The 57,671-nt window shown below is 47.3% G+C and carries 42 protein-coding genes (1 of these 42 cut by a window edge); 26 read left to right on the plus strand and 16 right to left on the minus strand.

Features of this window, described 5'->3' with window-relative positions:
- Positions 1-347: 347 nt before the first annotated feature.
- The 3 genes from ACYVE4_RS18855 to ACYVE4_RS18865 form a co-directional block, all read right to left on the minus strand.
- Entirely contained in the window at positions 348-1,511 is a 1,164-nt protein-coding gene (locus ACYVE4_RS18855; protein ID WP_461041749.1) for a cytochrome-c peroxidase, read from the minus strand.
- A 71-nt stretch (positions 1,512-1,582) separates the two neighbouring features.
- Entirely contained in the window at positions 1,583-1,765 is a 183-nt protein-coding gene (locus ACYVE4_RS18860; protein WP_461041750.1) for a DUF2158 domain-containing protein, read from the minus strand.
- A gap of 437 nt (positions 1,766-2,202) precedes the next feature.
- Positions 2,203-2,826 (minus strand): hypothetical protein, encoded by a 624-nt coding sequence (locus ACYVE4_RS18865; protein WP_461041751.1) that lies wholly within the window; start codon positions 2,824-2,826, stop codon positions 2,203-2,205.
- Between the two features lie 449 nt (positions 2,827-3,275).
- On the opposite strand from ACYVE4_RS18865, the gene ACYVE4_RS18870 reads away from it, so the two are divergent.
- Together ACYVE4_RS18870 and ACYVE4_RS18875 are read left to right on the plus strand one after the other, a co-directional pair.
- Complete coding sequence (locus tag ACYVE4_RS18870) at positions 3,276-3,680, plus strand: antitoxin Xre/MbcA/ParS toxin-binding domain-containing protein (RefSeq protein WP_461041752.1); 405 nt, start codon at positions 3,276-3,278, stop codon at positions 3,678-3,680.
- A complete protein-coding gene (locus tag ACYVE4_RS18875) occupies positions 3,611-3,805 on the plus strand; it encodes an RES family NAD+ phosphorylase (protein ID WP_461041930.1) in 195 nt (64 codons plus the stop codon). Before ACYVE4_RS18870 ends, ACYVE4_RS18875 begins: the two co-directional genes overlap by 70 nt.
- Positions 3,806-3,908: 103 nt before the next feature.
- Here ACYVE4_RS18875 and ACYVE4_RS18880 read toward each other — a convergent pair whose 3' ends face one another.
- From ACYVE4_RS18880 to ACYVE4_RS18895, 4 genes are all read right to left on the minus strand, one after another.
- A complete protein-coding gene (locus tag ACYVE4_RS18880) occupies positions 3,909-6,071 on the minus strand; it encodes a sensor histidine kinase (protein ID WP_461041753.1) in 2,163 nt (720 codons plus the stop codon).
- 538 nt (positions 6,072-6,609) lie between these two features.
- Positions 6,610-9,393: a PAS domain S-box protein gene (locus ACYVE4_RS18885; RefSeq protein ID WP_461041754.1), complete on the minus strand. Its 2,784-nt coding sequence runs from the start codon at positions 9,391-9,393 to the stop codon at positions 6,610-6,612.
- A 663-nt stretch (positions 9,394-10,056) separates the two neighbouring features.
- A complete protein-coding gene (locus tag ACYVE4_RS18890; RefSeq protein WP_461041755.1) occupies positions 10,057-10,971 on the minus strand; it encodes a metallophosphoesterase in 915 nt (304 codons plus the stop codon).
- A gap of 333 nt (positions 10,972-11,304) precedes the next feature.
- Positions 11,305-11,736: an energy transducer TonB gene (locus tag ACYVE4_RS18895; protein ID WP_461041756.1), complete on the minus strand. Its 432-nt coding sequence runs from the start codon at positions 11,734-11,736 to the stop codon at positions 11,305-11,307.
- A 520-nt stretch (positions 11,737-12,256) separates the two neighbouring features.
- Here ACYVE4_RS18895 and ACYVE4_RS18900 point away from each other — a divergent pair.
- The 6 genes from ACYVE4_RS18900 (at position 12,257) to ACYVE4_RS18925 (ending at position 23,722) form a co-directional block, all read left to right on the plus strand.
- Positions 12,257-13,564, plus strand: coding sequence for a DUF4249 domain-containing protein (locus ACYVE4_RS18900; RefSeq protein WP_461041757.1), 1,308 nt, complete (start codon positions 12,257-12,259; stop codon positions 13,562-13,564).
- A 519-nt stretch (positions 13,565-14,083) separates the two neighbouring features.
- On the plus strand, positions 14,084-15,358 hold the full coding sequence (locus ACYVE4_RS18905; protein ID WP_461041758.1) for a sensor histidine kinase: 1,275 nt from the start codon (positions 14,084-14,086) through the stop codon (positions 15,356-15,358).
- A gap of 474 nt (positions 15,359-15,832) precedes the next feature.
- Positions 15,833-18,085, plus strand: coding sequence for a PAS domain-containing sensor histidine kinase (locus ACYVE4_RS18910; protein ID WP_461041759.1), 2,253 nt, complete (start codon positions 15,833-15,835; stop codon positions 18,083-18,085).
- Between the two features lie 42 nt (positions 18,086-18,127).
- Positions 18,128-18,838 carry an MBL fold metallo-hydrolase gene (locus ACYVE4_RS18915; protein ID WP_461041760.1) on the plus strand — a complete coding sequence of 237 codons (711 nt, stop codon included), beginning with the start codon at positions 18,128-18,130 and terminating at the stop codon, positions 18,836-18,838.
- Positions 18,839-19,163: 325 nt separating this feature from the next.
- Positions 19,164-23,288: an ATP-binding protein gene (locus ACYVE4_RS18920; RefSeq protein WP_461041761.1), complete on the plus strand. Its 4,125-nt coding sequence runs from the start codon at positions 19,164-19,166 to the stop codon at positions 23,286-23,288.
- A gap of 5 nt (positions 23,289-23,293) precedes the next feature.
- Positions 23,294-23,722, plus strand: coding sequence for a response regulator (locus ACYVE4_RS18925; RefSeq protein ID WP_461041762.1), 429 nt, complete (start codon positions 23,294-23,296; stop codon positions 23,720-23,722).
- Positions 23,723-23,778: 56 nt separating this feature from the next.
- On the opposite strand, the gene ACYVE4_RS18930 is transcribed toward ACYVE4_RS18925, so the two are convergent.
- Positions 23,779-23,901: a hypothetical protein gene (locus ACYVE4_RS18930; protein WP_461041763.1), complete on the minus strand. Its 123-nt coding sequence runs from the start codon at positions 23,899-23,901 to the stop codon at positions 23,779-23,781.
- Between the two features lie 552 nt (positions 23,902-24,453).
- On the opposite strand from ACYVE4_RS18930, the gene ACYVE4_RS18935 reads away from it, so the two are divergent.
- The 7 genes from ACYVE4_RS18935 (at position 24,454) to ACYVE4_RS18965 (ending at position 33,107) form a co-directional block, all read left to right on the plus strand.
- Positions 24,454-26,499, plus strand: coding sequence for a hypothetical protein (locus ACYVE4_RS18935; protein ID WP_461041764.1), 2,046 nt, complete (start codon positions 24,454-24,456; stop codon positions 26,497-26,499).
- Positions 26,500-26,948: 449 nt separating this feature from the next.
- Positions 26,949-27,308 carry a DUF4345 family protein gene (locus tag ACYVE4_RS18940; RefSeq protein WP_461041765.1) on the plus strand — a complete coding sequence of 120 codons (360 nt, stop codon included), beginning with the start codon at positions 26,949-26,951 and terminating at the stop codon, positions 27,306-27,308.
- 37 nt (positions 27,309-27,345) lie between these two features.
- Positions 27,346-28,257, plus strand: coding sequence for a helix-turn-helix domain-containing protein (locus ACYVE4_RS18945; RefSeq protein ID WP_461041766.1), 912 nt, complete (start codon positions 27,346-27,348; stop codon positions 28,255-28,257).
- 183 nt (positions 28,258-28,440) lie between these two features.
- The gene (locus tag ACYVE4_RS18950) at positions 28,441-29,244 is read left to right on the plus strand and encodes an SDR family oxidoreductase (RefSeq protein WP_461041767.1); all 804 of its coding nucleotides are present in this window, start codon (positions 28,441-28,443) and stop codon (positions 29,242-29,244) included.
- Between the two features lie 258 nt (positions 29,245-29,502).
- On the plus strand, positions 29,503-29,982 hold the full coding sequence (locus ACYVE4_RS18955) for a (2Fe-2S)-binding protein (RefSeq protein ID WP_461041768.1): 480 nt from the start codon (positions 29,503-29,505) through the stop codon (positions 29,980-29,982).
- A complete protein-coding gene (locus ACYVE4_RS18960; protein ID WP_461041769.1) occupies positions 29,963-32,149 on the plus strand; it encodes a xanthine dehydrogenase family protein molybdopterin-binding subunit in 2,187 nt (728 codons plus the stop codon). Before ACYVE4_RS18955 ends, ACYVE4_RS18960 begins: the two co-directional genes overlap by 20 nt.
- A 31-nt stretch (positions 32,150-32,180) precedes the next feature.
- Positions 32,181-33,107: a helix-turn-helix domain-containing protein gene (locus ACYVE4_RS18965; protein ID WP_461041770.1), complete on the plus strand. Its 927-nt coding sequence runs from the start codon at positions 32,181-32,183 to the stop codon at positions 33,105-33,107.
- Positions 33,108-33,232: 125 nt separating this feature from the next.
- On the opposite strand, the gene ACYVE4_RS18970 is transcribed toward ACYVE4_RS18965, so the two are convergent.
- Positions 33,233-33,454 carry a hypothetical protein gene (locus ACYVE4_RS18970; protein WP_461041771.1) on the minus strand — a complete coding sequence of 74 codons (222 nt, stop codon included), beginning with the start codon at positions 33,452-33,454 and terminating at the stop codon, positions 33,233-33,235.
- A 102-nt stretch (positions 33,455-33,556) separates the two neighbouring features.
- The gene (locus tag ACYVE4_RS18975) at positions 33,557-33,835 is read right to left on the minus strand and encodes a hypothetical protein (protein ID WP_461041772.1); all 279 of its coding nucleotides are present in this window, start codon (positions 33,833-33,835) and stop codon (positions 33,557-33,559) included.
- A gap of 516 nt (positions 33,836-34,351) precedes the next feature.
- Between ACYVE4_RS18975 and ACYVE4_RS18980 the strand changes: the two genes are divergently transcribed.
- Positions 34,352-35,416, plus strand: coding sequence for a sensor histidine kinase (locus ACYVE4_RS18980; RefSeq protein WP_461041773.1), 1,065 nt, complete (start codon positions 34,352-34,354; stop codon positions 35,414-35,416).
- Positions 35,413-36,471, plus strand: a complete 1,059-nt coding sequence (locus ACYVE4_RS18985; RefSeq protein ID WP_461041774.1) for a sensor histidine kinase — start codon at positions 35,413-35,415, stop codon at positions 36,469-36,471. The genes ACYVE4_RS18980 and ACYVE4_RS18985 overlap by 4 nt, the downstream gene beginning before the upstream one ends.
- Before the next feature lie 214 nt (positions 36,472-36,685).
- Here the strand turns inward: ACYVE4_RS18985 and ACYVE4_RS18990 are convergent, their stop codons facing one another.
- From ACYVE4_RS18990 to ACYVE4_RS19015, 6 genes are all read right to left on the minus strand, one after another.
- Positions 36,686-37,087, minus strand: coding sequence for a hypothetical protein (locus ACYVE4_RS18990; RefSeq protein ID WP_461041775.1), 402 nt, complete (start codon positions 37,085-37,087; stop codon positions 36,686-36,688).
- A gap of 272 nt (positions 37,088-37,359) precedes the next feature.
- Positions 37,360-38,808 carry a flavin monoamine oxidase family protein gene (locus ACYVE4_RS18995; protein ID WP_461041776.1) on the minus strand — a complete coding sequence of 483 codons (1,449 nt, stop codon included), beginning with the start codon at positions 38,806-38,808 and terminating at the stop codon, positions 37,360-37,362.
- A 74-nt stretch (positions 38,809-38,882) separates the two neighbouring features.
- A complete protein-coding gene (locus ACYVE4_RS19000) occupies positions 38,883-41,042 on the minus strand; it encodes a sensor histidine kinase (RefSeq protein ID WP_461041777.1) in 2,160 nt (719 codons plus the stop codon).
- Between the two features lie 75 nt (positions 41,043-41,117).
- Positions 41,118-42,491, minus strand: coding sequence for a DUF418 domain-containing protein (locus tag ACYVE4_RS19005; RefSeq protein ID WP_461041778.1), 1,374 nt, complete (start codon positions 42,489-42,491; stop codon positions 41,118-41,120).
- A gap of 145 nt (positions 42,492-42,636) precedes the next feature.
- Positions 42,637-45,255 carry an ATP-binding protein gene (locus ACYVE4_RS19010; RefSeq protein WP_461041779.1) on the minus strand — a complete coding sequence of 873 codons (2,619 nt, stop codon included), beginning with the start codon at positions 45,253-45,255 and terminating at the stop codon, positions 42,637-42,639.
- 394 nt (positions 45,256-45,649) lie between these two features.
- Complete coding sequence (locus ACYVE4_RS19015) at positions 45,650-46,528, minus strand: MBL fold metallo-hydrolase (protein WP_461041780.1); 879 nt, start codon at positions 46,526-46,528, stop codon at positions 45,650-45,652.
- A gap of 364 nt (positions 46,529-46,892) precedes the next feature.
- Here ACYVE4_RS19015 and ACYVE4_RS19020 point away from each other — a divergent pair, with 364 nt between their 5' ends.
- The 9 genes from ACYVE4_RS19020 to ACYVE4_RS19060 form a co-directional block, all read left to right on the plus strand.
- Positions 46,893-47,573, plus strand: a complete 681-nt coding sequence (locus ACYVE4_RS19020) for a hypothetical protein (RefSeq protein WP_461041781.1) — start codon at positions 46,893-46,895, stop codon at positions 47,571-47,573.
- Positions 47,574-47,821: 248 nt separating this feature from the next.
- Complete coding sequence (locus ACYVE4_RS19025; RefSeq protein WP_461041782.1) at positions 47,822-48,178, plus strand: hypothetical protein; 357 nt, start codon at positions 47,822-47,824, stop codon at positions 48,176-48,178.
- A 23-nt stretch (positions 48,179-48,201) separates the two neighbouring features.
- Entirely contained in the window at positions 48,202-48,699 is a 498-nt protein-coding gene (locus ACYVE4_RS19030; RefSeq protein ID WP_461041783.1) for a helix-turn-helix domain-containing protein, read from the plus strand.
- Positions 48,700-48,790: 91 nt separating this feature from the next.
- Positions 48,791-49,420: a cupin domain-containing protein gene (locus tag ACYVE4_RS19035; protein WP_461041784.1), complete on the plus strand. Its 630-nt coding sequence runs from the start codon at positions 48,791-48,793 to the stop codon at positions 49,418-49,420.
- A gap of 60 nt (positions 49,421-49,480) precedes the next feature.
- Positions 49,481-50,596 carry an alpha/beta hydrolase gene (locus ACYVE4_RS19040; protein ID WP_461041785.1) on the plus strand — a complete coding sequence of 372 codons (1,116 nt, stop codon included), beginning with the start codon at positions 49,481-49,483 and terminating at the stop codon, positions 50,594-50,596.
- A 362-nt stretch (positions 50,597-50,958) separates the two neighbouring features.
- Positions 50,959-51,561, plus strand: coding sequence for an RNA polymerase sigma factor (locus ACYVE4_RS19045; protein ID WP_461041786.1), 603 nt, complete (start codon positions 50,959-50,961; stop codon positions 51,559-51,561).
- A gap of 140 nt (positions 51,562-51,701) precedes the next feature.
- Positions 51,702-52,712: a FecR family protein gene (locus ACYVE4_RS19050; RefSeq protein WP_461041787.1), complete on the plus strand. Its 1,011-nt coding sequence runs from the start codon at positions 51,702-51,704 to the stop codon at positions 52,710-52,712.
- A gap of 25 nt (positions 52,713-52,737) precedes the next feature.
- Positions 52,738-56,256 carry a SusC/RagA family TonB-linked outer membrane protein gene (locus ACYVE4_RS19055; RefSeq protein WP_461041788.1) on the plus strand — a complete coding sequence of 1,173 codons (3,519 nt, stop codon included), beginning with the start codon at positions 52,738-52,740 and terminating at the stop codon, positions 56,254-56,256.
- A gap of 41 nt (positions 56,257-56,297) precedes the next feature.
- On the plus strand, positions 56,298-57,671 hold the 5' portion of the coding sequence (locus tag ACYVE4_RS19060) for a RagB/SusD family nutrient uptake outer membrane protein (RefSeq protein ID WP_461041789.1). It continues 132 nt past the right edge of the window; 1,374 of the gene's 1,506 nt are visible here — the first part of the coding sequence; the start codon lies at positions 56,298-56,300; its stop codon lies beyond the right edge, outside the window.

The following is a 57,671-nucleotide window of genomic DNA, read 5'->3' on the forward strand; positions in this document are numbered from 1 at the left end:
GCGAGACGAAGGAAGGGTAGCCGCCAATGCACAACCCTTCCTTCGTCTCGCTTTAGGGAGCCTTTTTGTAAGAAAGTGGAATAAGCAACAATTTTGTTCAATATGGTTAACTGCTTAGTGGCCAAAACCTAAAGCAGTCTGTAAAAGTGAGTAGTGTTTTAGTTTGATTTTCTATCTGCTAGCCATCTATACAGAAAGACTAACATCACGCCAAGTTGAAGGGATGCCCAAAACCAATTCCTATCCAGACTGTAGCCCATATATGGGTGCGTTGGGCGTTTCGTACCGCGACGGTAAACGCACCCAATAAGGCGGCTTAACTCCATTCCCTGGAAAATTTAACCAGTCTACCGGATGTTGCCACCCGGGGTAAGACCACTAGGAACATGATCGGGGATATACCGATTAAAACCATAATCGGTCAGGGCGTTTAAGAAGGCAATGAGATTCTCCTGATCAGCGGGGAGCAGGGCAATCCGCTGTATGTTTGCGTCCAGTTGCTGCACTGGCACGTGCGAATTTTGTGAAATAGGCTCGCCAATATCGTCATAAAACGTCAACACCTGTTTTAGCGTCTGAAAAACTCCACTGTGCATGTACGGAGCCGTCAGCCCAACGTTTCGCAAGGAGGGTGTCCGAAACGCATAGGTTCTACTTGCGCCCGCATCCGAACTAGCTAGTTGGAGATTATCAGGCACCGACATCACATGCAATTTATAGTCGGAAAACATGGGCCCCGAATGACAAATAGAACAGCCTTCGTCCTTAAAGATTAGCATTCCCTGAATTTGCTGGTTCGTTAACGCCGTTTTATCCCCTTTCTGATACCGATCGTAGGGTGAATTCATAGCAGTCAAGGTACGCTCGAAGGTCGCAATCGCTATACCAATAGTAGCCGCTGTAATGGGCTGACTACTGCCAAAGACGGTCTGAAACCGTTGTTGATACTCAGGGATTTTTGTCAACCGGGCCGCAAGACTGTCTAGCGTAACAGCCTCGCTATAAGCATGACCACGCATTTCTTCAAATGTTGTTAGCGGGCCGATCAGCTGATTTTCGAGACTTTTGGTACGGGAATCCCAGAACATTGGCGCGGTCAACGGATCATATTTTCCGCTACCATCCATGCCATTGAAGGCCGCGTTGAGTAATGTCTGCGTATTTCGCTTCGTTACAGGCACGTCGTTGGGCTTTAGAAACCGGCGGTTTAGTCCGTAACCAACGGCATTGGTACCTAGTGGTAGGTCTAATCCATCCGTGTAGGCATTATTGGGGTGGTGGCAGGTCGCACAGGCTACGTCTTTATCGCCTGACAGGATAGGGTCCCAAAACAGCAGCTGGCCAAGCAGAGCCGTATCATTGGTAATGGGGTTACTGACTGGGGGGATGGTAGCAGGATCAATGGGAGTATGTACTAATACGAACGAGCTGTAATCCTCTTTTTTACAAGCTTGAATAACAGCAGCGAAAAAAATAAGTATCGAGAGTAGAGCTAGTAGAGGTTTGCGCATCGCTAGGACGAATAAGTATAAATAACTAGTTTTTGCGCACTTTAATTCCACCTTAACTTGGTCCTATTTTGTCAAGATCGTCCTCTAGTAAAATTATCTGTCTGGATTATACCTTCATACAACTCACAGTAGATGGAGCTTGAGGCATCCGCATGAGAAGATGCTTTATCAAGCGTTGAATAACCAAACCCTGTAATCACCATTTCTGGTCCACCCGATTTCGATTTCACGAGATCGCCTACCCTAAACTTCATCAACGTTCACCACTTTTCCAGTATAATTAGCAGCAAGATTGATAGTAGTAAGTACTGAATAGACCTAATTTCCAACGAAATCGGCTCTTAGTCAGATAGACTGCCAAAAATTGAGTGGGAAAATAGTCTCTTTAACTTGAACGTTAATCGGAGATCAGGGCGAAGGAGAGAAATTTGCTGATGCTTTTTCGTACGCTGGAAAGTAAAGTACGAAAAGGCAAATCTCAACATAGGCTCCCGATTGAGACGACGAAGTCTTCATGGGGGCTCCCTAAATAGGGTATTTGTATGGGATTCGACTTTTCAAGTCATGACGGTTTATGTCCACATCCAATGATGATTTTTATCGGTTCAGTCAACCTCGTTAGCCCATTACCCTACTGGTGATGTAGAAAATTACCAATTGGCTGAGTGACAGACCCTACACAAGGTCATCATCAAAACTGATAGCCCATGGTCAGCCCAAAGCGGGGAGTAAAACCTTTCCGGCTCATGAGTTCCGGCAGGACTGCCTTCAGAGGGGGACTGCTGGTCGGTAGTTGATAGTGAAGGCCTACAAACAAATCGAATACGACTCGCGCTATGCTTGTCTGCACGCCAGCCAAAGCGCCGGGCATCCAGACGGATAGCTGCCGGGTAGTTCTGACTAATGTACCACTCGGGTCTCTAACAATAGTACCCTGATTGTCGAACAGATAGTCCTCAAGCGTGAGTTCGGAAAAGCGACCGTATGCCCCTGCGTAAAAGCCCGTAGGGGACAGAGGACGCCGACGGAAATAGTGCCGATATTCCAACGTAGCCCGCTTATAGTGAAATAAACTCGGCACGGGGTTCTTGGAGTCGTGATATTCATACGTTTCCGAACCGAAGCCAACACCACCCACCAGCGATGCCCGTTTGGTCAGCATCCGTTCATAAAACACCGATAGATCGCCTACAATAAGACTTAGGGGATTGATTTTCAGACTATTTTTCCGGGTAGCTGCGGAGTCTGTTGTTGACTGAGCATAAGCCTTACACAAGCTGATAACAATAAGGCTAAAAGTCAGGGAAATTTTCATTACGAAACTCGGGTATGGGTCATGGCCTGTCACCTACAAACTGGCATTTTGCTGCCATTGTCAGTCTAACGGCCTGGTACCGGTTGACAATATTACCGTTATTTGAGAGTGCTGCAAAATTAACCTTCTAACGGGGAAGCCAGCTTCATGAGCTGCGTGTGGTAATGTAGCACCGACTGGGTAAGGAAGCCCTTTAAATCAGCAGGCGTAAGTTTGTGAAATACGCATCGCTAGCCAGTCGACAGTAAATGGGCGGTTTGGTAGGCAAGAAAGTGTACTATAGCCGGAGAGGACCAACTAGGTTTGGGACAGTGCTTATGTTTACATCGACTCATCCCTGCGAATAAGCCAGGGATTAAGTTGGACAGCTATTGAAGTAGCATGTCAATGCCATTAAGACTTTAACTGAGTTTAACGATACCATTATTTCAGACTGGCTCAATGTGAGTATGAAAACATTCCGGGAATACAAAAAGCAGCCAACGACGTTCAAGGATAAAGTCAAGGAACAGGTACTCTTGTTATTATCGCTTATCAAGCACGGCATTCAGGTATTTGGCTCCGTAAAAGAATTCGACCAGTGGCTAAACCGGTCCAACTTTTATTTTGACAACAAGAGTCCTAATGATTATTTAAATACGATCACTGGGATAAAATTTGTCGATGATCGGTTAACGGCTACGGAATACGGAGATAATGTGCAGGGGATGGAAGTATTTCGAATCAGTAAAGATGATTACCTAATGCGGAGCGTTCAACTCAAAGCCCCCCTAACTGGCGAACTCTGGCCGGTTATGCTACCTTACAATCGACTGGGTCCAGCTGGTATACCAACCAGGAAAGTCTACTTCTGAAAGTTCCTTCGGCTATCATTATCTATGAGTACAATTACCTCATTAACACTGAGCACCCTGACTTTCGCCAGCATGTTCAGCTGGTTAGAACTGAGGATTATTTTAGGGATTCTCGGCTTCTTTAAAGACAACTGAAGGATTCGCCAATGCTTGATCAAAATTTCACTCTAAAAGACACCAAGGTCAGACGCAAGTGCGTTCATGTATCTGCATCATAAATAGGGTGTTTCAGGCGACGATGTTACTCGTAGGAATCTGATTGTACAGCAGTGGGAATTCAATAACAAACGTGCTGCCTTCACCCGCCAGACTCTCCACTCTTAAGCTTCCCCCATGGCCCTTGGTAATAATATCGTAGCTCAACGAAAGACCTAATCCCGTTCCTTCGCCCGTTGGTTTGGTGGTAAAGAAAGGCTGAAAGATTTTGGATTGCTCTGACTCAGCAATACCTGTACCATTGTCTAGTACCCGAATCTCCACCCGATCACCCGCTCGCTTGCTACGAACCGTTACGGCTGGTTGATAATCGGGATTGTTGGTTCGTCTGGCGTGCTCCGAAACGGCATAAAACGCATTGTTGTACAAATTCAACAACACCCGACCGATCTCCTGGGGGGCCACTTCGATTGGTTCCAGAGTCGGATCAAAGTCGGTGATTAACTGGCAGTTAAAGGACTTATCCTTCGCTTTTAGACCGTGGTAGGCAATCTTGAGATATTCATCCGCCAGCGCATTCAAATTCGTAGGTCGTTTCTCGCCCGATTCCGTGCGGGAATGTTCGAGCATGCCTTTAACAATGCTACTAGCCCGGCCACCGTGGTGATTGATCTTTTGCAGGTTGCTCGCCAGATCATCGGCAATAAAGTTGGCTTCCTCCAGATCGCCTTTAGCTAACTCCGCTTTAAGCTCATCGACTAGTTCGGCGCTGACTTCGGAGAAGTTGTTGACGAAGTTCAACGGATTCTGAATCTCGTGGGCGATGCCCGCCGTGAGCTCCCCCAGACTGGCTAGTTTTTCTTTTTGGATGAGTTGGGCTTGGGAAGCTTTCAGTTCAGCGGTACGAGCTTCAACCTGCTGTTCCAGGCGTTGATTTTGGGTTGCTAAAAGCTGACGCTTCTCTTCCGTAATTTGCATTACCGCAGTAGCTTTCGCTCGATCTTCGGCTACGATTTCTTTGATGCGTAGAACTAGATAAACTAATAGGGAAAGGGGTAAGGATAGAAAGAAACCGGTACCTAAGGGTAAAAGACAAGGGGTAAAGTCATTGGCACCCGATATGAGTAATAGAGCAATGCTTAGCGCAAAGCCAATCGTCAGAAATGCGCCTACGACTATCGCCCATTGAGCCCCTTGCAGTTGGTTTCTTTTCCAAATAAGCAACCAGAAAAAGAGTAAAAAGTCGAAGATCGTGGCAATAGAGCTGAATAAATTAGTATAGGTGTAAGCGGTTAGACCAGCGCCTACTACTGAAATGCCAATCAGTAGACAAGTAAGTAGCCAGGAGGGTGGGTACTTTAATATACGCCATAGGGTAATGGGTAAGAAGGCAATAGCGATACATAAAAAGACATTTCCTAATCGATAAATAATCACTTCAACGATGAATGGAGGCTGAAAAACGGCATCCCCAAACGTAAGCATACAGTAAAGAACAAGAAACGACTCGCCGATAGCGAGCAGTTGAATGGTTGTCTTTTCATACAAATCCTGTAAGGCTAACAGCCAGTACAGCATAGTCAAGAGGAAGGATACAGCTAGCCAAAGGGTGGAATAAATTAAAAAGAATCGGGGATTATTTTGCAGCCAGTCAAACGTCTTTGGGCCAACGATTCGGATGAGTTTGCTCGTTCCATCCTCCAACTCGCCCTTCAAAAGATTCGTTGAAAAGGGAGAGACATAATCGACAACGTGAAGCGCGATCAGATGTTCATGGTCGGCAGTCAACTCAAGCGGAATGGCTGGTTGATAATACGGATAGTGTTCACGATACGATTCACTATCGGCCCCTGTCTGACCAAAGGAAGTAATCAACCGCCCATCAATATATAAATCCATCGCTGTCCAGCAGAAGCTAGAGGCTCCCAGTGGTATATCTGAGAACGTGGAGTCTAGGCGAATTGCGAGCCGAAACCACCCTTCGGCCCGGCCCGTTTTGTCGGTATCGCTAACGGATAACGTGCTTGGCGTGCGTTGAGCCCAGTCACTGGTATTTAGCCCAGGACTAGCCCAGGCGGGATTATGTCCGGCCTTGAAAACCCATCCACGCATTGATGACAGATTAATGAGCTGATTAGCATCAAACATGCGCTTACTTAGGGTAACGGTTGTCTGCTGAGCCGGACAATACGTTAGGGTTAGGCAAGCGAGTACCAAGGCTAACAAGAATTTCATAAGCAGGAAGCGATTGGGAGGACTGGATACCATTACCTTTTGACCTTTTGAAGCTTTTCGTCGGATGGTAATCTCCTTTTCAATAAGTAAAATTCGACTTTAAAGGAAAAAGACCCAGCCATTGATTTATGTACACCTTAGCTAGCAAAGATATTTGAACAAGGTTGGCAAAAGCTATCTCGTTTGAGACAAATCCTATCAATTTGGGTTTGATCTGATCGATTCCAGATTGAAACAAAGAGCCGTGTAGGAAAATACGGTTACTAGGAAGATATATAAAAACCAGAGCAGGGTTGCCTACGTACGAATGGAATCCCAATAAGAAGTAACCACTATTGTGCTTATTCTCCTAAAAACACTGATATAGATTGTCAGGTGATACAAGTTATACCACCGTAATACAATTTGACAATGATGCCAGTTAGCCCTATTTTGAGGGGAATCAACACAAAAAATCCACCCTAAAAACAGAGCCAGCGTTTTTAATTTAACTTTCTGGCAATGTTATATTACTCATTGTGAGACAACTAGAACTATATCAAGCTGGAAGATAGACTTGAAACGTAGCACCATTGCCCGGGCTACTCCTGGCTGTAATCATTCCCCGGTGATTGTCCACTACTTTTTGACAGATGGCCAGTCCAATGCCTGTACCCGCAAATGTATCCTTTGTATGTAAACGCTGGAACACTTGGAAAATCCGGTCCAGATACTTCTCATCAAAACCAATTCCGTTGTCTATTACCTCAATACAGTGGTAAGACTCAATGGAGGTAGGCGGCTTAAGTGGAGAGGGGAGTGTCGAAGCCATTACTTGATGGGCGCGTACGGTGATTTGGCAAGATGGTTTCCCTTCTACCTGGTTAAACTGACTGAACTTGAGGGCATTGCTTAACAGATTTTGAAATAACTGCTCCAGTTGAAGTGCATCGCCCGCCAGAGTGGGTAAACCCGTTACGGTAATCACCGCACTTACTTCATCGATAGCTACGGCTAAACTATCTTGCACACGGCCCAAAACCTCATTTAAGTCTACTGGATTATTGGGTGCTGGACGAGTTGATATGCGGGAAAATGCCAATAAGTCCTTGATCAATCGGGACATTCGGCTTGTTGCTAACTGCATCCGCTCCAAATGCATCCGGCCTTCGCCTAGTTGGGGGGCGTAGCGCTGAATGAGTAGGTCACTAAATTGAAGCAGTTTGCGAAGAGGCTCCTGCAAGTCATGCGAAGCTATGTAGGCAAACTGTTCCAGATCCTGATTGGAACGGGTCAGCAGATGGTTCGTTTCTTCCAGCTGTTGGTTCGCTAACCTTAACTCTTCACTGGCCGCAGTTAATTCTTCATTATTGGCCGCTAGTTCCTCATTAATGACCTGCAGTTCTTCGGTCCGCTGCTGCACCTGTTGCTCGAGGGCAAGCTGGAGATGGCGTTGCGTGGTAATGTCCTGCACCGTACCGCTAAGTCGGTACGGCTGACCCGTCTCACCAAAATACGCCTTACCCTGCATCTGAAGAATCCGCTCCTGGCCTGATGCGCCTGCATCAACGGTGTATTCAGCAGTAAATTCGCCACTTGAGTCCGGCATCATAGCCTGGGTTATAAGAGACTGAATCAGTGGCAGGTCAGTCTGTCGGATAGCCGCTGTCGCTCTCTGGGGCGTAATTGTCTCTGTAGGGTCTAAACCATACCAGCTTCTTAACCGATTAGAATAATCGATCCGACCCGTCACCAAATCCATTTGCCAGGTACCCAGCTGAGCTAATTCAATGGCTCCCTGTAGCGCGGCTTCAGCTTCTTCTGCTTTCTGACGAGCTAGCACTTGAGCTGTAACATCGGAGGCCGTAAGGATGATGCCGTAGATTTCCTGGTCCGTATTGTGCAAAGCTTTACAGAGCACATCGTAGTAGCCCCACTCACCTGCGTGCGTAAGGGGTAATCGAATTTCTGACTGATCATACGTATCGCTCCGCGTAAAGTCTTCGTTGAGCGGCAGGTTCAGCGCCATCCGTATTGCTTCCGGTACCACTGCCTGAAAGGGTTTGCCAACACTAGTCATATCCAACCCCAAGATGAATAGCATCTTTTCATTAATCGAACGAATAACCCGATCGGGCCCTACTAGCACCACTTTGGCTACTGGCGAGTGATGAAACACATTGCGGGCAAATAACTCACTCTCTTCCAAGGCTCGCTGAGCCACCAGTTCCGGCCTTCTGTCTCGCATAACGGCCCCGACGGCTATCGGCTGGCCCGTATAGGGATCATCGATTCGAATGGTATTATTAAAGACCGGGAAGATCTCGCCCGTCTTAAGGTGGCGCACCAGCATTTCTCCTGACCATCGTCCCTGGCCCATCACGCTGGGGAGTACTTCTCGCTCTACCAGGTCAAAATGCTCGGGAGCATGGAGTGACGCAATGGGCGTTTTTTGGACCTGTTGGGCATCTTCGAAGCCCAACAGGTCCATACCCGCCTTGTTGAGATAGGAATTTTTGCCATCCAATTCCAGAATGGACATTAATTCGATACTGTTATCGACCAGGGTAAGCAGTTTTCGCTGGGTTTCCTGAGCGGTTAGTTCATTGCGTAAGTCGCGCAAAGTAAAGCCTCGACCAATGGGCTTACCTGTATGCGGATCATCAATGCGAATCCCGCTAGCCTGACAGGGGATGGGCGCACCGGTTTTAAAATGCTTGAGCTCCACTCGGCCCGTCCAGTATCCCTGTTTGAGTAAGGCAGGAACGGCTACTTCCTGAATTAGTCGATAGTGTTCGGGTGAATAAAAGTCTGCCACCAGCACTCCGGTCAGGGTCTCGGTTTGCCCAAGCCCCACCAGTCGTCGTCCCGCTTCATTAAGGTAGGTAAGCTGACCTTCCAGGCTGGCAATGGCCATAAAATTGAGGTTATTGTCGACCAACGCCAATAACTTTTGCTGGTCGAGTCGCAGCCGAATCTCCTGGGTAATTTCCTCAACGAGAGAAAATAAGCTGTTTACCTGCCCCGCTTCCTTTTGTAGGATAGTGGTGTGAATCTTGACCCATACTTCATACCCTTCTTTGTGCAGACAACGTAGCTGAATTGCCAGCGAGTCGGCTGCCCCTCCTATCAGATTCGTCAGATGATGCTGATAATACATCCGATCTTCGGGGTGCAGCAAGGCCTCAAACGAGTGAGAAAGCAGTTCCTTTGTTGAATAGCCAGTTAGGGCGCTAAAGGCATTATTCGTATGAATGAGCCTATCATTTGCCTGGATAATAACCAGCCCTGTAGTAGCCTTCTGAAAAGCGTTCGCAACCTGTTTTTCAGTAGAGCGAAGCATTTTGTTTTCAGAGGAAGAGTTTGTCTGTTTCTTGCCCAATGGCTTATCGTTATTCACACGACTAGAATTTCCTTCCAAAGTAGCAAAAAAGTAATGTATGTTGTTATCGTAATAAATAATGCTTTTATGTACGATTAACTCAACAGAGAGGCATTGGAGAGTTTATACCAGTGAAGTGCAGATTACGAATTTGAAACTTTTCATCTTGAAGTCCGGCACAAGTGAACGATAATGGATTGACCCCACCTTTTTGACCTTCTGGCTCCAAGTTGTCAAGGATGAAGAAGCAAACAAAGTCACTTAACAGGGGTGAATAACCAGTTATTATAACGAGTCTGTTCATTATTTCTCATGTTTTCACTTTTAATCTAACACTGGATTAAAGGTGAAAACATATTTTATTTTATCGATCTCAGTTGAGACGAAATAGCGTTCATGTCGCTGCCCAACCGCTGGTTTCAACAGCAGGGAAGCCTTCACAAATCCGGCCAGTAGCACTGGGCCTCCCCTAGTGATTTCCCGTCGATCAGAAGACCGACACTAGCCTCGAAGACATATACCGGTACGTATTCACGACTAAATCCTGCGCAATCCGGGGCAACTTCACCCCCTCAGTTTGGATCACAAACGAATTAGGACACTAAATCGGCCCAGAAGGTTCTCTTACACCCAAAACAAATGGTCAACCTTGAGTTCATTTTCACCCTGCCATGAATAAGCAGCCAGCACACCATCTTTTGCCACACTAAAATCCAGACACGATGCCCGTTTCGAGGTAAGCCAGGGAGAGCCGGTCAACCAGTAGTGTCCGAAAAATAACGGACGTGTATCGGTATCATTCTGTAGTTGAGCCGAATAGACGCTTTGATCGACACAAACGTTTGCAATAGTTGCAGGAGCATCAAAGAAATATTCGCCATAGGTTGTAGCAGAAGTTACTTCTGTCCACCAACGAATGCGGCTTTTATGGCGGGTGTTGCCGTCTTTATCAGAAAAAACCAACTGGTTCGGTAAGGTAGCTTCCTTCCCTTTTAACGTTTCTTCAATGGCTTTCCAAAGGGCTGTGTGTTTGGTGGCTGCTTCAGGCAATAAGCCAGGAGCAAGTTTACCCTCGCCCAGTTGATGCTGTAATAATTGTATGTTAGCATTGTCCCAGCAGGCATGAACTACCCGAATTCTATCAAGAGATAAAAACAAAGGAACCGAATAGAACCAATCAAGATAGTCCTGCCATTCATCTAAGTGATTACGAAACTGGTAAAGCGTTTGGTAATGTTGGATAATATTTGGGGGTGAATGTTGCCGATAGTACCCACCGGTAGGTTTTTCCTGATGGAAGGCTAACGCATTAAATTCATGGTTACCTAATACGCCTAATGCCGCTCCAGTATCAATCATCGAACGGACTAATGCTAATGTTTGGCGAATTTGTGGCCCTCTATCGATCCAATCGCCGACAAAAACCGCCTTTCGATGCTTATGCTGATAGACACCATTTTGTGATGAGTACCCCAATAGCTCTAAAAGCTGGATAAGTTTATCTGCATAGCCGTGTACATCGCCAATAATATCATACATAGTTGGTATAGAAAGCTCTTCGATTAAATATAGAAGTTATTGACCAATTCCTTTGTCGGGGCGGGTCTCATTAGCCAATCTATAAGTTAACAAATGGACTCACGATCTTTTACTGGACGCGGTCGCCGGAACAAAAAGAGTAGTAAAGAAGTAGCTGATTTCGGGCAATAATCAGCACAACAGTTGGTATGATTCTGATGGTTAGCTTAGGCATCGATTGGTGAAGTAAGCTGTACAGACTTCATCGATACATAACCCAGCGCAAGAGGCTTCAAAAGAAAAGCTAAGCGAGGCCTGTTGAACGCGCTACGTTCCTGCCTATATCCCGTAGCTTCAGGGTTTACTAAAGTTAACCGGTACATTATACTTGACATTGACCGCATGACCCGCCTGTTTGCCGGGCTTCCAGGCCGGCATGCTCTGCACCAACCGAACGGCTTCAGTTGCCTCCAAGGATCCCTGACGATTCAACGCCATTGCCTCTTCAATTGCTCCCTGATCGGTGACCGTAAAGCTGACAAACACTTTACCGGTCAGCTTGTGGCTGGATGTGTCTTTTAGCTGGCGAACCTTGGCATTCATAAACGACTCATAGGCTTTCATGCCACCTACAAATTCGGGGGGCTGCTCGACAACTGTAAATAGCTCGCGCTCGCGAGCCGATTCGGTTTGAGCCTGAGCTGTGCCCAAGAACGTACTCAATAATACAGTCAGCAGCGCATAGGCTGTCAGCTGACTGCGATGAAAAAGCGAGTTGGTGTTCATCCGTAACGATTTAGGTATCAATAGCAAGACAAGAGTAGGGTAAATCCAGCTTAGTATAGCAAGTAGAACTACGGATTATGAGTGTGTACCTGTTCTAAAACCGTATGTTTGTTGATTGAGCCGTAGTGGCCGGTAGGCCGCAGCCACTGGACAGTTAATAAAACCACCATCTCAGAAAAACGCTCGTGGCTGTTGCACAACTATTTTACTGTTTAATTTGGGCCTCTATCCTGATCTGCAACAGGTTCAGAAAGCGGCATCTTAACCAAAATCAGGGGCGGATTACCTTGAATTGTCCTCTGGCACCAACCGTTTGTAGTTGTGCAACAGCCACGCTCCCACGTGAGACGAATAAACCCTTATGACTGCTTTTTCATTTGAGCAGTATAGGTACGAAAACAACTTCGTACACGCTTAAGGCATCCAGGACGCTAGAGATAAAGTATGGGGTAAAAGTTCATCCTTCGAGTAAAACGAGCGAGTAAGTTCACTTTTGACCTATATCTATCCAGCGTCGTTTATGCGCTCAACTGTTTGTAGGCTGCTGATAGGGTTGCTAGGCTTTACGTTGCCAGTGGCCTGTGTCGATCCGGAGGACTTGCTTGTGCACGGCACCAATGACATCCTTGTCATCGATGGCACAATCACCAATTTGGCCGAAGCTCAGACGATTCGACTCAGTCGATCAAAAGCGGATCCGCTCACCGGCCGCTTTGGGACTTTACCCATCACCAAAGCGAGCGTGGAAGTCGTTGTTGATTCAACCCAAGTCATTCCGGCTCATGAAACCGAGCCGGGAACTTACCAGCTTCCCGTTGACTTTAAAGGGCAGCTTAGTCACGCTTACCAATTACGATTTACCCTGTGGGAGGGTACTCGCTACCAATCCACTCAACAGGTGATGGTCGATGTGGCCCCCATCAATCGAGTCTATGCTCGATTTAACCCAGTGAGCCTACCTCCATCCGAAGCACTGGCTGGCTTTTTCAGAGCGGGCTATGATGTCTACCTGGATACCCAAGATCCAATCCATCAGCCCAATTATTACCGCTGGGATTGGAAACTCTGGGAAAAACAGAACTGGTGCCGCTCGTGTGGTATGGGGGTATACTCGGTCAACAACGTGGTTAAAAATTATTCGTCTGGAGGAATTCGGTACTATACAGCGGGGGACTCACTATTTGAAAATTGTTTTTATCCGCCAAATGAACCGGGACAACCCGCCTTGGACACCTATTTTGTGTATTATTATGAATGCCGCACCCAGTGCTGGGCTATTTTTTCCAGTTATTCGTTGCAGCTCTTTTCGGATAGGTACACCGATGGTAATCTGGTAAATGGTCAGTTGGTGGGCCATATCCCGTACTATCAGCATGCGCCTTGTTTAGTGGAAATCCGCCAGGCATCCTTACCGGCATCGGCCTATCAGTATTATAAGCAAGTGGCGGATCAAACCCAAAAAACAGGCACCTTGGTTGATGCACCGCCGAGCGTTCTAAGTGGCAATGTTCGTAACATTAGCTCCCAGACGGAAGGAGTGGTGGGTTACTTTACTGCCTCGGCTGTGTCGGCAAAACGGTATTGGCTGGATCGGAAAGACGCGACAGGCCTTCCCCTGGGAGCTACTGATCCGGCAGGCTCCTCGGGCCTGGCGGGGGCAGAATTGTTTTATGCCTTGAATGCCCGTCAACCTCATCCCGAACCCTCTCCACCGACAGTGCCTCAAATTCAGCTTGTTGATAAGTCTGGTCGTGCTCGACCGTTTACCGCCATTTGTGAGTCAAAAGACTCTCAGACGCCAGTCAAGCCAGTGGGTTGGCAGGATTAATGGTTCCACCCCATCGGAATACGTTGGGCCGGGTAAGATTGAGTTGACCGTAACGGCTGTGCCTTTGGTGAGTTGAGCCAGTCCGTTGGCTACCGAAAGTTTCGCCGTCTTCGACATGCCGTAATGAATCATTTCCGTCGGAACCTGAATACAACCCGCACAATCAGCCGTAACTGCTACGGTACGTTGATAACTTGATTTCAGTCTGTAAAGAAATCCAGTTTTGCAGTTGGAAACAAGACTAGCGTAGGCTACTAATTGAGTTTGACAGATAGTAAAGTCCTTGACAGAAATTAAAAAAGGAACATCCTCAAAAAATGCTCTTTCCTTAAGATGAAACGGGAGTTTTACAATAGACAAAACCGCCTACTAGAAACGAAGGATAGGCTTTACAACCCTTTAAAAGGAGCCAGCAATGACTCCAAACAGCGAATGGCCAACCTTTCGTTGTTCTTCCTGGTTAATTGGTTGAGTAGACTGCTTTATACACTCCTCTAAACAAATTGGCTGAGCGTTTTTATGAAACCGTCTTTTTCGGACTCCACAGGGTCCCTAACCGAACTCGTTTCTTTTTTAGCTACCCAACAAGATACCATCTTAAAAAACTGGCGCAGTCGCTGTGACCAGGACCCCTTCCTGACCAACGTAGCCCCGCTGAGTCGGACCGACTTTACCAATTCAATGCCCAACGTCCTCACCACCTTGCGGCAACGATTACTGGGTCAAACCGAGAACGAGAGTATCGCTCAACTAGCCCTCGATCATGGCTTACAACGGCGCTATAAAGCACACCTTATTCGCGAAACGGTACGGGAGCTAAACCACCTTACCCAGGCGCTTTATGATGAACTGCCTCATTTTCAGGCCTTGTTTCCTAACACCGATCCTAGTATGTTCTGGGCCGTCCAGCAACACATGACCCAGATTATGGCCGACATCATTGACGGTAGTATTCAGGTGTATGATGAGCTGCAACGCGCCGAAGCCGCTTGCCGGGCGGCCATTCTGCAAAAAGGGGTCGATCAAATGGACATGCTTTCCCGAGAGCGGAGTGAGAAGCTACGGGCCTCCATGCATGATTTACGGGGTGGTTGGGGCATTATCAGTGGGGCTGCCAGCCTGTTACGACTCGAGGGGCTAAGTGAGATCGAACGGGCGGATTACCTGGCCCTGTTAAGTCGTAATCTGATCAGTGTCCAGGTGATGATGGCTAATCTGATGGATTTGTCCCGACTGGATGCCGGCCAGGAAAACCTACAGATTGAAACCCTGAATGTAGCTGGGCTCTTAACCGAGATGGTGCACAGTGTGCAACCACTAGCCAATCAGAAAGGTCTGGTCGTTGCCGCAGATGGGCCTGAGACATTACAAATAGAAACTGATCGGGTCAAACTCCAGCGCATCGTTCAGAATCTGCTGCTCAACGCCCTGAAGTATACTTTCACGGGGTTTGTTCGTGTTTCCTGGACTCTGCAGCAGGGCGATCAGTGGCTGTTACAGATTCAAGATTCTGGACCTGGCTTACCGCTTCCCATCCTTACCTACTTGAATGCGGGGGTTTCTGCTGGCTCTCGCCCAGCAGAGCTATCATCTGCTGCCCCAGTTGGTGGGGTTAGCAGTGAAGGAGTCGCTGAGTCGGGGTTCACTCAACCCGTCAGTGAGCGTTCCTGGGGAGATGGGATTGGATTACGGATTGTCAATGCATTCAGTCAACGACTTAAAGCTAAGTTACTGGTAGAAACCGCACCGGGCCAAGGTACCTGTTTTAGCCTGTGGTTTCCAATTCGCTTTTAGGAGTAGCGTGTTCCTCTAAGTGACTGGTTAGTAGAACTGGTTCAACGGCGTGGCTCTACTAACCATCCTGAAGACCAACCAGCATCGTTTGTCCCTTTTACTCGGATTAGGAACGATATACCACCCTGAGTTTCTTATAGCTTTCCCAGGAGTGCTCCTGGGAAGAACGTACGTGGAGAAGGCGAGTTACTCACCCATTGGCTTATGTTGACGAAAAATGATCCATTCATAGCCTGTCACTACTTTTGATTGAATCGCAAATACTTAATTTGCTACACCAATCTTTTAAAGGCAAGTGACTAATTTTAGGAAAGACCGCCTGAGCAGTCGGCGGCTGCCATACGAAACAGCAAACCTACTCCATACGAGCAGCTCAAATTAATCCCTTTTCGATATGCATAGGCTTTTTTAACATAGGTTAATCGGTTTTGAGTAACTTCGCATCCTTTATCTCAACGGCCTGCAAACGAGCTAGTGAACGTCTTTCCTCCGCCCCCTGCTGGTCATCCAGCCGACCTATCTGCTGGGATATCTACTGCGATTCTGCTACTCCAGGCCCCGACCAACCTGACTACCTCCTTTCGAGTGATCCAGGCTAATGAAGCGGCACGGCAACTAGCCGGTTCCATCACCTTACCGGGGACTTTACTGGAGCACTTACCTTACCCCTTCAATTCACCTGAACTGGCCCAACAGCTTACCAGGCTGATTGAGCCAGGTAGCCAGACGCAAGTTAATCTTCCTCCCCGTCGTCAACCGGCTTTCCCCGCTGAGGGGTATGAGTGTCAGTTGTTAAAAGCCACCCCGGAGCAGGTGGTCGTTTCTCTACTCAGCGTTAAGCGTAACCCGGAGCCTGCTTACCTCGAGTCTGTGTTTGAGGCCTTGCCAGCCGGGCTCATCGTGTTTCAGGCCATCCGCCAGGCCGACGGACAAATTATTGATTTCCAGGCCGTGCTTTGCAACCCGGTTGGCGCTACCATCACCCATCAACCCCGGGAGGATATCTTATCCAAAACCATCAGTGAACGCTACCCCAACATGCAGGCCTATGATTTATTTCATCAATATGTGGCAGTGGTAACCACGGGGCAACCCCATCAGCAACTGCTTTACTTACCCACCAGGGACCTCTGGCTCGACGTGTCAGTAGCGAAGTATGGCGATGGCCTGCTGGTTTGCTTTCAGGACGTTACCCGGGGGCAGAAAACAGCCGCCCTGCTGGAAAGTGTGATGAGCAGTTCGCCCGCATCGGTTCGTTATTACGAAGCCATTCGGAATACAGAGGGCCATATTATTGATTTTATGACCAGCACGGGCAATGAACTGGCAGCCTACCGACCCTTTCGGCCCGCTGACTCAACGACCGGTAAACGCATGCTGGAACTGTATCCCTACCTGAAAGACAATGGCGTATTTGACCGCTATGTAGCCGTCGTGGAGTCGGGTCAGCCGGATCAGTTCGAAACCTCGTATCCGCTGCCAACCCGCACCGTCTGGTTCGACTGCCGGGCCGTACGCCATGGGGCAGGCTTTGTGCTAACCACGCTGGATATTACCCCCCAAAAAGAAGCCCAGTCGGAAGGGCAGCGCCAGGCGGATCTCATCCAGGGGGTGCTCAACAGTTCGAAAAGTAGCATTGTCGTCCTGGAATCCATCGCCGATCAGCAAGATAAGGTCGTTGACTTTCAGATACCGCTCGCCAACCCAGCCACACTGAGACTATTTTCCCACTTTTTAGACCCGACTATCTCGTTAGAATCTGTAGTGGGTCAGACGCTGTTGACCCTTTTTCCCGCCGTCAAACAGCGACCGCTCTTTGGCGCCCTGCTTTCGGTGGTGCAGACAAAAGAGTCGATTCATACCACCGTCGCTTATCAGGAGCTGGGCTTAGCCTATGAGTACGAGATTCTCCCCTTCCAGGCGGGCCTACTTATGATCACCACCGATATTACCCCTCTCCGGGCTTATCAACAGCAACTGGAAGTCAGCAACCAGGCGCTGAGTCGATCCAATGCCTATTTAGAGCAGTTTGCCGCCGTTGCCTCCCATGATTTACAGGAGCCCCTGCGAAAAATAGACTCCTTCGCCGATTTGCTGCTGGCCCAGTACGCCCCTCAGCTCGATGCAACCGGTCAGGATTTGCTTCGACGGCAACAGAACGCGGCCCAGCGCATGCAGGCTCTCATCCGGGGGCTGCTGGACTACTCCCGGCTGTCGACGTCATCGCTTCCGGTCGAATCGGTATCGCTTCAAACGCTACTGGCCGAGGTTTTAACAGATTTAGAAGCTACTATCCAGCAAACCCGTGCCCAGATCAGTCGTACTTCCTTACCAACGCTGGTAGGGAATGCAACCCAGCTTCGTCAATTGCTCCAGAACTTAGTTGCCAATGCGCTAAAGTTTACCAAGCCTGGCCAATCACCCCACGTACAAATAACTAGCTTTCCCATCAAGGCTGAAGAATTACCCCACCAGCCACCGGTTATCAGGGCCGAAAGCTGGATCGGGCTTCGGGTGGCTGATGAAGGTATTGGCTTTGAGTCATCCTCCCAGGAACACATCTTTGAGTTGTTTCACCGGTTGCACGGTCGAAGTCAGTACAGTGGATCGGGGATTGGGCTGGCCATTGTCAAAAAAGTTGTGGAGAATCATGGAGGCCAAATCACAGTTAGTAGTCAACCCGGTGTAGGGGCTGTCTTTACAGTTTATTTGCCACTTCAGGCCTGATTCCTGTCCCGGGCGGGACGCGGTTTCGTTTATAAAAACACTATGGCTCGTATTCAACCCATTACATCCCGACTGTTTCAACTGCGTCTGGGGGCCGTCAATGCCTTCGTGATTAAAGATGATGGGCTCACCCTGGTTGATACAGGTTATGCCGGCAGTATGGCTACCATTTTTTCCTTGCTGCAAAAGCATGGAGAAAACCCCTACGACCTAAAACGAGTGGTTTTGACGCATGCTCACCCGGATCATGCCGGTAGTGCGTCGGCGATTAAAGCCAGGCTGGGCATACCGGTACTGGCTCACGCGCTGGAAGCGCCCTTGCTGGAAGTGGGCTCCAGCGGCCAATCCCCCATTCATCCATCCCCTGGCCTTGTCAACGGGTTGATTTACCAGCTATTCATAAAAGGAGGTAAAGGAACGATTCCCCCGGTGAGCGTGGATGAGCGGTTAGCGCATACCGACATCATTCCCGTCGTGGGTGGACTACAGGTCGTTCATACGCCGGGGCACACGGTGGGGCATATCGCTTTATGGCTGAAAGAAGAAGGGGTAATGATTGCTGGCGATACGTGTGCGCATGTCCTGGGGCTGGATTGGAGCGCCGTCTACGAAGACCGATTGCTGGGTCTTAAGAGCATTCAACGGATGGCCGAGTACCCGTTCGATCAAGCGGTTTTTGGGCATGGGTCGCCGTTGCAGCCGCTGGCTAATCAGAAGCTGAAGGCGAAATTTGGGGCGTTGGCCCCTGCATAATCCTAAACAGCTCAAGCCATTTATTTGTGGTACCGCTTAGGGTACAGCTGCGAATAAAGTAACGTCAGACCCACCTCGCCTGGCCCATACGGACCGTCTCAATCAAGCAGCCCATGCGCGGGGAGCGCCCGCTTAACGAGCCCCTTCCGGTGGTTAGTTCCACTAGGTAGCTGGAGCAGGAGCAGTCCAACATTTATTGATAGTTACCAACTTAAACTTCTGCCGTATCTTGTACCAGCAAACAATTCCCAACTGCCCACTTATCCACTACATTTGACAGCCCACTGACCTAGACCTTATCCATTGACGAGTTGTAGACAACTATATGCTGACTTCTTCGGGCACTTCGCCAACCAGTAATCAAGGATTTCTTTCCGGTGGGGGAGAACTGGGTGACATGATTCGTTCCTATGGGTGGGCTCAAACACCACTGGGGGCCGTTGAAGGCTGGCCCCAGAGTCTGCGCTCGGCTTTGAGTATCTGCCTTAATTCCAACTTTCCCATCGCCATTTACTGGGGAAAGGAGTTGCAGTTATTGTATAACAATGCCTGGAAGCCCATTCCAGGCAATAAACATCCCTGGGCTCTAGGCCGAACCGCCCGCCAGGTTTGGCCCGAAATCTGGGCGCAGATAGAGCCCCAGTTTGCCCTGGCCTTTCGGGGGCAGCCGGGTGGTTCCAAAGATGCCCTGCTTCCCATGCAGCGCCACGGCTACACCGAAGAATGTTACTTCGATTTTACGTTCACCCCGATTTATGGGGAAGCAGGAACCGTCGAAGGCGTTTTCAATGCGGTCATTGAAACAACGTACCGGGTGATCAGTGAACGACGTACCGCATTTTTAAAACAAATGGCCATTGAACTGGCCGGTGCAGCTACCTCGGCCCAGGTGTATCAACAGGCGATTCAGTACCTGCAGGGCCTCAATAAAGATATATCATTTGCAAGCCTATATACCCAGACGGGTTCGGAAGTTCCCGTACTCTTGGCTTCCACCAATGATTCAGTTGAAACGATTCAGTCCCTAAAAAAATCGTTGCCTTTTGATGAATGTCGTCAAGCTGGCCAATCGATTTTACTTTCCGACTTGAGTGAATACCTCTCGGTGGTACCTACCGGCTACTGGGCCGAATTACCCACGGCAGCCGTCCTGGTTCCTCTGAAAAGTAGCACAGGCCGCGTAGATGAATTTCTCTTCTGTGGACTGAGTCCCCGTCTGCGCTATGATGAAGAGTACAAGGTATTTATTGACAATATTGCCAGTGCTATCGCTACAGTCGTTGCCAACATTACTGCTTTGGAAGCCGAACGAAAGCGGGCCGAAGCCTTAGCCGAGATCGACCGGGCCAAAACGACCTTTTTTGCCAATATCAGCCATGAGTTCAGAACGCCCCTGACCCTGTTGTTAGGCCCTATTGAAGAATTGCTGACCGATCCTCAGCTTAATTCGAGTTATAAATCCAGCCTTGCCGTTGCGCATCGCAATGCCTTGCGCATGCAGAAGCTAGTCAATACGCTGCTTGATTTTTCTAAGATTGAGGCAGGTCGAGCCAAGGCAACCTTTCAGGCCGTTGATATTGGCTCCTATACCGCTGAGCTAGCCAGTACCTTTCGTTCGGCCATTGAGAAAGCCGGTATGCAGTTGCAGATCGATAGCCAACCCGTATCGGAAGCGGTCTATCTGGATCTGGATATGTGGGAGCAAATTGTGCTCAACCTGGTATCCAACGCCTTCAAATACAGTCAAGCGGGGACCATATCTCTCACGATACGGCCAGTTGATCATAGGGTTGAAGTAGCCGTAGCGGACACCGGAGTCGGAATTCCACCTGATCAACTGGATAAGCTATTTAATCGCTTTCATCGAATTGAAAATGACTATAGCCGAAGCCAGGAAGGAACGGGCATTGGTCTAGCCCTGGTGAAAGAACTGGTTAAGTTACATGGGGGCAGCATTGCCGTGCGGAGTGAACTCGGGAAAGGCTCTGTATTTACGATTGCGCTTCCAACCGGCAAGGATCATTTACCACCTGACCAACTAGCCAAGGTCAATACGCAGGCCTTTTCTTCCCAATCGGCGGCCTATGTTCAGGAAGCCTTACGATGGATTCCCTCACCTGATCTTCAAGCGACATCCGCTGAAAACTACTTAGCAGAGCCAATCCCTGTTGATCAGTCAGCAAAGCCAACGGTGCTACTGGCCGATGATAACGCTGATATGAGAGATTATGTCCAGCGATTATTGCAGGAGCAGTTTGTCGTAGTAACGGCGATCGATGGGCAGGATGCCTGGTCGAAAATGCACCACTACAAGCCGGATCTGCTGATTGCCGACATTATGATGCCCAAACTGGACGGCTTTGGCTTGTTAAGTCAGGTACGGTCGCACCCCGAACTGAAATCGACCCCTGTACTCTTTTTATCGGCCCGGGCGGGCGAGGAAGCAAAAGTAGAGGGATTAGACGCTGGAGCGGATGATTACCTGGTCAAGCCTTTTTCAGCTAAGGAACTCATTGTGCGGGTGGCTAATCATATTCGCATCAACCAAATTCGACGCGAAACCGAACAGCAGTTTTACCAGTTGTTTATGCAGGCTCCGACGCTGATCAATGTTTTTAAAGGTCCTGAGCATCGGTATGAACTTTTCCATCCCTTAAACAAAGAAATTTTTGGGGAGGTCGATTTTACGGGCATGCCTATCCGACAGGCCTTGCCCGAGCTGGAAGATCAGGGCATTTTCGAGCTACTGGATGAGGTGTACCAGACGGGAAGGCCAATTGAGCAACAGGAGCGGGCCGTCGAATTTCTCGGTAAAGACGGAAAACGGGAAGTCCGGTATCTCAATTTCATTTACCAACCGTGGTATGATCTAAAGGGCCATATTCAGGGAGTTCTCAATGTGGCGATCGACGTTACGCGGCAGGTGGCTGCCCAGAAAGTGATTGAAAAAAGCGCCCAAAATCTTCAGGCCATTTTTACCCAGGCCCCCGTGGCAATGACCTTGTTTCGGGGGCGTAATCAAGTAGTTGACATCGTCAACCAGCGTATGCTTACCTTTTGGGGAAAGTCGAAAGATGACGTACTGGCGAAATCGGTTTTTGACGGGTTGCCTGAGATTAAAGGTCAGGGATTTGAGGCTATATTAGATCAGGTCTATATGACGGGAGAGCCTTATTCGGCCATCGAGCGGCCCGTAAAGCTGGTTCGGAATGGTCGGCTTGAAACCGCTTATGTGAACTTTGCCTATGAGGCCCTGCGAGAAAGTGATGGGTCGATATCGGGCGTCATGGCCGTCGCCCTGGAGGTAACCGAACAGGTGTTGGCCCGGAAAGCCGTTGAAGAAGCGGAGACAAAAGCCCGGCTAGCGATTGAGTCAGCCGATTTGGGCACCTACGAAATTGAGCTGCAAACCGATGAGCTAACGGCCAATGATCGATTTTATCAGGTTTGGGGAGCGAGTCAGCCTATGGCTCGTCAGGAATTAGCGACCCGTATTCATCCCGACGACATGCCCATTCGGGAAAGGGCACACCAGGAGCTGGCCAGCAGCGGTAAGCTGCACTATGAGGTTAGGGTTCAGGGTGAGGATCAACTGGAACGGTGGGTCAAGCTGACAGGAAGGCTTCTGCATGATCCTCAGGGAAAACCGACCACCTTATTAGGCGTAATACAGGATATTACGGAGCAAAAACAGTTCTCCCAGCTGCTCAGCCAGCAGGTCAGACAACGAACACTTGAGCTACAACGATCCAATGAGGATCTTCAGCAGTTTGCCCACGTGGCCAGCCATGATCTGAAAGAACCCGCTCGCAAGGTGAAGCTGTTCAGTAGTCGGCTCGGGGAGGAATATGGCCATGAGCTCCCCGAAAAAGCCCAGCACTTTGTTGCCAAAATTGGTCAATCAGCCGAGCGCATGTTATCGATGATTCAGGGCGTTCTGACTTACTCTTCGCTGAATGGGGTGTCTCAGCTTGCGGAGCCCATCGATTTGAATAGCCTGCTTGAACAGATTGAAACGGATTTAGAAGTATTGATTTTGGACAAACAGGCTCATATTCACAGGCAGGTATTACCGTCGATTGAAGGGATTCCTGTGTTGATCTACCAGTTATTTTATAACTTAATCAATAATTCCCTTAAATTCAGTCACCTAACGAATTCACCAGTTATCACCATTGCGTCGTCTACAGAAGCCGATGAACAGGCGGTAACTATTCTTGTCGCCGATAATGGGATCGGCTTTGATCAACGACAGGCTGGCAGGATTTTCGAACCGTTTACGCGGTTGCATACCAAAGATGCGTATGAAGGCACCGGATTAGGCTTAGCTTTATGCAAAAAGATTGTGGAACGCCATGGGGGAACGATTGGCGTGGAGAGTGCTCTTAACCATGGCAGTACCTTTACGATAACCCTTCCCCGAACCCAACATCTGTCCAATACCCCTTAAAAGCCATGTCAATGCGCCTGTTGCTGATAGACGACGATATCGATGATCGGGATTTATTTTGTGAAGTAATCCAGGACATTGACACCACCCTGGAGTGTCAACTGGCCGCCAATGGCCCGGAAGCACTCCAAACATTAGCCGAGCAGCCAGCCACCCGTCCTGACCTTATTTTCCTGGATATCAATATGCCCATCATGAATGGCTGGGAGTGTTTGATTCAACTGAAACAAGAAGCTTCTTTTCAGTCCATACCCGTTCTTATGTATTCAACGTCTGCTCAAGGAACCGATCAAGCCAAAGCCGACCAATTAGGAGCTTTAGGGCTCATTACAAAACCCAGTGGCTATAAACAGTTAAAAGCGTTGTTAAAAGGAATCCTTCTTCATTTAGAAACCAACACGCTTACCAGGCAGGTGGCGCAGTCATATCGTTAAATCCAACTCTACAGTCTGCACTTACGTCTGCATACACCCCAAAATCCCATCCGGAGTTAGCGCATCTCCCGAAGCACTTGCTGACCAGCTGCCGTCAGGGTGAATAAGCGTTGGCGCCGTCCGCCCCGGGCGATAGAAGCGCCACCCAATTCCGAGCCAACGAGGCCCTTCTCTTCCAAGCGATACTAGACCACATGCCCCCCCGTCACGGATGTGGTTCGATGGGTTCGTTATTTAAGTTCCCCGACAATCGAGACGCCACAGGCCCCGGTAGGTTGTTGTTGAAGCAGGGCAACAGCGAGTAAGACCAACTCGTCAAACTCACCCAGATAAGTTCGACTCATACCAAATAGATGACAACGTATATTTCATTAGTACTTGCTGGACAATAGAATGGCCATTATTTTAAATAGCTGATTATTAGCAATGTACCCTGATCAATAGGGATTAAATGTTTGAAACTGAACAAATGCTGTCCGGTAATAGGTCACCATAGGCCGTTTATATGACCTCAGATTTATTCCTGGGAACATCCTCATAAAATCCTCCCATGTAACATGATCACAGCTTCATATATCCGTTTCAATACTGGGGCGACTTCTAAAACGGTAGCCTTGGCATTGACTATTCAATCAAATAATTACCGGTTAATCATATATAAGGATCTCAATACCAATAGTTTAGTAGTATTAGGAAGTACCATAAGCTTCATAAACTTAAACACTCCTGATATGTCTACACGTACTACGTCTCGGGCACATGGTTGGTTCATCGCATTATTGCTGCTTTTCCACTGGAATTTGCAAGCGGAGGGGATGCTTACGATCATCAAGATCGATTCAAGTCAATCTACAAAGTCATTTAGTGAACCCAAGGTACTCATTGACCCCACCCCCATCAGCCTGACAGCTACCGCGGGGGTGCCGTTTCAATACCAGCTACCAGCCCTACTGATCCATAATAATGCGATCTACTCTTCACCACAGCTCCCTGGCAATGGATTGAGTTTATCGTATGAAACCTATCCGCCTTCGATCGTTGGTGCGCCAAACGCCACAGGCGTGATGAACCTGACTGTTACCGCAACGGCAAATGTGAATAGTCAGATCGAGTCGGCCTGGGTGGCAATTACCATCACAGTCAATCCACCCACTCCCATCAGTCTGACGGCTACCGCGGGGGTGCCGTTTAAATACGAGATGCCCGTCCTACTGCCCTATAATAGTGCAGGTTATACGTCACCACAGCTCCCTGGAAATGGATTGAGATTGTCTTACCAAACCTACCCTCCTTCGATTGTCGGCGCACCGAATGCTACAGGTGTGACGAATCTTACCGTCAGCGCCAATACGACTGTGAATGGGGAGGCTAAGGCCGCCTGGGTACCCATTAGTCTGACCGTCATGCCGGCCACCCCTATTAGTCTGACGGCCACTGCTGGCGTACCATTTGAGTACCCAATACCGTACCTGTTACCCTACCCTAGCGGGAGCTACACAGCAACGGGTCTACCCGATAATGGGTTAAGTTTGTCGTTTCTAAACTTTCCCCCATCCATCAAGGGCACCCCCACCGCCACGGGTGTGATGAACCTGACCATTAACGCGACCATTACGGTGAATAGTCAGGATGAATCTGCCTGGAAACCGATCAGTATCACCGTCAATCCAGCACCCAACAGCTTCGCCATTGCCACCGTCAACCTGATCAGTTGTCAACCGACTGATAACGGACAAAGGTTAATTAAATTCAACCCGGTTTATAGCGGTCTGACAGGGGAGAAGATCGTTTTGGCTATTGCTTACGATAACTTCATCACCGATCAGCCCGGTCCCTATACCCTCCAGGTACCTACCGACCAGCCTATCCTGACCTTTATCGCCCAGCAAGGCAGTAATACGGCCGTCTACAACTACCGCTGGCTAGATGCCTGTACCGTAGGGCCAGCTAATCAGCCACCCACCACGGCGGGTATTCCCAACCAAACGACCCAGCCAGGACAAGCTTACCAGCTTAGCTTGGCGAATTACTTTGCCGATCCGGATGGCAACCCCTTAACGTTTATCGTATCCGGTCTTCCTTCGACTCTAAATCAAACAGGAGTCATTATTAGTGGTACGCCCACCAGTGAGGGCAGTTTTCCGGTCAGCGTAACAGCGGTGGATCCAGAGGGCTTGTTTGTCACGACTAGCTTCCTGCTCATGGTGAACGGTACGACTCCACCGATTCAGCCCTTTGCTTTAGTTAGCGTTACCACGAATGGGTGTCAGAGCCTGGGGAGGAATCAGTGGCAGGTGACGTTTACTCCTCAGTATACAGGTCTGACCGGTGATCAACTCGTGCTGGCGATGACCAATGGAACGATTACGACTCAAGCCGGCCCCTATAGCCCGACCTTATCGACGGATCAGCCGCTGTTGACGTTGATTGCTCAGCAAGGCGGTACGACCTCCGTCTATAATTACAACTGGCTATCGGCCTGTAACGCAGGCGCTCGTCGGGCCGCCATTGAACCCATCCCCTCTTTACAGGTGAAGGTGCTGGGCAATCCAGTGCAGGGCCAGCAGGTAGAATTGGAAATTCGGGGGGTGGTAGGAAGTTGGGTAGAGGTATCGGTGCTGGATGCTCAAGGCCGCTCTGATCACCCGCAGCGGTTGGCCTGGTCCACGGATGGGCAGCGAGTCAGTGTACCTTTAGGTTGGGGAATGGGAGTACAGTTGGTGAAGGTACAGACTGAGCATCAATCTCAAACGGTGAAAGTGATCAAGGGCTATTAAGAAAGGCGTTGTACGCTCCTACACCACACCCGTAGGAGGATCCACTCGGGGTTGGTGTAGGAGCGTACTTTATGTGGAAATTGCTTTTGCTTTATTCTCAAGATAGGCTCCCATCTCAGACGAGGGAGTTTCTCGATCCGTAAATGGGGTGTTTAATGAGCATCCCCTATTTGGAAACAACGAACCGTAATTTGGAAACATTTCGTTTTTTATACTTTCCGAATTTTGCCTTGTTAACATGAAAATCAGAAAATAACACATAAAAAAGTAAGCTTTAAAAACAGAAGCTGGGATGTTACCGGATAGATTACATTTTCCTGAGAATTTTGATAAATCATGTCATAGTTAGCATTGATGGTTGAAGTACTATAAAAGAGCAAATGGTTCGCTTGTAGGCCATCCACTCGCTACAAAGGTTTTATTGCTTTCACCTTTTACGATTCTTTCCAATGAATTTTTTACTGAAACTAGTAGGCGTCGGTTTGCTGGCCACAGGCCTTGTATTTGCAATCAAACCTGATTTTTTTGGTAAATTTTCTACATCCCCCGATGCTTATCAGATGATAGAAAAAAGAGTAAAATGGGGGTTGCTGATTGGTATGGGTGGATTCATGATCGCTTATACTAATTGGGCCTCATGGAACTTACTAGCTACGGCTCTATTACTATCTATTACACTCGGTATTATCATAGCAAGATTAATAGGCTTTGCGTTAGATGGATTTTTCACCAAACAATTTTACTGGTTGTTGATCGAAATAGTCGCTTTCATCAGTTTTGGGGTTTTGTATTGGAAGCAAAGAAATTAAGGCAAGCAAATTCATAATTTCCAAAACTGAAGCAGAGATGAACATCATTAATTCCTTATCTGAATTTCATCGCTTACTGTCTATTCCGCCACCATTGCATCCGTTGGTCAGTATAGTACATGTTTCGGAAATACACGCCATAACTTCTGATTTCTGGAAAAAATTCACTACTACTTTTTATACGATTTCGTTAAAAACTAACATTCAGTCGAAAATAAAGTACGGACAAAATTATTATGATTTTGATCGGGGGACAATGGTATTTACGGCACCGAAACAGGTTCAATCGGTTGAAGTGGAAACCGCCAATATATTCAATGAAACTTCCGGAGCTGGTTATGTACTACTGTTTCATCCTGATTTTTTAGGAAAACACTCTTTATCGGTAAGTATCAAAGAGTACAGTTTCTTTTCCTATGCTGTAAACGAAGCCTTACATCTTTCAGAAAAAGAAGAAAATAATGTGATTGATATTTTTAAAAAAATAGACGAAGAATATCAGCATATCGACCCTCATACACAAGGTATTATACTGGCGCAAATAGATGTATTGCTTCAATATAGCAACCGCTTTTACCAACGACAATTTATTACCCGTAAGGCGGTAAACGTCGATTTATTAACAAGAACCGAAGGGCTCATCAGCGAGTATTTCAATGCTGGAATGGGCTTAAAAAGAGGGGTCCTTACAGTAGAATATTTGGCGAATCAGCTCAATCTATCTGCCAATTATTTAAGCGATGCCCTCAGGTCGCTCACCGGACAAAGTACCCAACAACACATCCACGAAAAATTGATTGAAAAAGCAAAGGAATATTTAACGGTAAGTAACTTATCTGTTTCCGAAATCGCCTATAACTTAGGCTTCGAGCGTCCGCAATCGTTCAATAAACTATTCAAAGCCAAGACGAATCAGAGCCCTCTGGAGTTCAGGGATTCGTTTAACTGATATAAAGTAATCCTGTTGGAACTACTTTGGTTAGGCTTCATTTACGTTTACCCTACCTCAATACGCTAGCCGTGTGAATTTCGTCTGTCTTTCAATGAATTAGGCCAGACAGTCAAGAATAGTACAATCAAACTGACAAGAAAAAAACTTCCGTTTATTCGGGAAATACGAACCGTTAATTCTATGAACAAAACCATTTTTATTACAGGGGCTTCCTCGGGCTTAGGTAAGGCAACCGCTAAATTATTTCAAGCGAAGGGCTGGAACGTTATCGCAACTATGCGATCTCCGGAAAACGAAAAAGAGTTGAACCAGTTCGATAATGTGACATTGTTGCCGCTCGATGTTACTAATCCGGTTGAAATAAAAAACACGGTAGCGAAAGCGATCAGCCTGCACGAAATTGATGCGGTGTTTAACAATGCTGGCTATGGACTTATGGGGGCCTTAGAATCATTCTCCGATGACCAGATTGTCAATCAACTTACCACCAATCTTCTAGGTGTGATTAGGGTAACAAAAGAATTCATTCCGCATTTCAGAGAAAAAAAATCTGGCGTTTTTGTGAGCACGACTTCGATGGGGGGTCTGTTGGCTTTTCCCTTGCACAGCGTATACCATGCCGCCAAATTTGGGGTCGAGGGATGGAGCGAAAGTATGTCATTTGAATTGGCCATGCACAATATTCAGATCAAAACGGTTGCTCCAGGAGCTATTGCCACCAATTTCACTGGGCGTTCACTAGACAAAGTATCGTCCTCTAATTACACAAGACTAGAGGATAAACTCTTTGCAAACGTAGATAAAATGATGCGTGTGGCAGCGGATGCCACCCAAATAGCGGATGTAGTTTATGAAGCCGTAACCGATGGGAAAGACCAGGTAAATTATGTAGCCGGTGAAGACGCAAAAGCGATTTATGCAAGGCGTTTAGAAATTGGTCCCAATGCTTTCAGGCAGGAAATCAAAGCCCAATTCTTAGACTAGACGAACGTAAATAGCATATATATAGGCAATTAGCCGGGACGCTCCCTCCACACTAACGATAAAGCTAATTATAGTAGCTTTTCACTTTCGGCTACAACAAAAGTCGTTTAGACTAACTCCATCCGTTCCTTTAATGAGACTTTCGTAGCATCAACTTCATCACTGAGGTTGGTAGGGTTTTAATTGAACAACGCGCTTTGTCATGGGCGGCATTAACCGCCAACACGTTTGCTATAGCGTCCTACTTGCTTATATACGATGAAACTAAACGTCACAATTAATGGTGTAGCCAAGGCCTTTGACATCGACCCTGATATGCCTTTATTATGGATGATTCGGGATGAAGCCAAGCTAAAGGAAACCAAGTTTGGCTGCGGAAAGGGGGTATGCGGTGCCTGTTCGGTTTATGTAGATCGTGAGTTGATTCGCTCCTGTTCGTATCCAGCGCAACTCGCAGCGGGAAAAAATATAATCACCATTGAGGGGCTATCGTCCGACAAAAATCACTTACATCCCGTTCAGCAGGCCTGGCTGGATGTCCAGGTACCGCAATGCGGATACTGTCAACCTGGATTTATAATGGCAGCGGCTCACCTTCTGGAAGCCAACAGAAACCCTACCGAAGAGGACATAAAAAATGGCATCTCGAATATTTGCCGTTGCGGGACACACCCACGCATACTGAAAGCAATTCTTTTGGCAGCCAAACTCAAAACCGATGGAACAACCAAACACTAACAAAAAAAAGGTGTTTTCCAGAAGAAAATTTCTTGCCCGTTCGGGCGCTGCTATAGCTGGTTCGGTTGCTTTGCTTTACTTTGGACGATCCAAAATACGTAGCGTCCTGAGCAATTTAGCTGCTGATGTAAAGTTTGACGCGGGTATTACTGATTTTGATCCTACTGTATGGTTTGAGGTTAATGCCGACAATACAATTACGTTGAAGTCGCCCAAGATGGAAATGGGCCAAGGCGTTTTTACCGGTTTTGCCCTATTGGCGGCCGAAGAACTGGATATAGACGTTGATAAAATAAAGGTTGTCCATGCGTCAACCTTAACAGGTCCACAAAGTACCGCAGGCACCGGATTGAGCAACAGCACGTCCTCACTCTACACACCGATTAGAGAAGTGGCGGCTACGCTACGGGAAACCTTAAAACTGGCGGCATCAAACATGTGGGCAGTACCCCCTACTGCCATACACACTGCCAATGGCATACTAATCGCAGGAAGTCATAGGGCGAGTTACGCAGAAATCGCCCAACAGACCAAAACTTGGGAAATCGCAAAAACACCTGCCCTGCGTCCGGCATCTACATTTAAATACATTGGTAAAGAGCATAAACGGGTCGATATCGAAGAAAAGATAGTAGGCAAGACCGTTTATGGAATTGATACGGATATTCCGAGCATGGTATATGGAGCAGTGCTATACTGCCCACACTTTGGTGGCGAAGTAAAAACGGCTGATACAACCCTGGCTAAAAGTAATCCAAGTGTTTTAGCCATAATTCAGGATAAAAACTGGATTGGTGTGGTCGCCAAAACAAGGTATGCAGCCGAAAAAGCCATTGCCAGTATTAAACCTTCTTGGTCTTTTGCACCCAACTACACCACACAAGATGCCATTGATGCCATTACCGTAGGCCAGGGGGTGGGTGTAGTGATGCAGGACGAAGGCAATGCGACTGATGAATTAACCAGTGATGTCCTAGTCAGCGAATACCGAACACCGATAGGCTTTCATGCGACAATGGAGCCAAGCATTGTCGTGGCCGATACATCAGGTGAAAACCTGAAACTATATACCTCTACGCAGAATATCGCTTTTATGCGACAGTCCATTGTCGACCAAACCGATTTTAAGGAAGAGAATATCCAGATCATACCGGCCTTTTTAGGGGGTGGTTTTGGCAGAAGAGGCTATAAACACAATGCCCTTGAGGCTATCAAGCTATCCAAGGCTGTAGATAAACCCGTGCATTTGCTGTATACCCGGCAGCAAGAGTTTCAAAATGGCTATGTCCGGCCCAACACGCATCATATTATGAGTGGTAAAGTCGATGCAAGCGGTAAACTAGTAGCCATTCAGCATGAATTTGCCACGGGTTCTATGGCTTTTTTAGCCATTCCGATGGCAAAACCCATTTTAGGGGCCGACTTCATGGTGGCGGGTCATGGGGGGCGGGTTTCCTATGCTATCCCAAACAGAAGAACCAAAATATGGCACAGCGATCTGCCCTTTCAAACAGGTTTGTGGCGGGGAGTAGGTATGTTTGCCAATACGTTTGCTATTGAAAGTTTTATGGACGAACTGGCCAGTAAAGCCGGAGTGAATCCTTTGCAGTTTAGACTAGATCATTGTGGTAACACCGCCATGCAGCAACGTCGTAAAAACTTATTGCTGAAACTTGGCGAAAAGGCTGGCTGGAATAAACCGAAAGCGGACGCTACTGGCCGAGGTATAGCTGTATGCGAAGATCATGGTACCATTTCGGCGGCCATCGTTGAGTTGCAACTTATCGATAAAAAAATAAAAATTCTCCGCGTGGTTCAAGCCATCGATGCCGGAATCATTATTAACCCAACTGGTGTGAAACAGCAGGTAGAAGGCGCTACTATGATGGCGATTAGTGCTTCGCTGTATGAAGAGGCTACTATTGAGAATAGTCAGTTTACGCAAACGAGTTTTCATACGTATCGGGTAGCAACGCTTACCGATACACCAGCAATAGAGGTCATCATTCAGGAAAGTTCGGAGCTGCCTTCTGGTGTGGGCGAACCTCCCCTTTCGCCTGTTGCCCCGGCTATTGCCAGTGCCATCTATAATTTAACCGGATTACGTTTGCGATCGCTTCCGTTGCAGGCAGCTCTGGATAAGCATTATCAGAAGACAGGGCAATAAACCTTACCGAAACGTTAAACCGTGTTTTGCCATGCCAGCTAAGAAACCGATACGCATAAAGACAATTACGGAAGCTCATCAACTGTCTGGATTGTCCAAACCAGAGCATCCCCTTGTAAGCATTGTTGAGTACACCGACCTTCAATCCTCTACCAATAATAATGTAGATATAAACCAGGGACTGCTATTGGATTTTTATTATATCACCCTCAAAAAAGGCTTCAAAAATAAATTATATTATGGTCAACAGACCTACGATTTTGATGAGGGTATGTTATACTTTGTGGCGCCCAATCAGCTAATAAGAGGGGCAGGTGCTAGTCCCGAAGATGATTTATCCGGTTGGATTTTATTGGTGCATCCTGACCTTTTGTGGGGAACATCGCTGGCAAACAAAATAAAAAATTACGAATTCTTCGGTTATTCGATCAACGAAGCGTTGTTTCTATCTGACAAGGAAAAAACGATCATTAACGACATAATCCAGCATATTAAAATTGAATACCACTCAAACATTGACAATTTTAGCCAGGCTATTATCATTTCACATGTCGAAACGCTCCTAACCTATGCCGAGCGGTTTTACCAACGACAGTTTATCACTCGAAAAATTAACAATCATCAAATCCTCGTTCGGTTAGAAAAACTCTTGTCGGCCTATTTTAACGATGAAGATTTGTCTGTAAAAGGGTTACCAACCGTTCAATATATTTCAGACAATTTAAATATTTCGCAAAGTTATTTAAGAGGGTTACTTAAATCGTTAACCGGACAAACGACACAGCAGCTTATCCACGAGAAGCTGATTAATAAAGCCAAAGAACGCCTGTCAACCACCGATTTGTCCGTCAGCGAGATTGCCTATGAACTAGGCTTTGAGCATTCACAGTCGTTCAACAAGCTCTTCAAAGCCAAGACCAACCAGAGTCCGCTGGAGTTCAGAGCTTCGTTTAACTGACTGCCCAATACCCTATTAGAAGTATTCGGATGGTATTGTTTGAGACAAACCGTGTATGGTGCGTCTCACAAATCGCTCTTTTTTGGGAGCGCATGGGGCACCTATAAAAGGATTGTCCGGAAGGCCTAAACATCCAGCAAGCCCCGTTCATTATATACGTTCTCTTCTTTCAACAACGCATCGACTTGCTTGTCAAGCTTAGGCAAGTACAAAGCCTGAATATAAACTGTATCCACGGGATTAAAGGAGACTCCGCCAGCTAACTCATAGCCGCTTGACAAACGATCAACTACTTGCGATTCGAGTAATTCAAGACTTTCGGCGGCTTCAACGACGTATAATTTCATAACTATAGGGATTTCGTCAGTGTGCTGACCATGATTGATAAACTAGTTCAGCGTAAATACAGATTTCTGTTCTCGCTTCAATTGCCGTGGTAACTCAGACTTTTAAGACCGATAAAAACCATAGATAATAAGTCCTGCTAGGATTGATTCTATGATCCAGATTGTACGCGTATTCGAATGAGTAAGTCGACGGATTATCCAGTGACCCAGTAAACAAACAGCCATAATGGGAATGCCAAGGACAATTTCAAGCGGATAATCTCGCTTCTGTTCAGGTGTTCCGTACAGCACATAAAATAAGCCATGCAAGATCTCGTAGAGACCCACTAACGCCCCCAGCATCAGCGGTGTAATCCAGGTTAGTAACTTCTCAATAGTCATGAGGGTAATTCGTTATAAGACTTACCAATTCGTTTTGATTACGAATACCATGACTACTAACTACAATTCGTTATGTAGGGTTATTGACAATTCTTACCTGGATTAGAATCGCTATCAGTAGAATACCCAATCGGGGTTGACTGAAAACCGCATCGACGGACGAAACGATCTGGTGAAATGAACACCTACCTAAAATGGGTAGTTGACCGTAGCGAGTAAATTCGACCTGTCTCAGCTACCCAACCTCAGCGAGAAAGAAGATCCAATCACAGTCTCAAATTTCGGGCGTTTAATTGGTCGCTTTGGTTTAATTCCTGTCAACGACTAACCGTCGATTTCGATAATTTATACAACAGGGAAGGATCAATATCCGGTAGCCGCACTGACTGGGTTAAGGGTCGGTTGGATACCGCTGGGCTTTCGCCATAAGTTGTTGCCGACGGATAGTTGGTTGGCTTTATTCGTGCCTGTTTCTCGCCGGTAATGTATCTTTGTCATCATCCTAACTACCCAACTGTGGGCACTTTTAACCATCAAAAGCTACGTATCTATGGCCCGTTCGTGCTGTTTCTGATCGGGACGCTCTTTTTTCGGCTGAACTGGTATTTCGAACTCTCCCTGACGGATCTGGCTATCTCGGATCTGATCAGCCTGATTGCGGGCTACGTTTGCTGGGAACTAGCCCGCTGGATAGTACGGCGATTGCAAGCCCGCTATCCGGGTCTCTCCAATACTCGTCGGCGGGTGCGATGGATGGTTCTGTTATTGCCTTTGCTGGCCAATGCTGCCTGGGCCTTACGGCGGTGGTGTTATGTGCTCCTGACAACAGACGATACGTTTATGGTTCCCCTGCCACAGTATACGTACAGCCTGGGGATTCAGCTTTTTTACCATGGCGTGTATTACGTCGTATATGAGGGGGGATACGTATTGCAGGCGTGGCAGCAGATGTTTAACCACAACGAGCAGGTGAAAAAGACCCGCCTGACTCACCAACTGAATCAGTTGCGCAGCCAACTCAACCCGCACTTCCTCTTCAATAGCCTTAACTCGCTGTCGATGCTAATTCAGGAGAACCCCCGGCAGGCCGAAACCTTTGTCGAGGAACTCAGCAGTGTGTACCGCTACGTGTTGCGGACCAACAACTACAAGGAGGGAAACCCCGAACTCACGACGCTCCAGCGGGAGCTACAGTTTATCCGGTCGTATTTCGATTTGCTGAAGATTCGCTTTGGTAGGGGTATCGACCTGCACATCGACGTCGACAGCAGGTACCTCAACCACCAGCTACCCCCGCTGACGCTACAACTGATGGTTGAGAACGCGGTAAAGCATAACGTAATACTACCCGAAAGCCCGTTGCGCGTGGCCATCGTTACCGAAAACCTACAACTACTTATCCAGAACAACCTGCAACGCAAAAACACCGCCGTACATTCCACCAAGGTTGGCCTGACTAGTATTGCTACAAAATATCGATTGCTGGGGTCAGGCGACATCAGTATTTGTGAAGAAACGGGCCAGTTTGTGGTAAAACTGCCGTTACTCCCCCCCCAACCCGACCCGGTCAACGAACGATGAAGCCCCTCAACGACACACGACTGCGCCTGCTGGGGCCAATAGCCCTATACCTGTTTGTGGGCATCTTTTTCCGGCTCGACTGGTACCTGACACTCCCCCTCGACAAACTGCTTATCAACGACCCCATTGCCCTGTTTTGGGGACTGGTGTGCTGGCAGATTGCCCGCTGGGTGGTGTTGCAGATTCAGGCCCGGCATCCAGGCCTGGCCAAGACACGCACACGACTGCTGTGGCTGCTGGCCTGCCTGCCGGTGCTGGTCGGTCTGGCCTGGTTCCTGCGCCATGTTACCCGTTTTTTGGTGGATGGGCAATTTCTATACTTCGGCAACGGGGTTGAATTGAGCCGTACTATCGGCATCCAGCTCTTTTACCACTTCATTTACTTCACAGTCTACGAAGGCTGGTATACTCTGGGGCAGTGGCAGCGTGAAACCGTAGAGGCCAAGGCGCTGGAAAATTCGTCGTTGCAAAGCCAGATCTTATCGCTTCAACACCAGGTGAATCCCCATTTTTTGTTCAACAGCCTCAATTCGCTCTCCGCCCTGATTGCCGACGACACAGACCGTGCTGAGCAGTTTCTCGACGAGTTGACCACCGTATTTCGCTACCTGTTGCAGGTCAGCAGCCAACCCTCGACAACACTGGGCGAAGAACTGGCGTTTGTGCGGGCCTACAGCCACCTGTTGCAGGCCCGGTATGAGGCCGGACTACAACTTGACGTAGCCGTAGATGCCTCTCAGGAGCAGGCGTGCCTTGTTCCGCTGACGTTGCAGACGCTAATCGAGAATGCCATTCGCTATAACGTTATGCTGCCCGAACAGCCGCTTCGTATCCGCATCTACACCCAACAGGGGCGGCTTTTTGTGGCTAACACCCTGCAACGCAAGACCCTGCGTGTAGCCACAGCTGGGTCGGGGCTGACCAACCTAGCGATGCGCTACAAGCTGACGAACTATGGGCAACTTGCTATCCACGAAACAGCAGGCTGGTTTGTGGTGAGCCTTCCACTAACGAAGGAGGACAACGTGGAGATTTCAGGGCCATTGACCAGCTGAAACCGAAATCTGATGGTCAACCCTGCCCAAATTTCCAGTTGAACAGATATAAAGAAATAAACGTCTCACAAATCGCTCCTAAAAGAGAATAGTCAAATCCTAACTACCTGGAACTAGGTTTGCCTCTATTCAGGAACTCGATTGCTGAATTTCCAGCCCTAAACCGCTTTATAATTGCTGATTCTTCTAAGCTAGCACTAGACGATGTCGATGTTCATTCACTGTCTTTCAACCAGTAAACTACGGAAAGCGTGAGTTGATCACCGGCCGGGCCTTTATTGTCTTGAAGATAGAGAAACTGACTTGGCTTACTGCCCACAAGCGCCTGAATGCCTTCGGTAATCTCGCCCAATTCGCGCATTAATAGGGGAAATTTGGAACTAGTGCGAATGCGCAGGATAAGTGGTTGAATCAGTTTGGCTGTGGGCATGTGCTGACTCAACGCATCCTGAATGAAAACCGTCGCGTCGTTGGCTCGTAAAGTCCCTTCGGCCTGGTGCTCGATGGCATAAGCAGGCCCCTGACTGCCTTTCATCAGGTAGGAGATAGATGGGGCATCAGCGGTGCCCTCGACTGACTCTACCAGTTCAGCTAAGATGGTTTCGGCTCGATTCATACCGAAAGGTAACACAAATTAGAACCTATTTTTTGTAATACTTACTTGGTGTTGAAAATGGCATCTCAACATAAGACAAGGAATCTTCGTCGGATGCTTCAATTTTCGGGCGTTTTGCGGTATGGTAAATTGGGTTGTAAATCATCGGCAAAGTCGTAATTGGCACAAATTGTAAAATCTTGCTATGCGTAGTAACGGGTAGTTGAAGCAGACATTTGTGATAATTTAGTACCGAACGTTTTGGGGCTTTGCCTTCGGGCGGGAAGGCCCGCTTAAACCTTAGTTATCTCCTTTGCGGCACGAACACCTGATTCAATGGCACCCTCCATACTGGCCGAGTAGATCGACGTATGTTCGCCGGCAAAATGAATTCGACCTTCAGGACGAATAATTTCAGGCAACCAGGCCGTAAGTTGGCCAGGAAGAAACGAGGAGTAGGCCCCAAGTGAATAAGGGTCAAGCTGCCAGCTCGTTGACAGTCCACCCTCATAGTTGTCGGAAATATCAGGGTGAACTTTAGCCAGTTGGTCAAGACAGAAGGTTAACCGGTTGGCACTTGACAGCTTGTCAATTGGCAAGGCGTCGAGGCCACGGACATGAGCTTCAAGAATACCTCTGCCTCGTTCTCTTCCGGTTTTGATCATAGGATGGTCTTCTACTTGCCCGATTGAGAGATCGGTCATGGCTGAACCACTCTCTCCCTTGTTTTCCCAAAACCGTTTCTTTACTTCCAGGAAAACACGGGTAACGGGTATATAATACAATCCCGCAATGATCTCTTTTTTAGCGGCTGATAACGAAGGCGAGATAGTGATGTTTCGCAATACGGAAAAAGGAATGGTGCAGATGACTCGATCGACACGAATGCTTTCTTGCTTACCGGCTACGTTAACTAGTACATCTACGCTAGTAGCATCATTTTGTAGGCTCACTACTTCAGCCCCAAAGCGAATGCGTTCGCCTAATCGAACCGTAAAGGCTGTCGATAAACTATCCACTCCTCCCGGAAAGCTGTACACATCTTTACTCCCCATACTCTGGGCTAGTGGTAACAGATTCCAGGCCGCAGAGGCCTTTCCATCACGATCGCAATACCAGCTAGTCACCCGAATAATTTCTTGTGCCCCGGCAGAGGCACCTCTTTCGGCAACAAGTTGAAGCAGCGTCTTATTGTCAATGGAACGAGCCCAGTCTGCCAATGAATCTGAACTGGAAACATCGGTTACGCCTTTGAGTAAAGGCTGGATGTACCTTTGGGTAATACTCCCTTCTCGCTCTTCAGGTTTAAGTTCATAAGGCCAATCTATTTTTCCGTTATTAGCCACAAGTCGCTTGCCCCGTAAGTGATAGACCCTATTTCCGACCGGACTCCGAATAGCCGGGGCTGTTAGTGACTGGTATGGAATATTGAAAAGCTTCACATAATGAAGAAGATTGACATAATTATCATTGAACGTCATGCCACCAGCCTCAGCCGTTAATCCAGGCGTGAACCCTTCCCGAAGTGTTAGCACACGACCTCCTGGTCGATTTCTGGCTTCAACCACGATTACTTCATGCCCGGCTTGCAGGAGTTCCCATGCGGCTGTTAAACCGGCGAGGCCTGCCCCCAGCACAACCACTTTCTTGCTTGTTTTCTGAGGAGATGCTGTTAAGCCAATTGGCAGCGAAAGACCTGCGGTTGTAGCCGTGGATTTTTTTAGAAAGTTTCTACGATTCATCGACTATGATTGCTGGTTATTTTGCTACTGTAACTGCTTTAATCACTTTCAAACAGGAATAAGTTAGGGTTTAACTAAGCTGGCAGTTCGACCCTAAATTGGGTTTCTTCACCCTCTATACTTTCTACAGTCAGCGTTCCCCCATGGCCTTTGGTGATGATGTCATAGGAAAGCGAGAGGCCCAGCCCTGTGCCCTCACCAGTGGGTTTGGTGGTAAAGAAGGGCTGAAAAATTTTGGCTTTCACCGAGTCAGGAATGCCCATACCGTTGTCCTTCACCTGGATCACTAGTTGATTGTGCTGTTGCTGCGTTTGAACCTCAACTGTTGGTTTGTAGTCAGAATCACTACGTTGCCTGGCTCGCTCCGAAACCGCATAAAAGGCGTTGTTGTAGAGATTCAACAGTACTCGTCCAATTTCCTGGGGTGCTATGTTGATCGGCTCTACCGCCTTATCAAAGTCGGTGATTAATTCACAGTTGAAATCTTTATTCTTCGCTCGCAAACCGTGGTAAGCAATCTTGAAGTACTCATCGGCAAGCACATTGAGGTCGGTGGGCCGTTTCTCATCTGACTCGGTACGTGAATGTTCGAGCATACCTTTGACGATACTACTGGCTCGCCCACCGTGGTGGTTAATCTTTTTCAGATTGCTGCTCAGATCGCCCAGTATTTCGTCGGCGTACTCTTTTTCCTCGTCAGGCAGTTTCTGAAAAGGACCTTCCTTCAATTCATCAATCAGTTCAGTACTCACTTCGGAGAAGTTGTTGACGAAGTTCAAGGGGTTCTGAATTTCATGGGCGATGCCGGCAGTCAATTCACCTAAGCTGGCTAGTTTCTCTTTCTGAATGAGCTGGGCCTGTGAAGCTTTTAGTTCGGCCGTGCGTTGCTCGACCTGTTGTTCAAGAAATTGGTTTTGGGCGGCAAGAATCGTTCGCTTTTCTTCCGTGATTTGCACAACAGCAGCCGCTTTTGCTCGAACTTCGGCTAAAATCTCCTTGAACCGAAGGGCAATGTAGACCATAAATCCAATCGGAAAACCAAGCGAGATAACGGAATACACGATATGGAAAGTAGCATAGGCTAACGAAAGATCAGTAAAAGCGAGAACGGCGTACACTGTACTGCCTAGCACACTAATCAAGGTTCCAACCACAATGGCCCACTGAGCCCCCTGTAGTCGTTTCCAGGAGGTTATCAGTAAATAAATGATAACGATTTGATCAATAAAGTTGGCAATCGAAATAATCGTATCGTTACCTACATAAGCATCCAGCGCAGCTCCTGCAATGGCTATGACAATCAATAAAGTAGACCATCGACGATTGGTACGATAACCGAAAATAGTCCGAAGGGTAAGCAATACTAAAACCATCGTGAGCCACAGGCATAATCCAACGATGCAAGCTTCTCCGAACAAAATAGCGAAGGAAGGATTGGCAAATTGCAGCAGGCGGACGAAGTTGGATATACTCGCAAACGTTCCACCAATGGCTAATAAGTATAAGCTTCGTTTTTCGGAAAATTTCAGCCAGGACAGTAGCCAGAAACAGATGGCCATCAAAAGCCATGTACCGAACCATAGGCCTTTGTACCCTACATCCTGTTTAACTTCAGCCTGCAGATTGTGCGAATAACGTGGCCCGGTAAGCTGAACCGCTTGTGCCGGGCTCGAAAACACTTCTGATTGCAATTTTCGACCAGGATAATGGAGGAAAGGAGATACATAATCCACCAAATGGATCGCCAGCAGATGTACCTCTCCGGTCGTTAACCAGATTGGCTCTGGAAGTTGATCAAGGTGATGATGATCGTGGTACGGCTTCCCGTTTGTACCGGTATTCCCAAAAGAGGCCACCCGTTGACCGTCGATGTAGACCTCTGTAGCGGCCCAGCTACCGTTTCTCAGCCCTAAAGCTATGCCTTTCCAGGTTGAATCGAGCCGGATACGGAGTCGAAACCAGCCATCTACTTTCCCATTTTTGTCAGCCTCTTTAATCGACAACTCGGCTGGTTTAAACCTGCGCCAGTTTTTTGTTTTAAAAGTGGGTTTAGCCCAGTCGGGGTTATGGCCTGGCGCATATACCCAACCATTCATCCGGGACAGGTTAAGTAGTTGGACTGAATTGAATCGGGACGTATCAAGCACCAGGGTCGTATCCTGTGCCCAGGCACGGCATAAACACAACCAGAAAAATAGATTTGCTAACAGGCAACGAAGGAAAAAACGAAGCATAAGAAGTGCGAAAGAATCAAAATAGGCATTGCCCGTCTGATGCAATGCCTATTGTATGAAGGTCTAATTGTATGCCTACAAGACCAATCTTGTCCGGCGCATAGGCTGTCGCTGCCAGTAGGTCAAACTTCGCCACACCCATTCGAGTGGTCCGAACTGGTAATAGCGCAGCCAAATCGGACTGATAATCAACTGTAAAATCCAGATGGCGGTTACTAAAAAGTAAAGCTGGTAAAACTCCCACTCAGCGTATTGATTTAGCCCATAACCGAAAAAGACGAACGTGCAGATCAACGTATGCATCACGTAGTTGGTAAACGCCATCTGTCCCACAGCTCCTAATCGGTTCAGAAGTCCTTTTGCTCCCCTGGATTGTATCAACAGAATAAGCAGACTGGCGTGGGCCATCACCAGTAGTATTCGCTGAAAAGGGTATATCAGCCCCACCCACTGTACAGGATGCTGTTCCATATACGTAATGAAAGCCCATGAACTTGGAATGTTCTGATAGTAGTAGTAAAAGCTGAACGTAACCAGCGGTAACCCCAGTCCGTAGCCTAATAGCATAGTTTGCCAGTACCGTCGGCGGGGCCATTGCCCAGTTACGAAGCCCCATTTATAAAGAGCCATACCTAGCAGCATCAGCGCGAGCGGGTCCCAGATCCCAAAAATCAGGTATTTGGTTTGCCCGTCCCAAGACTCTTTCCGGTAGCGCGAAGCCACCGTGAGATAGTCCGGTGCTTTCATTTTGCGGGTATGTTCGGCAATTTCGGCTTTGTTCGGAAAGAACTCTTTTTCGGCTTCTTTCCAGTTTTGAATAATTTGCTGCTGGCCTTTGGATAGTGTTTGTCCTTGTTGCTGTGCTTTCTGTACGGCTAAAAAAGCCATTCGTTTATCGCGCACATTCTGATAAAACATCGTACTCAACACAAAGCCGATGATCGCAACCAAGGGCACACCGAGAGCCAGATAAACCGGTTTCATCTTCCGAAACCAGAAAGCAATCATGCCAATTACGCCATAGTAATATAGGATGTCGCCAAACCAGAGCAGTACGTGAGCGTCGATGAGACCGAACAGCACCAGCCAGCCCATCCGCCGGAAAAATAGACCAGTTGCCGATTTGCCACTTTTTTCTTTCCGGGCCATAAACAGAATGATGCCTACGCCAAAAATCATAGAGAATAAAGCGCGCATCTTCCCTTCGAAGACGATGTTAATGAATGCATCCAACCAGAAATTGACATCGCCTGGATTGTGGTTAAAGGCATCACTAAATCGTTCGGCCATGCTGAAGTACGGAATGTTCATCAGCAAAATACCCAGTAAGGCAACACCCCGCAGGATGTCGATGGTTTGGATGCGCTCAGTCTGAGCAACAGGGCGGTGGTCCGGCAATCCGGCAGTAGCCGCAACACTTGGTGTAGGAGAAATTGAAGCGGAAAGCATAGATTAAAAGAGTAGGGGTTCGAATAATGCGTACTTGATAGTCAAAAGTAACGAGATCAAGCAGAGTGGGCTATCCCGTTTGAGTCATAAACTATCTCATTTGGGACAGTAGAAAATTGCTGGCCACTTTAGGTACTGAAGGCCATTAACTTCTGGCAGGCAAGTAGATCACAAATTTAGTTCCTACTCCTGGCTGACTTTCCACGGTGAGCGTTCCGCCATGACCCTTTGTTACAATATCATAACTCAGAGATAAGCCTAACCCTGTGCCTTCACCCGTGGGTTTAGTGGTGAAAAAAGGCTGGAAAATCTTGGACTTCACTGAATCCGCAATCCCTGTACCATTATCCTGTACCCAGATCAAGATCCGATCAGATTGCCATTGTGTGTGGACCTCAACGGCCGGTTTATAATCAGGATCGTCACGTTGTTTATTCCGCTCCGAGACGGCATAAAACGCATTGTTGTAGAGGTTCAACAGGACTCGGCCAATCTCCTGTGGTACCACTGCGATTGATTCTAGCGTAGGATCAAAATGGCTCACTAATTCACAAGTAAAGGTTTTGTCCTTGGCTCGAAAGCCGTGATAGGCAATCTTAAGGTACTCCTCTGTTAGCGCATTCAGATTAGTCGGTCGTTTTTCCCCCGATTCAGTGCGAGAGTGTTCGAGCATGCCTTTGACAATACTACTGGCTCGGCCACCGTGATGATTGATCTTTTGTAGATTATTGCACAAGTCATTGACGATGGCGAGTACATCTTCGGTATGTCCAGCCTGTACTTCTTCTTTCAATTCCTCAACGAGTTCAGCACTGACCTCTGAAAAGTTGTTGACGAAGTTGAGCGGGTTTTGAATCTCATGGGCAATGCCTGCCGTCAGTTCGCCCAAGCTGGCTAGTTTTTCCTTCTGGATCAATTGATCCTGAGTGCTTTTCAACTCAGTTAGTGTATAGTTCAACTGATCGCGTTGCTGTTCGATCTCTCCTTTTTGGGTAGCCAAGGTGTGATTGAAGCGTTGCTTGATCCGGTTTTGACGAACTAACCCAACGACAAATAAAGCGAACAGAGCCAGCCCACCCAGAAGCCCGGTTCTGATTTTGCGTTGGTTATCGATGTCCAGATTCAACAGCGAGATCTGATAATCTTGCTGGCGTTTGTGTTGAAGTGCCTTAGCTTCTAGTCGTTCCTTTTCGAGCTTTTTATCCAATTCGGCCTGTTCGGCTCTGCTCTGAAGCAACTGATTGGCTGCCTGTGCTTTTAAGCCATCGATTTCCCGCTGTTTTTCGATGGCCAGGATGTGCTGATCCTGAATCAGTTTGTCCTGTTTTAGTCGATTTTTTTCGTCAATAACCGATCGGATTTCCACGTCTGCCAGGTAATTGGCTTCGTTTTTCTGGTCGGATTCTTTTCGAAGTTTTTGATATTCTTTCAGATACTTGTAGGCTTCCAGCGGTTGCCCGGCTTCTTCAAACACCTCAGCCAGCAACAGCAATGCTAATCGGTACTGACCAGAGAGTGGCGGGGATTTGGCATAGCTTATCTTGCCATACTTGATGCTTTCCTGGAGTTGGCCTAGTTTCTGATAGCATTGAGCGCTGTATAAGGTCATGTAAGAAGCCAGCCATGTCGAATCGGATGTCTGGTTACCATAGGCAAGGGCTTGAGCAAAGTTTTTCAAAGCTCCCTGATAGTTACCTTGCGCCATCAATAGCTGCCCGGTTGCATCATATTGTCGAGCGGTAATAATTTTTTTGAAATTTTCATTGTATTGACCGAGCGGTACTTGACGAGATTTTTCGATAAAGTAGTTGGCCTGCTCAAATTCTTTCAGGCTGACCAAAGAGAACGCAATCTGAAGATAATGATCGGCTAGTCTACCTGCATTTCGGTTCTTATCTTCCGAGGCCAGAGCAACGGCTTTTTTTAAATACTCGACGGTTTTCCGATGCAAATTCAAATCGTAACCGAGTATTCCCAGGTGATAAAGAGCGCTAATGCGTAGTTCTTTCTCACCGAATTTTTCCAGTAGTTTCTCGGCCTGGGTAACAAATTCAAAACATAAATCCCTTCGCTGTTGAGACGAATATAGTTGACCAAGGAAGTAATACATTAAGGCTTTCTGGCGACTCTCTTTTGTGTTGGCCAGAATGGTTCGAGCCTCCATTTCAGTCTTCTTGGCTTCCTTTAATTTGCCTTCTTTTTCAAACACCTGCATTTCAGATCTGTAAACGAAAAAGGGAAGTGCTGGCTGATTATTTTCCCGGAATAGACGAATGGCTTTTTCGAGATAGGGAGCCTGTTGCTCTCGGGGAATGTAGCCTACGTAAGCAAGCAGCAGGTTGGCCAGGATTTCCCGATCCAGATGGGTTTCAAAGTAGTTGATAGCCGCCAGCATTTGGGCTTTTGCTGTTGGATTTTTCCGAAGATCAGGTATGGGCCCGCCGAGTTGAAAGGCCTCTTGCGATTGCTTTCTGTCGCTATAAGACCACCTGGCCAGATAGTAATAATAAGAATAGACATGGAGCGTATATTCGTTGAAATAGTCCAATGTGAGCCAGTACAAGCCATCTCCTTTTGCATACTGCAGTTTATTGGCTAGCTGATGGGCTTGACGGGTTGCCAGTAACCCCCGTTGGAACTGCATATCAGAAAAGCAAAAACGGGCTAAATAATTTAGCCATTTCACTTTAGTTGTATCGTCTTTGGGTTGCTGAGTGATGAGCGCGTGAAGACTATCAATTTTTACGGAATATAGCTTGCTCACTGACTGCGCCTTCAAGCCGCTTAAACAAGTGAGAACTAGTAAACATACAATCGTGTAGGGTTTCATTATATCAGCTTAAACAGACGGAAGCGACTAACTATAAGGTTATAGAAAAACTAGTTACTGCCACGCCTTTGTCACGCTAAAATAAGGCCCTAAACGCTAAGCGAACAATACGGTTTGGGACAAAAGCTATACCGTTTAGGACATTCCCTTAGTCGGTGAATAAAAGATTAGTAACGACAGTAAACGAAGTCTCACAAATCCCTCCATTCCGCGAGATACTGATTATCGAACCGTGACTGCTTTAGGGTCTGTCCCAACCGGGAAGCGTTGTATTTTTATATACTGTCCATCGGCCAGTAGGGCTACAACAACTCAGTAACTAGTCCAGTTAGTTAACCGGATCACTTCGCAAAATATCCCAATGCGTTTGACCCGGTAGAAGCCGATGAACTGGAATTGTTACCTGAAAGGCGGTGCAGAAACGACGAATGGCCTTGTCTATTTCTTCTGCTGAATACCTCGACGAGAAATGTCCTAAAATCAGCGTTTTAATGGTAAGATCAGCAACAGCCGCTAAAACATCTTCCAGCGTACTGTGTTGATTCCGGTTCGTTTCTAAGCTAGCCAATTCAGCTCGGGTGAGGAAGGTCGCTTCGTGAATCAAGATCTGCGTATTATTCCACTGTTCAAAGTTTTCGGCGGGTGTGTCGCCTGAATAGGCTAGTAAGTTTGTCCTGACTTCATCGGTAAGATTTTCCCGTCCAACCTGCTGGGCTAACTGCCGCAAGGCTTCCCCCGACAGGCCGACGTACGCTGATTTGAGCTTAGTTTTAGTTTGGTAAATCTGATAGCCCAAGCTTTTTATTTGATGCGGTTGTGCGTTAACAACGTGATTGTTGCGAGCCGATTGCACAAATAAGTCTTTCCGAAGCTGAATGTGTTGCTGATCACCAATGGGGTGCCATATCGTTTTTTTGACTCGCCCATCAAATTGTTTGGAAAAGGTTTCTAGCGCTGAAATAGAGCCCGCATCAGCAGGATAATAAACGGCTGGAAATCCGTCGCGGGCGTTTAGTTCATTCAAGCGCAAGAGTCCAGTTAGGTGGTCGCGGTCAGCGTGCGAGAGGAAAATATGGTCAATCTTGCGCGACTTCTGCAAGAGGGTGGGGGCTATGCCATCGCCCGCATCGAGTAATACTCGTAGCTCTTCAACGAAATACCAGGTTGAAAACAGGGCGGTCGAATAACCAGTTATCGTCAGTGTCATTTACGTACGGGGACTGACTACTACTACAGCATTCTATCCGGTTTGTTTAGCAGCCATGGTAATTTTCTAAGCGTTAGATTATGGTCTTTTCCACTTTTGCTCTGTTCAGTATTCGACAGATTGTATTTGACAGCTATTAAAAAATTAATGTCTTGCGAAAACGCTCCCACGTGAGACGAAGGAGTTATCAGGTATCTACCATATAATTAGGGCGTATTATAGGATGATGAATAAGAAATGATGACTAAATAAATTATTAACAACTGATACACAATTTAGTAGACAACCAACCAGAGTTCATTACCTTCATTCCCATTACGAACGAGCTACTTAAAATAAACCCTACCTCTAGACTAATCAGGCAATGTCACTGCGAACGTTTACCAGGGATCAAGCTAATTCTCGTGCGGCTGGATGGAGCGCAGTTGCTAGTGGTATCATAGGTATTCTTGTCATTGTTTGTTTGATTGTTTATTTAATGTATCGTAATGATAAGTTAACTGAAGCAATCGTATTTCAGCGGTTTCATGACGGTGGGTTAGCTCTTCAGTTCTTATTAATGATTCCCGCTGCATTTTCCTTACATAGACTTCTCCAGCAGAAAACGTCAGCAAACGCTCAGTGGACGGTATATTTAGGCATTGGCGCACTTATCTGGACGGCATTTTTTGCCTTACTAATATTCCCAAAAATTCTTTCGGATGGTTTTTATACAGTTCCTCAAGGGCTGGTTGGCTTATGGGTTATGTGTGTCAGTTGGCAATTAGCAGGGCTAGTGTCAAATAGACTTAGATGGTTTGGTCTGATTGTCGGATTTGGTCTGATCCTAGTGGGAATGTTCTTTGTGCTGTATGCTATTTTTGTCAGCCCTATTCATCTTCGTATACCGGCTGCTTCTCTAGATGAAGTAATCAACGTTCCGGTTACCTCAGCCAATATTTTTTTACATTATTTTATTGATATTGGCTCCTTACTAGGCGTGTTAACTTTTCCATTTTGGAGTATTTTGATTGGCAGTCACTTAATTAGAAAAGCGAATAAATAGCCAACCTTACTGGTGCAGTTCAGGTGAACTCTGGCATTTTTCCAAGTAGGTTGGTTAGACAATTAAGGATTATATATTAGCACAAAACCCTCCCACCTGAGACGGGGAGTAATATACATATCGATTATTCAGGCATTTATTGAGTCATTACAAAAAATCAGTTTCTCATACTCATAAGTTTATTTACATCAGCTTTGTATTGGTTGGAGAATAGATAAATTCGAGGTATAACAGCCAGCAACGGGTTGGTGAAAAATTCACTAAACCTGTTACCTTTAGCAGACAAACGTCAATTAGGGGATATGCTGCTGAAAGGTTTTTTGCCCAGCCCGGCGTTACGTCACTACATCGAAAATATCGGTATCGTCCATCTGGAGTTTCCCCCAGATGCTCCGATCCCAGTAAAAGCCTATACCCCAAAAACCGGCGACTCCATTGAATTTTTTCTGCGGGACCCCGAATACGTTCAATATCCAGGAGAAACCTCTAAAACCAAGAGACCTGTAGCCTTCCTACATGGTCAACATACACTGGTGACCAATCGGTATGTAGGACAGGAATTTTTGTATCTGTCCGGTTTCAACCCGGTGTTTTATTTCGATTAACGGGCATTCCAGCCTACGAGCTGATGAATACCTATATCGATGCAGAAGCTGTGTTTTCATCAGATATACGGACTGTAACCGAACAGTTAAAAAATGCCAGCTCGTATGCTGAAATGATTGGATGGGTGGAAGTGTTTGTCGCAAAACTAATCAGACGATCTAAAAAGGATGCGCACGGTATTGATCAGGTAGCTCAACTGCTGTGGCAAAACTCACAAGCTATTTCGATGGATTGGCTGGCCAGCCAATCCTGTTTATGCCCCCGGCAATTCGAGCGAAAATTTAAAGAGCGGATGGGCGTACCCGCTCCCCAACTGGCCAGAATTTCCCGCTTTGATAAAGCCTTTCTGATGAAAAATGCCCAACCCCATAAAGACTGGTTAAGCATTGCCCTTCAGTGTGGCTACTACGACTATCAGCACTTAGTCAGAGACTATAAAGCCATCACTGGGCTTACTCCCCCCTCATTTTTTCAGTTGGACAATCAGGCTCCCGAACGACTCTTGGGCTTGCACGAATAATGTGTACAGGTCGGTGAGCGGCAAAAAGTCGTTTTTGTACCACTAGCCACGATAGGAAGGTCTTCACTTTTGCATAACAAACATTCTTGTTATGGAACGTAGACATTTCCTGGCTACCGGCCTGCTGGCTGGCCTGACTGCTCCATCCTCTTCGTCAGCTCAGTCCCTGGCCTCATCCCCAGCGAGTACGGAACGGGGGCCACTCAAACCCTTTTATCTGCCTCCCTCGCCGGAACCCTTAAAAATAGGGCCATCCGGTGTGGATGGCCGAGTGAAAGTGCGCAGCAGTCAGACCAACGGTCAATTTTCCTGTACAGAGAACCTAGTTGGCCCCAAAATTATGGGACCCGCTCCTCACGTGCATAAAGATCTGGATGAGATTATGTTTGTCCAAGAGGGCACCGTCAGCGTCTTGGTCGGCAAAGAGGTGTATGAAGTTAAAGCTGGCGGTTGGCATCTGCGGCCGCACGGCATTGTTCATACCTACTGGAATGCGACTGATCAACCAGTCCGTTTTATTGACATGTTTTTTAATCAGGACTTTGAAAACTTCCTGGAGGAAATGTTTCAACAGCTGATTCCTGACCTGATGAAGCGGGGTGTTGCGCTCACCTCGAAAGAAGCCACTGATAAAATGAATTTATTGTATACTCGGTATGGAATCACCATGTTCGAGGAGCAGCGGCAGCCTATCATGGATAAATATGGGCTGAAAGGGTAAGACTTTAGCGCTGTACAACCGTAAAGTAAATCATCATTCCGTCTTCTTAATCCTACATCCATGAAACCGTTTCTGCTCGGTTTAATCATATTGTTTTCTCTGAAAAACCTTTTTGCACAGAATCAGCAAAAGGGAAAACTGATCATCGAAAAATTCGTAGCGCCTTCGCTTCAGGGCAATCACGCCGGAGAAGATCCTATGCGCAGGATTACCATTTACCTGCCGCCCGGCTATGAAGCCAGCAACCAGCGCTATCCAGTCGTTTATTTTTTGCATGGTGGGATGGAAATGGGCGGTGACAGCATTGTGATGGCCTGGTGGCGTTTCCATGAGTTAATGGATGCGGCTATTAGTAATGGTCGTATCCAGCCCATGATTTTGGTCCTACCCAACAGCGATACGAAGTTGGGCGGAGGTTTTTATACCAACTCAACACTTACTGGAAACTGGGCTGATTACATTGCCAAAGATGTAGTTGCCTATATTGATAAACGATATCGAACGATTGCTAATCGAAACAGTAGAGGACTGAGCGGCCATTCGATGGGCGGCAATGGCGCTTTGAAAGTTGGTATGCTTTATCCGGATGTGTTTGGAGCCGTGTATGCCCTCAGTCCTGGTAATTTGGGCTGGGGCGGTGACTTTAGTATAGATATGCCGGCCTTCAAACACATGGATTCATTTAGAAATCAATATAGCGAAGCGGAAATAATGGGTGACCTCATTAAACGAAATGATTTTACAAAATTTTATACGAAAGCGCTGGCCAATCTGGCCCGAGCGTATTCACCGGATGAAGCTGGAAAAACCTTTCTTTCGGCTAAAATGCCGGTAAGTTATAGTGGCGACCGGATGATGGTGGATGAAGAGACGAAGCGAAAATGGGAGGCCAATTTCCCGATCAATATGATTGAGAAGCATCTGGCTGGGCTGAAAAGTTTAAGGGCGTTAAAGCTTGATTGGGGTCGAAACGAAGAAATCAAGAATGTGCCCTTTGCCAGCCTTCAATTCAGCAAAATGCTCGAAGCCAACAAGGTAAAGCATTTTGCGGAAGAATACATTGGTGGTCATGTGACTAATATAGGCGGTTTTGAAGGTAGGATTTACACGGAACTGTTTCCATTCTTTAATACATATTTGACATTTGAGTCTAACGAACGAGAGGGTGTTCGGTAGGCATGTCGGATAGCTTTCTGGAGAACTCTATAATGACAAGTGTCTCAAGAAAACGCTCCTATTTAAGACAAAGAAGCGTTAGCGTTCATGTGTCGGCTTCTTTATTGGGGCGTTTGATAAAGTGGGACTTACTCCCCCTATTTACGAACAAAGGGAGCTATTACACTGCCTGAATAAGCTAGAAAATCCTCTTTTACTGGACAAACGTTTGCCTGAATTTAGCATTGCCACAGTTAGCTGAACTACGCTGCCCATGTACACGTATTGATTGAACTATCTTCTATTCCCCTATAACTTTCTTTATCTCGCTGAGTTATTCTAGCGTGTAGACTGACTAGTTAACTCGCTGGTAACCACTCAGAATGGAATGGACTAAAAGGGGAAATACGGTTGATGATGAGGCAATACTATGGAAAACCTTTAAGGAAGGCAGCGAAGCCGCGTTCGAGGCAATCTATACCCGGTATTTTAAAATTCTCTACAACTACGCCAGCAAGTTTACACCCGACAAAAATTTAGTGCAGGACTGCATTCATGACCTGTTCATCGAACTATGGGAAAAGCGGGAAAATCTTAGTGATACTACGTCCATTAAATATTACCTGTTCAAAGCCATGCGGTATACGCTGCTCGATCAACTTAAAGCAAAACCATGGTTAGTCGAGAATGACCCGATTTCGGGCGGGTTTGATTTTGTACCGCCGTATGAAACCCATCTCATCGCCGAACAACTGAGCGACGAACAAACTGAACGTATCCTGAAAGCCCTTAATACGTTGACACAACGACAGAAGGAAGCAATCTTTTTGAAATTCTACAATAATCTGTCATACGACGAGATTGCCTCAATTATGTCGATGAATATTGATTCGTCATACAACCTGATTTCCAAAGCGTTAAGCGTCTTACGCAAGAATATTACTCCCATTAGTCTAGTACTGCTTTTTATCGATTCCAGTATCTAAATCCATCGTTTGACCATTCATTCTCCGACTCGTTCTACTCGGAAAATTATATTTTTTAAAAATATTTTCATTTTGTCGATGAGGTTGGGGCCAGTTTTCAGATTAGAGTAAAATCACTCTTAATTCCGAAACTGAATCGAATGCACATCGATGATTACTCAGCCGGAGACTTTGCTTTGGACCCTCATTTTCAGGAATGGGTTAAAAACCCAGAACCCGAAAATGAACGTTTCTGGCAAACGTGGCTCGATCAGCATCCTGAGAAGCAGGAACGAATTGCTGAAGCTCGGCAAATTGTTCTTTTGCTGAACTTCCGTGAAGACCTGCCAGATCCGGGCGAACAAACCACCGTCTGGAGTCGGATTAACGAGACCCGCCAGCAAAAGCAGTTCGAACAGCCCGTTATTCGGTCACTTTGGTCTTCCCGGCAATGGGCACGCTGGGCGGCCGTTCTGTCTGGAATTGCCTTTTTGGGTAGCCTGCTGTATTACCTGAATCAACGCACAACGCCCGAGTACCAAACTGCTTATGGTCAGACCCAAACCATCACCCTACCCGATGGATCGCAGGTGATTCTGAACGCGCACTCGACGCTCAAACTAGCTACAAACTGGCAGGATGGACAAACGCGGGAAGTCTGGCTCACGGGCGAAGCGTTTTTCAACGTAGTGAAAAAACCAGTGCCGACGCGCTTCATCGTTCATACAAACGATCTGAATGTTGAGGTGTTAGGCACACGGTTCAACGTAGCAAGCCGGAAAGGAGCTACGCAAGTCGTGTTGAACTCCGGAAAAGTCAAGCTGGACGTGGGACAGGGTGCACAGCAGAAAAGTATCGTGATGGCCCCCGGCGACCTTGTTGAGATTTCAAGCGAGCAGAAAAAGCTGACGAAACGATCCGTGAAGCCGGAGCGCTACAATGACTGGACAAATCAGCAGTGGATTCTCGATAATACGTCCCTAAGCGATGTTACGTCCCGACTGGAAACCACATTTGGCCTGACCGTTACGTTCACCGACCCCAGCATCGCGCAGGAACGCATGACCGGCGTTGTGCCCTCGGAAAATCTGGACGACCTGATCGACGCACTTTCTACAATCAATGGCCTGAAAATAACCCGTCAGGAAAACCAGCTTTACATCAGTCGCTAATACCTGTTCCTTAGCCAATTCGTTCATGAAAAACCGTTTCCAGCTTATCGCTCTCAGGCTATGCCTGTGTCTCACCTTATTTAGTATACAACGTACCATTTCTGCCCAGTCGGTTATGCTTACTCAGCAGTCTGCTACGTCTAAATCTAAGCCGATTTTAACCTCACCCGCGTCGGCGACTCAACTATTAAAAGATGCCTTGAAAGAATTGGAAAACCGATTCGGGATTCGCTTTACGTACAATGAAAAAACAGTGGAAGGATTACGGGTGCCGACACCCGATGGCTCTAAAACGGACGTCAATCGGCTGTTGAATGATTTACTAAAACCCGTCGGGCTGACGTATAAACGCTATAAAAAGCCTAATACGATCTATTTCATTTTTTCGGTCAACGAATCTTCTACACGGAAAACCGAGTTTAGCGCGGCTCCCGAAGCCTCCGCCAGTTCTCTTTCCGGGCAGGCTGAATCAATTCCCACACCGACCATTAATCAAGCTTCCCTCGTTTCCAATGCTGTTATTCAGCCAGTAGAGTTTACCGTCAAAGGCGTTGTACGTAGCGAAACGAATGAAGGGTTACCGGGCGTGAGCGTAGTACAGAAAGGAACCACTCACGGCACTGTTACGGATACGGATGGACGGTTTTCTCTGTCGGTACCTGACGGAAATGCTACGTTGGTTTTCTCGTACATTGGCTACGTTCGGCAGGAAGTAAGCATAAAAAACCGCTCAAATCTGGAGATAGCTCTTGTTCCAGATACCAAAGCACTTGACGAAGTGGTTGTGGTGGGTTATGGAACCCAGAAAAAAAGTGAGGTAACCAGCGCCATTACCAGCGTAAAAGCCTCTGAACTTCTACAAACTCCCGCTTCCAACTTAGCGCAGGGCTTGCAGGGGCTGGTTGCTGGCTTGCAGGTTACCCAAAGTAATGCCGCACCGGGGGGAGCCATCAGCATGCGGATTCGGGGAACGAATTCCATCAACGGTTCGTCTGAACCGCTTTATATTATCGATGGTGTTCAGGTTCAGAACTCTTCGCAGAATATTCCGATCAATACCAATGGCGGCCGTCAGATTATAGGTGGAAATGCCAACGAAGTCAGTCCACTTTCGAACCTAAATCCAAATGATATTGAGTCGGTTGAAGTGTTGAAAGATGCTTCGGCAGCGGCTATTTACGGTTCTCAGGCGGCCAACGGGGTTGTTATTATTACGACTAAACGAGGCAAGAGCGGCAAGACTAAAATCAGCTATGAGTCATATTATGGCCAGCAGCAAATAACGAAAACCATTCCGGTCCTGAACGGAACTCAGTTTGCCGAACTGGAAAATGAAGTCTATAAAAACCCCAATCGGTTTCCAAGGCCCGACTCAATCGGCGTGGGTACGAACTGGCAGGATCAGATTTTCCGTAAAGCAGTCATTCAAAATCATCAGCTTACGGTTTCGGGTGGTAATGAAAAGACGCAGTTGCTGGTTTCGTTCAACTATTTCAATCAGGATGGCATTGTCATCAATTCGTCGTTCGACCGGTATTCGCTACGTCTGAATCTGGATCATCAGGCCACAAACTGGTTGAAGATCGGAACCAGTACGTTGTTTTCTAAATCGATCAACCAACGGATCCCTACAGGTTCGGTGGACACCGATGGTGGTGGATTGCTCAATTCGCTGGTCGGATTAGCGCTGGCAACACCACCGGTTTTGCGGGCATATGACGATGCTGGTGATGTGCTGAATTTTGACCGGCAGTTGCGCGGTTTATATCTGGATTTACGGCACCCCCTCCAGTTCACCAAAATTCTGGATCAGCAGCACACCAATACGTTTGTTCCGAACGTCTACTTTGATTTCAGTGTGTTGAAAGGCTTAAAATACCGCGCGAATTTCAACGCCGTGATTACGGGTAGTTTGCTGGATTATTATTTCCCGATTGCCGCATCGACGATCACGGATATTTCGACAAATGGCGGGGGTGGTGGCTTTGCCATGAAGCAGAACCAGAATTACAACCGCATGATGCACGAAAGTATCCTGAGCTACGACCACGTTTTTAAGACGCATCACACGCTACGTGGTATTGCCGGATACAGTTACATTGCCAATAACAGCAACTACAATTATTCGACCGGGCAGCGCTTTGCTTCAGACGCTACGTCGAACGAAAACATCGGACTGGCACAGGTACGGGATTCACGTAGCAGCCGTTCCAAAGACGAGTTAGTGTCGTTCTTTGGCCGACTTTCATACAATTTCAAAGGGAAGTACTTTATCGACTTCAACGCCCGGGTAGACGGTTCGTCCAAATTTGGACGTAACAACAAATACGCACTTTTTCCGGCCATCTCTGGAGCCTGGAACGTAACAGAAGAGAGTTTTCTACAGAATAACGCCTTCATTTCCAACCTAAAACTTCGGGCGAGTGCCGGTCAGACTGGGAATCAGGGTGCCATTGGTGCGTATCAATCATTGGCAACGGTTGGTCTGGGCCGCGACTATATTTTCAACGGCGTCAACGTTACCGGAACGCAACCAACTGGCGTAGCAAATCCAGATTTGAGGTGGGAGAAAAGTACGCAGGTAAACGTAGGATTTGATCTGGACCTGTTGAAAAACAAAATTTCGCTGGTGATGGATGTTTATTCCAAACGTACTGAAGATCTGATCTTTGCGCGCAATCTGCCGCTCTCGTCGGGCTATTCGACGGTGTTCGGAAACTTTGCTTCGCTGGAAAACAAAGGACTGGAAATTGCCTTAAGAGCCCGACCAATCACAACCGATAAACTGAAATGGGACGTTTCGGCCAACATTGCCTTCAACCGGAATAAGGTCACCAAGTTGCAGGACAATCTGCAAAAATTCGATGTCAACTTTTATAACTCGCTGGTTGTCGGCCAACCCATCGGTCTGTTCAGGACCTACGTGTTCAACGGAATTTATCAGAACAGCGAAACCGTGCTCGAAGGCTCAGGTTCACGCGTTGGGGGCGTAAAAGTGAAAGACGTAAATGGAGATGGACGTATCAACGACAGCGATCTGGTTCTGACCAATTCAGCACCAAATTTCACCTATGGTTTTTCGACCAATCTGAAGTTCAAAAGCTTTTATTTAAACGCTCTGTTTTCGGGTGTACAGGGCAGCAAAGTGCTGAATATGGCGGCTTATCAGTTAGAAAATCCGCTGGGAATGCGTAACGTACTCAGCGGCCTCACCAATCGCTGGACACCACAAAATCCGAGTCAGGAATACGTACATGCAGGAACCAACCTGGCCCAACGTATTCCGCTAACGGATCGCTACATTGAGGACGGCTCCTTTTTGCGGGCCAGAAATATTACGATTGGCTACCAGCTTCCTCAGATCAAGGGTATTAACCTCGCCAAAGTGTACATCAGCGGCAACAACCTGTTTACGGTGACGCGTTACACAGGTTTCGACCCGGAAGTTAATTCGTTTGGCGGTTCCAATACGCTGGTGGGTGTCGACAACATCGTTTACCCTGTTTCAAAATCCTGGTTAGTAGGTCTTCAGGTTGAATTCTGATGATCAAAAAGCGGGGAACAAGCTCTTATAAAATCAAATCGATGATGAAGAAATATAAACAATACGTATCGTTTACACTGATCGGCCTTTTACTCGCAGCCTTATCGGGATGTGCGCTGGACGAAACGCCTTTCTCGCAGATTTATACCGACAATTATTACAAAAACGCGGCCGAGGTCGAATCGGCGCATGTTGCCATGTATGGAAGTTTTTACGATCTGTACGGTGGTCATTATCCGCTCCTTGCCGAAACCGCCAGCGACCTCATGTTTCCGCGCAACGTAGTAGGCCGGTCGTCTATTACGTTATACACCTACGAGCCAACGTATTCGGTACAGACCGGTTTTGCACGGGTTTTTGAGTCACCAATCCAACTCTGGCAATCAGCGTATCAGTGTATTGAAAAAGCAAACTGGCTGCTCGAAAAAGTACCCAATACCGAAATGGATACGGTACGTCGTCGGGAAGTAATTGGCGAAGCGTACTTCTTACGTGCCCTGATGCACTGGACATTAGCTAAGAATTTCGGCGAAGTGCCCCTAAAAGTTACGCCAACCAATACCATTGAACGGGCCACGAACGCCAAAGCGCCCCTCGCTGAAATTTACACGCTGATATACGACGATCTGACGAAAGCAACAGCCGCTTTACCGAATTATTCGGCAGGTTTAGTACCGGGAAGGGCGTGTAAACAGGCGGCCATTTTATTACACGCCAAGGCTGCGCTTTATAACGAAAACTGGGCGCTGGCGTTTGCGAAGTCAAAAGAACTGATTGACTCTGGCAGATTGACCCTGCTTCCCAACGTAGTGGATGTGTACGACGTGACGAAGAAAGCGCAGGCTCGCACGGAGAACATCTTTGCGGCTGAATCGAACGGACTCGTAACGCCTAATAAATATACGGCGGTTGCCTGGCAGGTTGCCCCACAAACAGGCGTTGGCGTCTATTCGAACGGAGCTTCCGGCGGTTTTTACATGTACCGGTCTTTTTATAAATCCTTTAACCCAATCGACAAACGGCGGTTGCTGCTGGATACCAGTTTTGTTTCCAGTTCGGGAACAATTGTCCGCCAGAATGCTATCGATACGCGGTTGCTTGCCAAAGATAGTCTGGTAGTGCTCGGTAAGTTTAAAGACCCAAAATCAGTCGGGGCCGCAAACAGCAACAATATGCCGGTTCTGCGCTACGCCGACGCTTTTCTGATTGCGGCCGAAGCTGAGGCAAGACAGAACGGTGGAACAGGCGTCGCTTACGACTATATCAATGTCATTCGCCGACGGGCGGGCATTCCAGTACTAACGCCGGGGTTAAGCAAAGATGGTTTTATTGATGCAGTTCTCCGCGAAAGGGCCTGGGAGTTTTTCGGGGAAGGTGATCGGTGGTACGATCTGACCCGTACCGGCAAGTTTTTG

Source organism: Spirosoma harenae (genome assembly GCF_054776975.1).

Coding starts and splice junctions, on each gene's coding strand:
- ACYVE4_RS18945 (WP_461041766.1), top strand. CDS start 27,346: ATGAACATCATTAATTCCTTATCTGAATTTCATCGCTTACTGTCTATT.
- ACYVE4_RS19055 (WP_461041788.1), top strand. CDS start 52,738: ATGAAAAACCGTTTCCAGCTTATCGCTCTCAGGCTATGCCTGTGTCTC.
- ACYVE4_RS18985 (WP_461041774.1), top strand. CDS start 35,413: ATGAAGCCCCTCAACGACACACGACTGCGCCTGCTGGGGCCAATAGCC.
- ACYVE4_RS18890 (WP_461041755.1), bottom strand. CDS start 10,971: ATGTATGATATTATTGGCGATGTACACGGCTATGCAGATAAACTTATC.
- ACYVE4_RS18885 (WP_461041754.1), bottom strand. CDS start 9,393: ATGCTTCGCTCTACTGAAAAACAGGTTGCGAACGCTTTTCAGAAGGCT.
- ACYVE4_RS19020 (WP_461041781.1), top strand. CDS start 46,893: ATGTCACTGCGAACGTTTACCAGGGATCAAGCTAATTCTCGTGCGGCT.
- ACYVE4_RS18940 (WP_461041765.1), top strand. CDS start 26,949: ATGAATTTTTTACTGAAACTAGTAGGCGTCGGTTTGCTGGCCACAGGC.
- ACYVE4_RS19005 (WP_461041778.1), bottom strand. CDS start 42,491: ATGCTTTCCGCTTCAATTTCTCCTACACCAAGTGTTGCGGCTACTGCC.
- ACYVE4_RS18925 (WP_461041762.1), top strand. CDS start 23,294: ATGTCAATGCGCCTGTTGCTGATAGACGACGATATCGATGATCGGGAT.
- ACYVE4_RS18955 (WP_461041768.1), top strand. CDS start 29,503: ATGAAACTAAACGTCACAATTAATGGTGTAGCCAAGGCCTTTGACATC.
- ACYVE4_RS19050 (WP_461041787.1), top strand. CDS start 51,702: ATGCACATCGATGATTACTCAGCCGGAGACTTTGCTTTGGACCCTCAT.
- ACYVE4_RS18950 (WP_461041767.1), top strand. CDS start 28,441: ATGAACAAAACCATTTTTATTACAGGGGCTTCCTCGGGCTTAGGTAAG.
- ACYVE4_RS18975 (WP_461041772.1), bottom strand. CDS start 33,835: ATGACTATTGAGAAGTTACTAACCTGGATTACACCGCTGATGCTGGGG.
- ACYVE4_RS18855 (WP_461041749.1), bottom strand. CDS start 1,511: ATGCGCAAACCTCTACTAGCTCTACTCTCGATACTTATTTTTTTCGCT.
- ACYVE4_RS19040 (WP_461041785.1), top strand. CDS start 49,481: ATGAAACCGTTTCTGCTCGGTTTAATCATATTGTTTTCTCTGAAAAAC.
- ACYVE4_RS19045 (WP_461041786.1), top strand. CDS start 50,959: ATGGAATGGACTAAAAGGGGAAATACGGTTGATGATGAGGCAATACTA.
- ACYVE4_RS18935 (WP_461041764.1), top strand. CDS start 24,454: ATGTCTACACGTACTACGTCTCGGGCACATGGTTGGTTCATCGCATTA.
- ACYVE4_RS18895 (WP_461041756.1), bottom strand. CDS start 11,736: ATGAACACCAACTCGCTTTTTCATCGCAGTCAGCTGACAGCCTATGCG.
- ACYVE4_RS18920 (WP_461041761.1), top strand. CDS start 19,164: ATGCTGACTTCTTCGGGCACTTCGCCAACCAGTAATCAAGGATTTCTT.
- ACYVE4_RS18990 (WP_461041775.1), bottom strand. CDS start 37,087: ATGAATCGAGCCGAAACCATCTTAGCTGAACTGGTAGAGTCAGTCGAG.
- ACYVE4_RS19015 (WP_461041780.1), bottom strand. CDS start 46,528: ATGACACTGACGATAACTGGTTATTCGACCGCCCTGTTTTCAACCTGG.
- ACYVE4_RS19035 (WP_461041784.1), top strand. CDS start 48,791: ATGGAACGTAGACATTTCCTGGCTACCGGCCTGCTGGCTGGCCTGACT.
- ACYVE4_RS18960 (WP_461041769.1), top strand. CDS start 29,963: ATGGAACAACCAAACACTAACAAAAAAAAGGTGTTTTCCAGAAGAAAA.
- ACYVE4_RS18865 (WP_461041751.1), bottom strand. CDS start 2,826: ATGAAAATTTCCCTGACTTTTAGCCTTATTGTTATCAGCTTGTGTAAG.
- ACYVE4_RS18860 (WP_461041750.1), bottom strand. CDS start 1,765: ATGAAGTTTAGGGTAGGCGATCTCGTGAAATCGAAATCGGGTGGACCA.
- ACYVE4_RS18965 (WP_461041770.1), top strand. CDS start 32,181: ATGCCAGCTAAGAAACCGATACGCATAAAGACAATTACGGAAGCTCAT.
- ACYVE4_RS18870 (WP_461041752.1), top strand. CDS start 3,276: ATGAAAACATTCCGGGAATACAAAAAGCAGCCAACGACGTTCAAGGAT.
- ACYVE4_RS18970 (WP_461041771.1), bottom strand. CDS start 33,454: ATGAAATTATACGTCGTTGAAGCCGCCGAAAGTCTTGAATTACTCGAA.
- ACYVE4_RS18905 (WP_461041758.1), top strand. CDS start 14,084: ATGAAACCGTCTTTTTCGGACTCCACAGGGTCCCTAACCGAACTCGTT.
- ACYVE4_RS19000 (WP_461041777.1), bottom strand. CDS start 41,042: ATGCTTCGTTTTTTCCTTCGTTGCCTGTTAGCAAATCTATTTTTCTGG.
- ACYVE4_RS18880 (WP_461041753.1), bottom strand. CDS start 6,071: ATGAAATTCTTGTTAGCCTTGGTACTCGCTTGCCTAACCCTAACGTAT.
- ACYVE4_RS18915 (WP_461041760.1), top strand. CDS start 18,128: ATGGCTCGTATTCAACCCATTACATCCCGACTGTTTCAACTGCGTCTG.
- ACYVE4_RS19030 (WP_461041783.1), top strand. CDS start 48,202: ATGAATACCTATATCGATGCAGAAGCTGTGTTTTCATCAGATATACGG.
- ACYVE4_RS18995 (WP_461041776.1), bottom strand. CDS start 38,808: ATGAATCGTAGAAACTTTCTAAAAAAATCCACGGCTACAACCGCAGGT.
- ACYVE4_RS18900 (WP_461041757.1), top strand. CDS start 12,257: ATGCGCTCAACTGTTTGTAGGCTGCTGATAGGGTTGCTAGGCTTTACG.